This window comes from Paenilisteria rustica (assembly GCF_013820765.1).
GTDB classification, from domain to species: Bacteria; Bacillota; Bacilli; order Lactobacillales; family Listeriaceae; genus Listeria_A; species Listeria_A rustica.
Genome location: NZ_JABJVM010000018.1, coordinates 1 through 57,295, shown reverse-complemented (window position 1 = coordinate 57,295; position 57,295 = coordinate 1). Strand labels below are relative to the sequence as shown.

58 protein-coding genes, 1 riboswitch and 3 other annotated features (1 of these 62 cut by a window edge) are annotated in these 57,295 nt (G+C 42.8%); of the genes, 50 read left to right on the top strand and 8 right to left on the bottom strand.

The window, feature by feature from the left end:
* The 4 genes in view from menD to HPK16_RS13945 are tightly spaced (at most 16 nt apart) and all read left to right on the top strand, a layout consistent with a single transcriptional unit that may run on beyond the window.
* Positions 1-1,640 carry the 3' portion of a 2-succinyl-5-enolpyruvyl-6-hydroxy-3-cyclohexene-1-carboxylic-acid synthase gene (gene menD / locus HPK16_RS13960; protein ID WP_181677542.1) on the top strand. The gene continues 103 nt to the left of window position 1, outside the view, so only the last 1,640 of its 1,743 coding nucleotides appear in the window; the start codon falls outside the window, past its left edge; the stop codon is at positions 1,638-1,640.
* A 1-nt stretch (position 1,641) separates the two neighbouring features.
* Positions 1,642-2,469 carry a 2-succinyl-6-hydroxy-2,4-cyclohexadiene-1-carboxylate synthase gene (menH, locus tag HPK16_RS13955; RefSeq protein WP_181677541.1) on the top strand — a complete coding sequence of 276 codons (828 nt, stop codon included), beginning with the start codon at positions 1,642-1,644 and terminating at the stop codon, positions 2,467-2,469.
* Complete coding sequence (menB, locus tag HPK16_RS13950; RefSeq protein WP_181677540.1) at positions 2,469-3,287, top strand: 1,4-dihydroxy-2-naphthoyl-CoA synthase; 819 nt, start codon at positions 2,469-2,471, stop codon at positions 3,285-3,287. Before menH ends, menB begins: the two co-directional genes overlap by 1 nt.
* A gap of 16 nt (positions 3,288-3,303) precedes the next feature.
* Positions 3,304-4,713 (top strand): o-succinylbenzoate--CoA ligase, encoded by a 1,410-nt coding sequence (locus HPK16_RS13945; RefSeq protein WP_181677539.1) that lies wholly within the window; start codon positions 3,304-3,306, stop codon positions 4,711-4,713.
* A 46-nt stretch (positions 4,714-4,759) separates the two neighbouring features.
* Here the strand turns inward: HPK16_RS13945 and HPK16_RS13940 are convergent, their stop codons facing one another.
* Both HPK16_RS13940 and yidD read right to left on the bottom strand, forming a co-directional pair.
* Entirely contained in the window at positions 4,760-5,704 is a 945-nt protein-coding gene (locus HPK16_RS13940; RefSeq protein ID WP_181677538.1) for a metal ABC transporter solute-binding protein, Zn/Mn family, read from the bottom strand.
* A 186-nt stretch (positions 5,705-5,890) separates the two neighbouring features.
* Complete coding sequence (gene yidD, locus HPK16_RS13935) at positions 5,891-6,148, bottom strand: membrane protein insertion efficiency factor YidD (protein ID WP_220132350.1); 258 nt, start codon at positions 6,146-6,148, stop codon at positions 5,891-5,893.
* A gap of 78 nt (positions 6,149-6,226) precedes the next feature.
* Here yidD and ytkD point away from each other — a divergent pair, with 78 nt between their 5' ends.
* Both ytkD and HPK16_RS13925 read left to right on the top strand, forming a co-directional pair.
* On the top strand, positions 6,227-6,703 hold the full coding sequence (ytkD, locus tag HPK16_RS13930; RefSeq protein WP_181677536.1) for an RNA deprotection pyrophosphohydrolase: 477 nt from the start codon (positions 6,227-6,229) through the stop codon (positions 6,701-6,703).
* A 5-nt stretch (positions 6,704-6,708) separates the two neighbouring features.
* Positions 6,709-6,951: a DUF2584 domain-containing protein gene (locus tag HPK16_RS13925; RefSeq protein WP_181677535.1), complete on the top strand. Its 243-nt coding sequence runs from the start codon at positions 6,709-6,711 to the stop codon at positions 6,949-6,951.
* A gap of 56 nt (positions 6,952-7,007) precedes the next feature.
* Here the strand turns inward: HPK16_RS13925 and HPK16_RS13920 are convergent, their stop codons facing one another.
* Positions 7,008-7,289, bottom strand: a complete 282-nt coding sequence (locus HPK16_RS13920; RefSeq protein WP_181677534.1) for a hypothetical protein — start codon at positions 7,287-7,289, stop codon at positions 7,008-7,010.
* A gap of 125 nt (positions 7,290-7,414) precedes the next feature.
* Here HPK16_RS13920 and HPK16_RS13915 point away from each other — a divergent pair, with 125 nt between their 5' ends.
* From HPK16_RS13915 to HPK16_RS13890, 6 genes are all read left to right on the top strand, one after another.
* The gene (locus HPK16_RS13915; RefSeq protein WP_181677533.1) at positions 7,415-7,771 is read left to right on the top strand and encodes a thiol-disulfide oxidoreductase DCC family protein; all 357 of its coding nucleotides are present in this window, start codon (positions 7,415-7,417) and stop codon (positions 7,769-7,771) included.
* 58 nt (positions 7,772-7,829) lie between these two features.
* Positions 7,830-7,934: riboswitch (SAM riboswitch) on the top strand.
* Positions 7,935-8,125: 191 nt separating this feature from the next.
* Positions 8,126-9,340 carry a methionine adenosyltransferase gene (metK, locus tag HPK16_RS13910; protein WP_181677532.1) on the top strand — a complete coding sequence of 405 codons (1,215 nt, stop codon included), beginning with the start codon at positions 8,126-8,128 and terminating at the stop codon, positions 9,338-9,340.
* A gap of 158 nt (positions 9,341-9,498) precedes the next feature.
* On the top strand, positions 9,499-10,275 hold the full coding sequence (locus HPK16_RS13905; RefSeq protein WP_181677531.1) for a carbonic anhydrase: 777 nt from the start codon (positions 9,499-9,501) through the stop codon (positions 10,273-10,275).
* 448 nt (positions 10,276-10,723) lie between these two features.
* Positions 10,724-12,589: an asparagine synthase (glutamine-hydrolyzing) gene (gene asnB / locus HPK16_RS13900; RefSeq protein ID WP_181677530.1), complete on the top strand. Its 1,866-nt coding sequence runs from the start codon at positions 10,724-10,726 to the stop codon at positions 12,587-12,589.
* Positions 12,590-13,261: 672 nt separating this feature from the next.
* On the top strand, positions 13,262-14,524 hold the full coding sequence (locus tag HPK16_RS13895; RefSeq protein ID WP_181677529.1) for a glycosyltransferase family 2 protein: 1,263 nt from the start codon (positions 13,262-13,264) through the stop codon (positions 14,522-14,524).
* Positions 14,525-14,547: 23 nt separating this feature from the next.
* Entirely contained in the window at positions 14,548-15,903 is a 1,356-nt protein-coding gene (locus HPK16_RS13890) for a nucleotide sugar dehydrogenase (RefSeq protein WP_181677528.1), read from the top strand.
* Positions 15,904-15,961: 58 nt separating this feature from the next.
* Here HPK16_RS13890 and HPK16_RS13885 read toward each other — a convergent pair whose 3' ends face one another.
* The 3 genes from HPK16_RS13885 to mnmL all read right to left on the bottom strand — a co-directional run bounded on the left by HPK16_RS13885 (position 15,962) and on the right by mnmL (position 18,927).
* Positions 15,962-17,080 (bottom strand): MupG family TIM beta-alpha barrel fold protein, encoded by a 1,119-nt coding sequence (locus tag HPK16_RS13885; RefSeq protein ID WP_181677527.1) that lies wholly within the window; start codon positions 17,078-17,080, stop codon positions 15,962-15,964.
* A 285-nt stretch (positions 17,081-17,365) separates the two neighbouring features.
* Positions 17,366-17,962: a tRNA 5-(aminomethyl)-2-thiouridylate-methyltransferase MnmM gene (mnmM, locus tag HPK16_RS13880; protein ID WP_181677526.1), complete on the bottom strand. Its 597-nt coding sequence runs from the start codon at positions 17,960-17,962 to the stop codon at positions 17,366-17,368.
* Positions 17,959-18,927, bottom strand: coding sequence for a tRNA modification radical SAM protein MnmL/YtqA (mnmL, locus tag HPK16_RS13875; protein ID WP_181677525.1), 969 nt, complete (start codon positions 18,925-18,927; stop codon positions 17,959-17,961). The genes mnmM and mnmL overlap by 4 nt, the downstream gene beginning before the upstream one ends.
* A gap of 134 nt (positions 18,928-19,061) precedes the next feature.
* On the opposite strand from mnmL, the gene HPK16_RS13870 reads away from it, so the two are divergent.
* The 27 genes from HPK16_RS13870 to HPK16_RS13740 all read left to right on the top strand — a co-directional run bounded on the left by HPK16_RS13870 (position 19,062) and on the right by HPK16_RS13740 (position 46,416).
* Positions 19,062-20,468 (top strand): amino acid permease, encoded by a 1,407-nt coding sequence (locus HPK16_RS13870; protein ID WP_181677524.1) that lies wholly within the window; start codon positions 19,062-19,064, stop codon positions 20,466-20,468.
* Between the two features lie 80 nt (positions 20,469-20,548).
* Entirely contained in the window at positions 20,549-21,181 is a 633-nt protein-coding gene (locus tag HPK16_RS13865; RefSeq protein WP_181677523.1) for a hypothetical protein, read from the top strand.
* Between the two features lie 43 nt (positions 21,182-21,224).
* Positions 21,225-21,434, top strand: a binding site (T-box leader).
* A 59-nt stretch (positions 21,435-21,493) separates the two neighbouring features.
* Complete coding sequence (leuS, locus tag HPK16_RS13860) at positions 21,494-23,908, top strand: leucine--tRNA ligase (RefSeq protein ID WP_181677522.1); 2,415 nt, start codon at positions 21,494-21,496, stop codon at positions 23,906-23,908.
* Between the two features lie 144 nt (positions 23,909-24,052).
* Positions 24,053-24,700 (top strand): response regulator transcription factor, encoded by a 648-nt coding sequence (locus tag HPK16_RS13855; protein WP_181677521.1) that lies wholly within the window; start codon positions 24,053-24,055, stop codon positions 24,698-24,700.
* Entirely contained in the window at positions 24,693-26,066 is a 1,374-nt protein-coding gene (locus tag HPK16_RS13850; RefSeq protein ID WP_181677520.1) for a sensor histidine kinase, read from the top strand. Before HPK16_RS13855 ends, HPK16_RS13850 begins: the two co-directional genes overlap by 8 nt.
* A 17-nt stretch (positions 26,067-26,083) precedes the next feature.
* Positions 26,084-26,227: a hypothetical protein gene (locus HPK16_RS13845; protein WP_181677519.1), complete on the top strand. Its 144-nt coding sequence runs from the start codon at positions 26,084-26,086 to the stop codon at positions 26,225-26,227.
* Positions 26,224-26,733 (top strand): transglycosylase SLT domain-containing protein, encoded by a 510-nt coding sequence (locus tag HPK16_RS13840; RefSeq protein WP_181677518.1) that lies wholly within the window; start codon positions 26,224-26,226, stop codon positions 26,731-26,733. Before HPK16_RS13845 ends, HPK16_RS13840 begins: the two co-directional genes overlap by 4 nt.
* Before the next feature lie 138 nt (positions 26,734-26,871).
* Positions 26,872-27,759, top strand: a complete 888-nt coding sequence (gene murQ / locus HPK16_RS13835; RefSeq protein ID WP_181677517.1) for an N-acetylmuramic acid 6-phosphate etherase — start codon at positions 26,872-26,874, stop codon at positions 27,757-27,759.
* A 15-nt stretch (positions 27,760-27,774) separates the two neighbouring features.
* Positions 27,775-29,241, top strand: a complete 1,467-nt coding sequence (locus tag HPK16_RS13830) for a PTS transporter subunit EIIC (RefSeq protein WP_181677516.1) — start codon at positions 27,775-27,777, stop codon at positions 29,239-29,241.
* A 105-nt stretch (positions 29,242-29,346) separates the two neighbouring features.
* On the top strand, positions 29,347-30,195 hold the full coding sequence (locus tag HPK16_RS13825) for a MurR/RpiR family transcriptional regulator (RefSeq protein ID WP_181677515.1): 849 nt from the start codon (positions 29,347-29,349) through the stop codon (positions 30,193-30,195).
* Positions 30,196-30,297: 102 nt separating this feature from the next.
* The gene (locus tag HPK16_RS13820; RefSeq protein ID WP_181677514.1) at positions 30,298-31,017 is read left to right on the top strand and encodes a hypothetical protein; all 720 of its coding nucleotides are present in this window, start codon (positions 30,298-30,300) and stop codon (positions 31,015-31,017) included.
* Between the two features lie 74 nt (positions 31,018-31,091).
* Positions 31,092-32,003 (top strand): nucleotidyl transferase AbiEii/AbiGii toxin family protein, encoded by a 912-nt coding sequence (locus HPK16_RS13815; RefSeq protein WP_181677513.1) that lies wholly within the window; start codon positions 31,092-31,094, stop codon positions 32,001-32,003.
* A 50-nt stretch (positions 32,004-32,053) separates the two neighbouring features.
* Positions 32,054-32,295 (top strand) — a binding site (T-box leader).
* Between the two features lie 227 nt (positions 32,296-32,522).
* Positions 32,523-32,765 (top strand) — a binding site (T-box leader).
* 67 nt (positions 32,766-32,832) lie between these two features.
* Entirely contained in the window at positions 32,833-34,200 is a 1,368-nt protein-coding gene (gene trpE, locus HPK16_RS13810; protein ID WP_181677512.1) for an anthranilate synthase component I, read from the top strand.
* Complete coding sequence (locus HPK16_RS13805) at positions 34,197-34,811, top strand: anthranilate synthase component II (RefSeq protein ID WP_181677511.1); 615 nt, start codon at positions 34,197-34,199, stop codon at positions 34,809-34,811. The genes trpE and HPK16_RS13805 overlap by 4 nt, the downstream gene beginning before the upstream one ends.
* Positions 34,783-35,802 carry an anthranilate phosphoribosyltransferase gene (trpD, locus tag HPK16_RS13800; RefSeq protein ID WP_181677510.1) on the top strand — a complete coding sequence of 340 codons (1,020 nt, stop codon included), beginning with the start codon at positions 34,783-34,785 and terminating at the stop codon, positions 35,800-35,802. The genes HPK16_RS13805 and trpD overlap by 29 nt, the downstream gene beginning before the upstream one ends.
* The gene (gene trpC / locus HPK16_RS13795) at positions 35,799-36,563 is read left to right on the top strand and encodes an indole-3-glycerol phosphate synthase TrpC (protein ID WP_181677509.1); all 765 of its coding nucleotides are present in this window, start codon (positions 35,799-35,801) and stop codon (positions 36,561-36,563) included. The genes trpD and trpC overlap by 4 nt, the downstream gene beginning before the upstream one ends.
* Positions 36,560-37,156, top strand: coding sequence for a phosphoribosylanthranilate isomerase (locus tag HPK16_RS13790; protein WP_181677508.1), 597 nt, complete (start codon positions 36,560-36,562; stop codon positions 37,154-37,156). Before trpC ends, HPK16_RS13790 begins: the two co-directional genes overlap by 4 nt.
* Before the next feature lie 2 nt (positions 37,157-37,158).
* The gene (gene trpB, locus HPK16_RS13785; RefSeq protein WP_181677507.1) at positions 37,159-38,361 is read left to right on the top strand and encodes a tryptophan synthase subunit beta; all 1,203 of its coding nucleotides are present in this window, start codon (positions 37,159-37,161) and stop codon (positions 38,359-38,361) included.
* On the top strand, positions 38,358-39,113 hold the full coding sequence (gene trpA / locus HPK16_RS13780) for a tryptophan synthase subunit alpha (protein ID WP_181677506.1): 756 nt from the start codon (positions 38,358-38,360) through the stop codon (positions 39,111-39,113). Before trpB ends, trpA begins: the two co-directional genes overlap by 4 nt.
* A 180-nt stretch (positions 39,114-39,293) precedes the next feature.
* Positions 39,294-39,590: a DUF3130 family protein gene (locus tag HPK16_RS13775; protein WP_181677505.1), complete on the top strand. Its 297-nt coding sequence runs from the start codon at positions 39,294-39,296 to the stop codon at positions 39,588-39,590.
* 19 nt (positions 39,591-39,609) lie between these two features.
* Positions 39,610-39,921, top strand: coding sequence for a hypothetical protein (locus tag HPK16_RS13770; RefSeq protein ID WP_181677504.1), 312 nt, complete (start codon positions 39,610-39,612; stop codon positions 39,919-39,921).
* Positions 39,908-41,383 (top strand): T7SS effector LXG polymorphic toxin, encoded by a 1,476-nt coding sequence (locus HPK16_RS13765; protein WP_181677503.1) that lies wholly within the window; start codon positions 39,908-39,910, stop codon positions 41,381-41,383. The genes HPK16_RS13770 and HPK16_RS13765 overlap by 14 nt, the downstream gene beginning before the upstream one ends.
* Positions 41,384-41,398: 15 nt before the next feature.
* Complete coding sequence (locus tag HPK16_RS13760) at positions 41,399-41,845, top strand: SMI1/KNR4 family protein (protein ID WP_181677502.1); 447 nt, start codon at positions 41,399-41,401, stop codon at positions 41,843-41,845.
* Positions 41,846-41,953: 108 nt separating this feature from the next.
* Complete coding sequence (locus HPK16_RS13755; RefSeq protein WP_181677501.1) at positions 41,954-43,213, top strand: hypothetical protein; 1,260 nt, start codon at positions 41,954-41,956, stop codon at positions 43,211-43,213.
* Positions 43,214-43,538: 325 nt separating this feature from the next.
* Entirely contained in the window at positions 43,539-45,161 is a 1,623-nt protein-coding gene (locus HPK16_RS13750; protein ID WP_181677500.1) for a putative polysaccharide biosynthesis protein, read from the top strand.
* 18 nt (positions 45,162-45,179) lie between these two features.
* Positions 45,180-45,377, top strand: a complete 198-nt coding sequence (locus tag HPK16_RS13745; RefSeq protein ID WP_181677499.1) for a hypothetical protein — start codon at positions 45,180-45,182, stop codon at positions 45,375-45,377.
* A 112-nt stretch (positions 45,378-45,489) separates the two neighbouring features.
* The gene (locus HPK16_RS13740) at positions 45,490-46,416 is read left to right on the top strand and encodes a hypothetical protein (RefSeq protein ID WP_181677498.1); all 927 of its coding nucleotides are present in this window, start codon (positions 45,490-45,492) and stop codon (positions 46,414-46,416) included.
* Here HPK16_RS13740 and HPK16_RS13735 read toward each other — a convergent pair.
* Positions 46,403-46,828 (bottom strand): Lrp/AsnC family transcriptional regulator, encoded by a 426-nt coding sequence (locus HPK16_RS13735; protein WP_181677497.1) that lies wholly within the window; start codon positions 46,826-46,828, stop codon positions 46,403-46,405. The two genes, HPK16_RS13740 and HPK16_RS13735, sit on opposite strands and share 14 nt — an antisense overlap.
* 143 nt (positions 46,829-46,971) lie before the next feature.
* Here HPK16_RS13735 and HPK16_RS13730 point away from each other — a divergent pair, with 143 nt between their 5' ends.
* Complete coding sequence (locus HPK16_RS13730) at positions 46,972-47,562, top strand: DJ-1/PfpI family protein (RefSeq protein WP_181677496.1); 591 nt, start codon at positions 46,972-46,974, stop codon at positions 47,560-47,562.
* A 45-nt stretch (positions 47,563-47,607) separates the two neighbouring features.
* On the opposite strand, the gene HPK16_RS13725 is transcribed toward HPK16_RS13730, so the two are convergent.
* Positions 47,608-48,450: an NAD(P)H-hydrate dehydratase gene (locus HPK16_RS13725; RefSeq protein ID WP_181677495.1), complete on the bottom strand. Its 843-nt coding sequence runs from the start codon at positions 48,448-48,450 to the stop codon at positions 47,608-47,610.
* 109 nt (positions 48,451-48,559) lie between these two features.
* On the opposite strand from HPK16_RS13725, the gene HPK16_RS13720 reads away from it, so the two are divergent.
* From HPK16_RS13720 to HPK16_RS13675, 10 genes are all read left to right on the top strand, one after another.
* Positions 48,560-48,967, top strand: coding sequence for an NUDIX hydrolase (locus tag HPK16_RS13720; RefSeq protein ID WP_181677494.1), 408 nt, complete (start codon positions 48,560-48,562; stop codon positions 48,965-48,967).
* 125 nt (positions 48,968-49,092) lie between these two features.
* Positions 49,093-50,505, top strand: a complete 1,413-nt coding sequence (pepV, locus tag HPK16_RS13715) for a dipeptidase PepV (protein WP_181677493.1) — start codon at positions 49,093-49,095, stop codon at positions 50,503-50,505.
* 134 nt (positions 50,506-50,639) lie between these two features.
* Positions 50,640-51,503, top strand: a complete 864-nt coding sequence (gene dat / locus HPK16_RS13710) for a D-amino-acid transaminase (protein WP_181677492.1) — start codon at positions 50,640-50,642, stop codon at positions 51,501-51,503.
* Positions 51,504-51,572: 69 nt separating this feature from the next.
* On the top strand, positions 51,573-51,923 hold the full coding sequence (locus HPK16_RS13705; RefSeq protein ID WP_425487940.1) for a nuclear transport factor 2 family protein: 351 nt from the start codon (positions 51,573-51,575) through the stop codon (positions 51,921-51,923).
* Positions 51,924-52,082: 159 nt separating this feature from the next.
* A complete protein-coding gene (locus tag HPK16_RS13700; RefSeq protein WP_181677490.1) occupies positions 52,083-52,523 on the top strand; it encodes a MarR family winged helix-turn-helix transcriptional regulator in 441 nt (146 codons plus the stop codon).
* Positions 52,523-53,998 carry a multidrug efflux MFS transporter MdrM gene (mdrM, locus tag HPK16_RS13695; RefSeq protein ID WP_181677489.1) on the top strand — a complete coding sequence of 492 codons (1,476 nt, stop codon included), beginning with the start codon at positions 52,523-52,525 and terminating at the stop codon, positions 53,996-53,998. Before HPK16_RS13700 ends, mdrM begins: the two co-directional genes overlap by 1 nt.
* Before the next feature lie 457 nt (positions 53,999-54,455).
* Positions 54,456-55,268: a phosphotransferase family protein gene (locus HPK16_RS13690; protein WP_181677488.1), complete on the top strand. Its 813-nt coding sequence runs from the start codon at positions 54,456-54,458 to the stop codon at positions 55,266-55,268.
* The gene (trmB, locus tag HPK16_RS13685) at positions 55,259-55,900 is read left to right on the top strand and encodes a tRNA (guanosine(46)-N7)-methyltransferase TrmB (protein ID WP_181677487.1); all 642 of its coding nucleotides are present in this window, start codon (positions 55,259-55,261) and stop codon (positions 55,898-55,900) included. Before HPK16_RS13690 ends, trmB begins: the two co-directional genes overlap by 10 nt.
* 67 nt (positions 55,901-55,967) lie before the next feature.
* Positions 55,968-56,807, top strand: a complete 840-nt coding sequence (locus HPK16_RS13680; RefSeq protein WP_181677486.1) for an MBL fold metallo-hydrolase — start codon at positions 55,968-55,970, stop codon at positions 56,805-56,807.
* A 120-nt stretch (positions 56,808-56,927) separates the two neighbouring features.
* Positions 56,928-57,161, top strand: a complete 234-nt coding sequence (locus tag HPK16_RS13675) for a metal-sensing transcriptional repressor (protein WP_181677485.1) — start codon at positions 56,928-56,930, stop codon at positions 57,159-57,161.
* The last annotated feature ends 134 nt before the right edge of the window (positions 57,162-57,295 follow it).

The following is a 57,295-nucleotide window of genomic DNA, read 5'->3' as shown; positions in this document are numbered from 1 at the left end:
CGACGCCGATTGCTTTATTGATGGCTGAACATCCGACGCTAAAAATTTATGTGGATGTGGATGAACGCTCGGCGGGATTTTTTGCGTTGGGGATTGCGAAGGCTTCGAAAAGACCGGTTGTGCTTTTATGTACGTCGGGAACAGCGGCTGCGAATTACTTTCCAGCGGTGGCTGAGGCGAATTTATCGCAGGTTCCGTTGCTTGTTTTGACGGCGGATCGGCCACATGAGTTGCGAAATGTCGGGGCGCCGCAAGCGATGGATCAGGTTCGCCTGTTTGGATCGCACGTGAAGGAATTTACGGATATGGCGATTCCTGAGAATTCGACGGAGATGTTGCGTTTTGCGAAATGGCATGGTTCAAAGGCTGTGGATATCGCGATGACAGCGCCGCGTGGTCCTGTTCATTTGAATTTTCCATTGCGGGAACCATTGATGCCAATTTTAGAGCCGTCACCGTTTGCGGTAACGGAGAAGAAGCGCCGCCATGTGCATATTTATTATACGCATGAGGTATTGGAGGATGCAGTGATTGCGCAGATTACCCAAGCTTGTGCTGGGAAACGTGGCGTTTTTGTGGCTGGTCCTTTGGATAAAAAGGCTTTTTCACCGAAATTGGTGGCGCTGGCGGAACAGATTGGTTGGCCGATTTTGGCGGATCCGTTGTCGCAGCTGCGGAGTTATGGTGCGTTGAGCGATGTGGTGATTGACCAGTATGATGCGATTTTGCAGGAGGAAGTGGCACGCGCGGCTTTGCGGCCGGAAGTTGTGATTCGCTTTGGGGCGATGCCAGTTTCGAAGCCGCTGATGAAGTGGTTGGAGGCTTTGGAGGACGTGATGTTCTACGTGGTTGACCCTGGCGCGGCTTGGAAAGACCCGATTAAAGCGGTGACGAACATGATTCACTGCGACGAGCATTTCTTGGTTGGCGCGCTTACCGACGGCTGGCAGGAGAAGACCGAGCTTGACTGGATGGTTACGTGGCAACAGTTGAATGCAAAAGTAAAAACGGTTATCGAGGCGCATATGGCAACGCTTGACGTGCTAGATGAGGGGAAACTCGTGTACGATCTTCGTGCGTGGATTCCTGAAAAGGCCGGTTTGTTTATTGGAAACAGTATGCCGATTCGTGATATTGATACGTATTTTGCGCAGGTGGATAAACAGATTCGGATGCTTGCTAATCGCGGCGCAAACGGGATTGATGGTGTTGTTTCTTCGGCGCTTGGTGCGAGTTTGACGGAGCAACCGATGTATTTGTTGATTGGGGATTTGTCGTTTTATCATGATATGAACGGACTTTTGATGGCGAAAAAATATGGGCTAAATTTGACGATTATTGTGGTGAATAATAATGGTGGCGGGATCTTCTCGTTCTTACCGCAGGCGTCGGATCCGAAGTATTTTGAGTCGTTGTTTGGGACGGGGACGGATCTTGATTTCCGCTATACGGCGGCGCTTTATGGGGGTGATTTTCATGAGGTGGCGGATTGGGATGAGTTCCATGATGCGCTTGATCGGGCTCATTTCCACAAGGGGCTGGATATTATTGAAGTGAAGACGAATCGGTATGAAAATGTGGATGCTCACCGGACGTTGTGGGAAACGATCAAGACGGCGATTCGGTTGGAGTTGAAGTAAGATGCGGATTCGGGACGTGGATTACCATGTTGTGGAGACGAATGCTGGCGGGGCTTCGCGGGGAACGTTGTTGTTGCTCCATGGCTTTACGGGATCGCATGCGACATATGATGCGATTTTGCCGATTTTGTCTGCGGATTGGCATTGTGTGACGGTGGATTTGTTGGGGCATGGTGAGACGGATGCGCCGTTTGATGCTTCGCGCTATGAAATGGAGGAGCAGGCGGCGGATTTGATAGCGATTTTAGATCAGTTGGCTGTGCATCGGGCTTCGGTGCTGGGCTACTCGATGGGGGGCAGGCTTGCTCTAGGCCTTGCAACGCTGTATCCGGATCGGATTCAGACGCTAGTTTTGCAGAGTGCTTCCCCGGGTCTCATGTCGGAGCAAGAACGCACGGCACGAATTTTGAAAGATACGGCGCTTGCTGATAAAATTAGAACGCAAGGTGTGACGGATTTTGTTGCAGATTGGGAGAATTTGCCGCTTTTTGCGACGCAGCGTTATCTCTCGGAAAATGCGCGGGATAAGGTACGCGCGGAACGTTTGAATCAGCGGGCGCAAGGCCTAGCTGGGAGTCTTGGCGGAATGGGGACGGGTGCGCAGCCTTCTTTTTGGGAGGAGTTGCCGGCGCTTCAGATGCCGACATTACTTTTGACAGGGCAAGAGGATCAGAAATTTTGCGGGATTGCGTTGGAAATGAAAACGGCGCTTCCTGATGCAAAATATATTACTTTTTCAAATGCGGGACATACGATACATATCGAGCAACCGGAGGCTTTTGGTTACGCGGTCCGCAATTGGTTACGAATTAGAGGAGGAACGAAATAATGGGTTTTGAATGGAAAAAAGAGAAGGATTATACGGAAATTAAGTACGAAACATACGAAGGTATCGCGAAAATTACGATCGATCGTCCGCAAGTGCATAATGCGTTTACGCCAAAAACAGTGATGGAAATGATTGATGCGTTTACGATTGCGCGTGAGGATTCGAAGGTTGGCGTGATTATTTTAACAGGAGAAGGCGACAAGGCGTTTTGTTCTGGTGGAGATCAGAAAGTTCGTGGAAACGGTGGTTACGTTGGTGAGGACAATATTCCGCGCTTGAACGTGCTTGATTTGCAGCGTTTGATTCGTGTGATTCCGAAGCCGGTTATCGCGATGGTTGCTGGTTGGTCGATTGGTGGCGGAAACGTATTGCAACTCGTGTGTGACTTGACGATTGCGGCGGATAATGCGAAATTTGGTCAAACTGGGCCGAATGTTGGTAGTTTTGATGCGGGTTATGGATCGGGCTACTTGGCGCGCGTGATTGGTCATAAGAAAGCGAAGGAAGTTTGGTTCATGTGTCGTCAGTATACGGCTGATGAGGCGCTTGAAATGGGCTGGATTAACACGGTTGTGCCTCTTGCTGAGCTTGAGAATGAAACGGTTGCTTGGGCGAAGGAAATGTTGAAGAAGAGTCCGACAGCGCTTCGATTTATTAAGGCGGCATTCAACGCGGACACAGACGGTTTGGCTGGTATTCAGCAGCTGGCTGGTGATGCGACGCTTCTTTATTACACAACGGATGAGGCGAAAGAAGGACGTGACGCGTTCAAAGAAAAACGTGACCCAGACTTCGATCAATTCCCGAAATTCCCTTGATTGTTGGTGAAAAATGATGGAACTAACCAATTGGTTGGAAAAACGAGTGCGGCTTTCTCCCAGGAAGACCGCGCTTGTTTTTGATGATAAGCAGGAGACTTTTTTAGAGATTTATGCAGCGGTGCAAGAAGTGGCTGGAAAATTGGCGTCGTTTGGTGTTCGGGATGGGATGTATGTTGCGCTACTCGGTAAGAATGATCGGGAGACGTTTCTGATGATTCATGCGTTGCAGCAGCTGGGTGCGCGGACGGTTTTTCTGAATAATCGGTTGACAGCGACGGAGATTTTGTTTCAAACGCAAGATGCGCAGGTAGAGCGGTGTTTTTATACAGATGTGTTTGTGGGAAAAGTGGACGGAATCCGAGCGACTTCCTTTACGGCTGTGATGGGCGCACCGATTTTGGAACCTCCACTCGTTTCTCATTTTGCGATGGAGGATGTGGCTTCGGTCATGTATACATCGGGCACGACTGGGCAGCCTAAAGGTGTGATGCAGACTTACGGGAATCATTGGTGGAGCGCCACTGGCTCGATGCTGAACCTTGGTTTGCAGGCAGGAGATAGTTGGCTTTGTGCGGTGCCAATTTTCCACATTAGTGGTCTGTCGATTTTGATGCGCTCAGTGATTTATGGGATTCCAGTTTATTTGGAGGAACGTTTCGATCCAGAACGTGTGGATAAATTTTTGCAAAGCGGTGAAGTGACCTTGATTTCGGTGGTAACAACGATGGCGCAGCGTTTGCTGGACGTTTTTACGACGCCTTATCATCCGAATTTTCGTTGTATGCTGCTTGGTGGAGGTCCGGCTAACCAATCGATGCTTGAGGCATGCTTTGAAAAAGGAATCCCGCTGGTGCAATCGTTTGGCATGACAGAAACCGCTTCGCAAATCGTGACGCTACCACCGGAAGATGCCCTTTTAAAAATTGGATCGGCAGGCAAGCCCTTGTTTCCGGCAGAAATCAAGATAAGTGAACATGGTGAAATTTTGCTAAAAGGGCCTTCAATCATGGCTGGATATTTGCATAATGATTTGGCGACAAAGGCAGCATTTGACAAGGATGGCTGGTTTCAGACTGGTGATGTCGGCTATTTAGATGACGACGGTTTCTTATTCGTGCTGGACAGGCGCTCCGATTTGATTATATCAGGTGGCGAAAATATCTATCCAACCGAAATCGAGCATGTTTTGATGGCACACCCGAATGTTTTAGAGGCGGCTGTGGTCGCTCTATCGGACGAAAAATGGGGAGAGGTACCTGTGGCTTTTATCGTCGCAAAAGAGGATATGGACACAGAGCAACTTTACGAATTTTGTCAGCAAAAGTTGGCTAGGTTTAAAATACCGCGTCAAATTCATTTCTTAGATGAGCTTCCGAAAACCGCATCACAAAAAATTCAACGGCATCGTTTGAGGGGAAAGTAATATAGGAAAAGGCCGAGCGTGTGAAGCGCTCGGCCTTTTCTCTACATTAATAATTCAACGCCTTGTCTAATGCTGCTAAATTATCCTTCATGATGGACATATAATCGCGTTTTGCATCAATATCTTTTTGCGTCAATGTCTCTAAATTATGCAGTTTCATTGTCTTCGTATCCGTTTCTTTCTGGATAACGTCAGCAATTTTGGAATTCGTATTTTGCTCTAACAAAATGTATGGAATCTTATCTTTTTTAATCGTGCTTACAATCGATGTTAACTTCTTCTGGGATGGCTCGTCACTTGTTGAAATACCAGCAATCGGAATTTGTTTCAAGCCGTATTCTTGCTCCCAGTAACCATATGCCGCATGTGCCGTCACAAAATCCTTATGTTTCGCGCTCGTAGCCATCGTTTTGTAATCGCTATTCAGCGTTTTTAATTGCGATACAACATCCTCATAATTTTTTTCAAATGTAGCTTTTTGTGCAGGAAGTTCCTTGCTTAAATTATCCCGTACAACGCCTGCCATCGTCACCATGTAATTCGGATCCAGCCAAACGTGCGGATTTACATCGCCATGATCATGGTCATCCTCGTCGTCCGCATGATCTTCCTCTTCATGGGCAACAGTTGGCAGCTTCAAATCATCCGTCGTCACGACAAACTTCACGTTCTCATTTTTAAGCGATTGTTTCGCTTTATCAACAAAACCTTCCATACCAAGCCCAATATAGAAAAACAGGTTGCTATCTGCAATATTCATCATGTCTTTTTGTGAGGGGTCAAAGCTGTGGGCATCCGAACCAGCAGGATACACCGAATGTGCATCGACATATTTGCCACCAATTTGGGCCGCTAAGTATTGTAATGGATAAACCGTCGTGTAAACGGTCAACTTATCCGCATCTTTCGTCTTCGCGTCGCTATTACCACAACCGACCATGAAAACAGAAACAAGAAGAATCGTACTAAGTAAAATTGCTATTTTCTTCATGAGAAAAGGAACCCCCTAAATCGAAATGATTCTTATTTGATGCCGAAAAATAATAAATCGTAGCGATTACGATTTAACATCAGAAATTCATAATACCGTATATATCACAAAAAGGCAAGCAGTTTATTGAAATTTTTAATCTAAGGAATAGGAGTGGTTACTAGCACGTGTTTCTTGCAAGCACTCCTATTTTTCACTATAATGATGATGACGGTGGTCTTTATGGTCGCACTTAATAGGCACTAAATCCACACCACCTTTATGGAAAGGATGGCATTTAGAAATTCGCTTGATTGTCAGCCAGCCACCTTTTAGAGCACCGTGTTCCGTAATTGCTTCCATACCATATTGTGAGCAAGTAGGGTAAAAGCGGCAAGTTCCGGGTTTTAGCGGTGAAATATATTTGCGATAAAGACGAATACCGCCCAACATGATTTTCTTCATTTTGCGACTCACCTTCATTTTTAAGAGATTTAACCTCTTTATCGTACCACAAATTCGAAAAAAAGAAAGGGAATAAGCATGTATACGTATCGGGATTCGCTTGGGAATATGGTATCGATTTATTTTGATATCCAACAAGAAGCAGACGATGTGCTCGTCATCGCACAATTTCATGACGCTTGGTTGTTTACAACGCATAAAACCCGTGGCATCGAGTTTCCTGGTGGGAAGGGTGAACCTGGGGAGACGAATGCGGAAACGGCAATCCGTGAAACAATGGAAGAAACCGGCGCAAAATTAGACAAATTACATATAATAGCGCAATATGAAGTAAAGACAGTAGAAAGAACGTTTAGCAAACGCGTTTATTTGGCGAATGTCGTAGGTTTTGTGAATCAGTTGGATTATATGGAAACACTGGGGCCAAAGCTGATTGCAGGAGATTTAGCGAGCCTTGTCCAGCAGAATCAGTTCAGTTTTTTTATGCGAGATGAAGGAATGCAGGTCGTGATTCAAGAAGCACTGCGACAACTAAAATCAAATAATTGGAGGTAATACGCATGGGAATGCCATTAGAAGTTAATACAATGATCGTAACAAAGGGAAAAGAGAAGCGGATTTCAGATAATTTTTTTGAGTTGGAGAAAGCAGGATATCGTATTTATCCAATCGATGTGCCGGTAGAAGTCCGGACGACAAAAGAAAGCGAGACAAACGGGATTGCAGTGCCACGTAAGCTCATCTGGGAAAACGATACAACGATAATTACATATGAACTAGTGTCGCTTAATTCGAGTAACTAGGCAACAAAAAAAGTTGAGCCGGTAATACGAGGGCTCAACTTTTTCTAACTGATTATTTACGCTGTTTTCTTATCTGACATGCGACGAATCCAAGCAATGAGGCTAATAATTAGGGAGAAAATATATTCTCCAAGTGTGGCAATGAAAATGGAAATCGCGATCTCAGCTTGTGAAACCCCGCCGCCGTAAAAGCTAATAAAGAAAATAACTGCACTCGTAATCAAGCCCATTGTCGCTAAAAAGTACTTGAACCAGCGCCATTTCAAAACAAATTCAAAAATGCACACAGCGATAATAAAAATCGCAAAAATAATCAAAGTTAATGCTGAAAATATCATAGTTTCTTCTCCTTTGGTGAACCAAGCATTCATACAATCTAGGAAATCCCGATGTATAAAATTCATTTTAACATAGTTTGGCGAGAATGGTAAGCAAGAAACGTAATTTAAGGAGATGAATGAGGATGAAAGATATCGTTCTATATGATCAAAACTGTCGATTTTGCAAAGCTACGAAGCGCTTATTTGAAAGGCTGGACTGGATGCATGTCATAGATTGGAGACCGCTTCAAGGTGCCAGGGATATCGGGTTTTCACAAGAAGAACTAATGCGCGAAATTCATCTTATCGCACCGGATGGGAGTGTCAAGAAGGGATTTTTCGCGATTCGCCGGATGTTGTTGCGTTTTCCACTGACAGGGTTGATTGGCCTGATTATGTACTTGCCATTTTTAAAACCAGTGGGACGATTTGGATACAGTGCGGTGGCAGATAATCGGACGTGCGATATCCGAAAAAGAAGTAGGAATAAGCATGAATAATTTTTGTGCGTGACAATAATAATGAAACATGTTACAATAACGTGAAAACTAAATTAAACTCTTATCCAGAGCGGTAGAGGGACTGGCCCTTTGAAACCCGGCAACCTACATGTATTGTAAGGTGCTAACCTGTGGCAGGAAGTGATTTCCTGATCGATGAGAGCGAAGGTATTGTAAATAATAGCCTTCTCTCTATTCCGCGTGCAATTGGCAAATAGGGAGAAGGCTTTTTTGTTGGCATGAGGATAAAACATGTCGCATGAAAGCGTGAACGAAAACTACAAGGAAACAGACGATAAGTTCGCATTTTTGCAAACCACTTCGCGATGGAGAAGAAAAAGGAGGAAACAAAGAATGGCAAGAAACCGTCATTTATTTACGTCAGAATCTGTTTCTGATGGACATCCAGACAAGATTGCAGATCAGATTTCAGATGCAATCCTGGACGCAATTTTAACGAAAGATCCTGATGCTCGCGTAGCTTGTGAAACGACAGTAACAACAGGATTGGTACTCGTAGCGGGGGAAATAACAACCTCTACTTATGTGGATATTCCGAAAATCGTGCGTGATACGATTAAAGAAATTGGTTACACCCGTGCAAAATATGGTTTTGATGCGGAAACATGCGCTGTTTTAACGGCAATAGACGAGCAGTCACCAGATATTGCGCAAGGTGTGGATGTCGCTTTAGAATCCCGCGATGGTTCAGCCGAAGATGCCGCAATCGATGCTATTGGGGCAGGAGATCAGGGCTTGATGTTCGGTTTTGCAACAGATGAAACCGAGGAATTGATGCCACTTCCCATTTCATTAGCACACGCATTATCCCGTAAAATCGCAGAACTACGCAAAAATAACGTATTAACTTACCTACGCCCAGATGCGAAAACACAAGTAACAGTAGAGTATGATGATAATAATCAACCAATTCGTGTCGATACGATTGTTATTTCCACACAACATCATCCAGATATTTCACAAGAACAGATCGCAACTGATTTGCATAAACTAGTCATAGAAGAAGTGATTGACGCGAACCTTCTTGACGCGGAAACGAAATACTTCATCAATCCAACTGGTCGCTTCGTTATTGGTGGGCCTCAAGGAGATGCTGGCTTAACTGGTCGCAAAATTATCGTCGACACATACGGCGGCTATGCACGTCATGGCGGTGGAGCTTTTTCCGGTAAAGATCCGACAAAAGTGGACCGTTCAGGCGCCTATGCTGCACGTTACGTAGCAAAAAACATTGTCGCAGCTGGACTTGCTAAAAAAGTAGAAGTACAGCTAGCCTATGCTATTGGGGTCGCTCATCCGGTATCAATCTCTATTGACACATATGGAACAAGTAGTTACAGTGAGCAAGACTTAATCAATGCGGTAAACAAATTTTTCGATCTACGTCCAGCAGGAATTATCAAAATGCTTGACCTGCGTCGCCCGATTTATCGTCAAACCGCGGCATTTGGACATTTCGGAAGGTTGGATTTAGATTTACCTTGGGAAAAAATAGATAAAGCGCAACAAATGAAAGAATTTTTATTAGAAACTGCAACTGTAAATTAATATTTTAAAACCTAGCTTTGGAGCCAATCCAGCTAGGTTTTTTACATTTTGAGTAGTTTTTTCGCAAAAATACCATGATTTCGTCACAAAAAGTACACACACAGATGAATCGTTATGTAATATAATAATTAAGTTACTTAACGAAAGGGGTTTTCAACATGAAAACAAAATTATTAGCAGCTTCAGCAATCGCAGCATCACTCATCCTCGTAGCAGGTTGTGGCAATAGCGATGCAAGCGACACGAAAAAAGAAGAAAAAACAGAAAAGACCGAAACAACAGCAAAACATGAGGATCACTTAGACTACCATGATCAAAAATCGTGGCAATTTGAAGCAGGCGACACACAGTCCCCAATCAACATTGAAACAGCCAAAACAGAACCAATGAAAGACACAGGAACTATTGAATTAAACTACAATCAAAAAGTGACCGATGAAGTAGACAACGGACACAGTATCCAAGTAGATGACGGTGGACAAGCCACTATCAACGGACGCAAATTTGAATTAAATCAATTCCATTTTCACGCAGAAAGTGAGCATACAGTGGATGGCAAACATTATCCAATCGAAGCCCACTTTGTAAATGAAAATCAAGATAGTCGTCTAGCAGTTATCGGCGTTTTCTTCAAAGAAGGTAAAGCAAATCCAGCTTTCCAAAGCATTTTAAACAACGTTAAAAAAGGCGAGAAAACAGCAGTTAGCGAGCCAATCGACGTAGCAGCTCTACTTCCAACAAACAAATCATACTACCACTACCTAGGCTCTCTAACAACACCACCACTATCTGAAAACGTAGAATGGTATGTTATGTCGACACCAGTAGAAGTTTCAAAAGAACAAATTGCAGAATTCAACAAATACTACGATGGCAACAACCGTAAAATTCAACCACTACATGACCGTCCAGTATTAAAACACACCGAAAACTAAAAATCGCCCAGCAGCGGGCCGCCAAAGGCTCATTTTCGTCGTTAAAAGCTGTGTTCCGATGCTCATGTACTTTAGTACATTCCACGTCGGTACTCGCTTTTGCTTAGAAACTAAACCTTTGGCGGCCCGCTGCTGTTTTGTGGTGGATTTTTAGATATACATAAAAATACGATTTTTTGTAAGATACTTAGAGATAGGCTGAAAGGAACTCAAATCATAATAAAATTGCAATATCATTCATTATTTTTGAGATAGGACGAATCCTATTTTTTGGGGTAAGACGTAAATTTTGCTTCAAACAAACGCTTGCCGCCGATTTATCTGGTTTATGAACAATTCTAACCGTCTTTTTTTGCGGGATACTGTTCAAACAAAGCCTATTTATGATATGATAGACGTTGTTGAAAAGAGAACATAAATAGTTTAAAAATAGAGGAGAAATGTGACGATGTGTGGATTTATTGGATGCGTACATGACCGCATTGCTGAAATTACTGGCGAAGAGAAGGAAACATTTAAGCAAATGAATGACATGATTACTCACCGTGGACCTGATGATGAGGGTTATTTTACGGATGAACATGTTCAGTTTGGTTTCCGCCGACTCAGTATTATTGATGTGGAGAACGGTCATCAGCCGCTGACGTACGAGAATGAGCGTTATTGGATAATTTTCAATGGTGAAATTTATAATTATGTGGAGCTGCGCGAGAACTTAGTGAATGAGGGCATGACTTTTGAGACGAGCAGTGATACAGAGGTTATTATTGCTACATATGCCAAGTATAAGGAAAAAACGGCGGAACAATTGCGCGGTATGTTTGGCTTTGTTATTTGGGATAAAGTAGAGGAAAAAATTTACGGTGCCCGCGATCCATTTGGTATCAAGCCGTTTTTCTATGCAGAAGAAGATGGAAAACTTTATATGGGCTCTGAAAAGAAATCAATCTTACATGCGCTGAAATCGACAAAATTGGATGAAGTGTCATTACAAAATTATATGACGTTCCAGTTTGTTCCAGAGCCGGATTCTTTGACGCAAGGTATTAAACGCTTAGAACCTGGCCATTATTTCACGAAAAAAATCGGCGAATCAATGCAGATTAGTCAATATTGGAAGGCGAAGTTCCAACCAGTTGCGAAGTCAGAAGATACGTTTATTAAAGAAATTCGTGATGTAATGTACGATTCTGTGAAAATGCATATGCGCAGTGACGTTCCAGTTGGCTCGTTCTTATCTGGTGGGATTGATTCCTCGATTATTGCGGCCATTGCCAAAGAATACCACCCTGCGATTAAAACGTTCTCTGTCGGTTTTGAGCGCGATGGCTTCAGTGAGGTCGACGTAGCGAAAGAAACGGCTGAGAAGCTAGGTGTGGAGAACATAAGTTACATTATTACGCCACAAGAATACATGGATGAATTGCCGAAAATTGTTTGGCATATGGATGATCCGTTGGCAGATCCAGCTGCGATTCCGCTTTATTTCCTATCTCGTGAAGCGCGTAAACACGTGACAGTTGCTTTATCAGGAGAGGGCGCTGATGAACTTTTCGGTGGGTATAATATTTATAACGAGCCGAACTCATTGTCCATGTTTAATAAAATGCCAGGTGTTTTGAAATCCATGTTACGCGGTGTCGCCAATGTCATGCCTGAGGGAATGCGTGGTAAGAGCTTCCTAGAACGCGGAACGACGCCGATGGAAGAACGTTATATTGGTAACGCCAAGATGTTTACGGAAGCCGAGAAAAAAATCTTGTTACCGAAATATCAAGCTGGCCATGACTATACTAAAATTACCGATCCATTGTACGCGGAAACAGTTGGTTACAATCCAGTTGAGCGGATGCAATACATCGATATCCATACGTGGATGCGTGGTGACATCTTGTTGAAGGCAGATCGAATGACGATGGCGAACTCGCTAGAAGTCCGCGTGCCGTTCTTAGATAAAGAAGTATTCCGTGTCGCAAAAGATATCCCAGCGTCGCTTAAAACAACGAATGGTACAACGAAATACATGTTGCGCAAAGCTGCTGAAGCATTTGTACCAGATCATGTTTTGAATCGTCGTAAACTTGGATTCCCAGTACCGATTCGTCATTGGTTGAAAGACGAGATGAATCAATGGGTTAAAGATATTATTCGCGATTCACCAACAGATCATTTAATCAACAAAAAATATGTTTTGCAATTGCTAGACGATCATTGTGCTGGAAAACAAGATTATAGCCGCAAAATTTGGACGGTTGTTATTTTCATGATTTGGTATGATGTGTATGTAGAGAATAAGTATGATTTTGGAAAATAACCGAATAAATGCGGAATCACCGGGCTGTTTTGAGCTCGGTGATTTTGCATTTATGATGCAGAATATGATGAAATCCAAAAATATCCATAGTATGTAAGGGCTAACATACAACATTTAATCTATCTTTGTGAACATATGGTGAATCTTTTTATGAAAGCTTGAATTCGCAGTATCTTGGCTGTATACTGGGTTAAGAAAGTGACTAGTTGCTACATTGACGAAAAGGCTTGTAGTAATGAGTTAAGTTACTCTTCATGCAGATTACAAATAATATTATAATTGTGCTATGATGCTAAATATTTCTTTTGGCTTGGCAAAGTACATACAATTAGGTTGGGAGTATTGCGAATTATCTAAGTTGAATGAATAAAATGACATATGATGAAGTAATAGACTATAAACTTTATGAATGAAGGATTATTGCATACAAAAAAGCCGGGAATATGTATAAAGTGTGAAACATTTCTAAGTCTATTGAATCTACCGCGATTAGTATGTATAATATAGTACAAGGAGACAGTATACTGGTCTAGGGGATATAATTTAATATTTGAGTAATAAATTTGGACTATTAAATATCGTTAAATATTTTCTGAATAATCGGTCTAAATTATTTATTTGTTTAAAAAAGAGTATTGCGATTTTTCGCAACTAACTGAGGGAGTTGGCATAATGTTTGAAGAGGGAAGGAAGAAATCATCTTTTATTATCTCGCTATTTGGTTTTGTGCTTTGTGTAGCGATGCTAGAGATGATTGGTTTTTGGAGGACGGGGAATATTTCGACATCGTTTAGTATTTATGGATGGGGGATGGTCATTTATCTTATTATTAAAATGACTCTATCTATGTTCTACAAGCCGAAGAAAAATGAGCCACCAAATTTGAAAGTAACGGTTGTTATTCCAGCTTATAATGAGTCGAGTGACGCAATTCTACGTTTGATGGAGACGATTCAGAAGCAAACCTATCCAATACATGAAATCTTTTTCGTGGATGATGGTAGTAAGTCAAAAGAGGCGGTTATTGCTTTGCGAAAATACGTAGCTGAAGCAGACTTGCCAAATACGAAAAATATTATTATTCATGAGATGGAGAAGAACCAAGGCAAGCGCCATGCACAAGCCTATGCTTTTGAGCACTCTACGGGGGACATATTTTTTACCATGGATTCTGACGGAGAGATTTTTCCAGATACGCTTTATGAATTAATGCGACCATTTGCTGATGAAAAAGTGATGGCAGCGACAGGGCATATTAATGCTCGTAATCGTGATACAAACTTATTAACGCGCCTTCTGGATATGCGTTATGACAATGCTTTTCGTGTGGAACGTGCCTCGCAGTCAGTAACTGGACACATTCTTGTTTGCTCAGGGCCAATTAGTTGCTATCGACGCGAAGTTGTTATGGATAATCTACAGCGATATTTGAATCAAACTGTTCTTGGCGTTCCAGCTTCTGTTGGGGATGATCGTTGTCTAACAAACTATGCGATTGAGAAAGGAACTACGATTTATCAATCAACGGCCGAATGTATTACGGATGTTCCAGATACAATGCGTGTCTTTTTAAAACAACAAACACGATGGAGTAAATCGTTTTTTAGAGAGACTTTTATATCGATGCGCATGATTTTCACGCACCCTATTGTATTTTTATGGTCTTTCGTTGAGATAGTGCTATGGATTATTTTCTTAGCAGCTGTTGGGTATAATATCATTTGGCATTTCTGGGATTTGACATGGGTCGATTGGGTATTTTATTTAATTTTGGCTTGTCTATCTGCTTATGCGAGGAATGTACATTACATGTTTAAGTATCCACTTTGTTATTTAATGGCACCAATTTATGGTCTTATACATTTTTTTACTATTCATATTGTTCGTTTAACTGCGTTGGCAACATTACGTGTAGATAAATGGGGAACACGTTAAGGCATACAAAAAGGAGTAATGGGATGAATAATTTCGAGAAAATAAAGAATAATTTGAATAAAAAAGAAGCGGTTATCGCCGTTATGGGACTTGGTTATGTTGGCTTACCACTAGCAATTTCCTTTGCTGAAGCTGGTTTTCAAGTCATTGGCTTTGATCCAAGTGAGCCGAAAGTGACACTTGTTAATCAAGGTAAATCTGATATTATGGATATCACATCGGAACGCTTATCGAAATTGATTGGAAAGGAAAGGTTTGTTGCGACGACTGATCCTGAAAGCTTAGCAAAAGCAGATGCTATCATTATTTGTGTGCCGACACCGCTCACTAAATCATATGAACCAGATATTTCATATATTGTGAGCGCGGTGGACATGATTCGCGCGAACATGACAGTTAATACGGTTGTGGTATTGGAGAGCACGACATATCCAGGTACTTCTAAGGAATTGCTTCATGCACCAATCGCGAAAGATGGTTGGAAGTTAGACGAAGATTTCTATGTGTGTTATTCACCCGAGCGAGTTGATCCTGGGAATAAAACGTATCAAACAGAAAACACACCGAAAGTATTAGGCGGTATGACACCGATTTCGATGCAAGTAGGAACAGCTTTATACGAACAGGTTATTGACCATGTGGTACCTGTAGCGTCGACGGAAGTTGCTGAGATGAGTAAACTACTTGAAAACACATTCCGCAGTATCAATATAGCATTTATCAATGAAATGTCGTTATTATGCGAAAAGCTAGATATTGATGTTTGGGAAACAATCGAAGCATCCAGTACAAAACCATTTGGATTTATGCGATTTAACCCGGGCCCAGGAATTGGTGGGCACTGTATTCCGCTAGATCCGATTTACTTGTCTTGGAAAGCGAAAGAAGTTAATTTTTTCAGTCGCTTTATCGAGTTAGCGCAGGAAACAAATCATCAAATGCCGGAGCATGTTGTTCACAAGGCGATGAAGACTTTGAACAGTAAACAAAAAGCATTGAGTGGATCGCGTGTTTTATTATTAGGTATGGCGTATAAGGAGAATATTGATGATCTTCGTGAATCACCGAGTATTTCGGTTTATGAAAATCTTGTAAAAGCAGGAGCTAGCGTGGATTTCTGTGATCCATTGGCAACGAAGTATAGGGATGACGATGGTGTCATTCAAGAAACGATTCCGCTCGATTACAATTATTTTGCCTCTTATGACCTGGTTATCATGCTGACATGTCACGATCTTTTTGATAAGGAGCAGATACTCGCTAACAGTGATTTAATTTTAGATACGAAAAATGTGATGTCTTCATTCGGTTCGAGTAAAGTCGCGCGTTTCGGTGGTGGACCTTCTGTAGCTGTTGAAAAATTTTTAACGGCACAGTAAAGGGTTAGGGAACTAAAGAAGATTCTGCTCTTGTAAAAATGAGCGGAATCTTCTTTGTTTATTTTGATTCATTATTTGGTCTTAATTGAAACGTCTGACCAGGTTTTATGAAGGGAAGTATAGCGATGGAGTCTGGAGTGATGCGCCCGATATTATTTATTTTTGATTCGATTGGCAAATCGCAGAGGGCTATCGTGATTTCGCCTTGATAACGTCCGAATAAGTTGTTATCAATGAGGATGCTACCGATGGGACGTGTGTTTGATAGGGTAGGAGAAATGTCGATTTTTGCTAAAGCTGGTCGAGATTTTTCTAGGCGAATGAGGTCACGTGCTGGGTCCATTCGGTTATTATCTGGCTTCAACAGATGTTTTTGGATGCGCGGATCTAGGTTTGGAGCTAATTGGCAGTCGAGTAATAGTGTGTTATCTTTAGCGAAAGCTGCGAATTGCTCGGTTGTTTGTGATTGGAGTGCTGGGTCGCCGATATAAATGTTGTCAACGCCGAGTGTTTCTAGTTCAAGTGCTGCCGAGAACGGATGGCTGTAGCGGTGCTTTTCAAGTGTTGGCAAGCCTTCGAATAAAGGTTGGCGTTTTTCGCCGTCGCCGGGCACGAAAGCTGCAATTTTTAAGCCGTGTTGATGTAGAAATGCATTCGTTTGCTTGAAAAAAGGAATATCGAGGCCAGTGTGTGGTTTTGGATAGTAGTTATGGAAGGCTTCAACTTGTGAGATATCGACGCCGGCTTGAATAAGTGTTTCTAAAAATGCGCTGTCAATGGTGCTGGCATTGAGGTAGACTTTGATTTTCTTGGCGAGTTTTGCGATTTCAACTGTCGTGAGTCCATAATCGACGCGTAGACCGGTGACGCCAAGTGCAGTCAACTGGTCAGCTGTGTCGATGGTGAGTCCAATGTGCGCCAGTGATTTAGCAGAAATATCGAGGATTAACTGCATGTTGTGTGTGTTTGCTGCAGCGCCAAGTCTTGTAAGCAAGTGGCGATAGTTTGCAGGGTTTTCTTCTGGAATATGTAAAGAGCTGAAAATGAGCGAAAAGCCTTTGTCGGACGCTTGTTGGATGGTTTTTTCAAAGTCATTGTCACTAGATAAATAAATCGAGATACCGAACATGTGAATCACCGTACTTTCGTGGTATTTTAAGTTAAGTATACAGGTCATGAAATTTTATTTCAAACAAAAGAAGATGGGACATAACCCCGATAAATCGGCGACAAGCGTTCGCATTCAGGGGATTAGGCGGACTTCCGGTTCTTCTACACTGCGTTTCGCATAACTTCTCACATGGTCGGGGAAACTACTCCCTCCCTGTTTTCAGTCATCACATACACCAGTATGCGCAGCTCTCCGGCTTCCACCCAATCCCCTGAATACAAACGCTTTCGCTCGATTTGTTTAAAGCAGAATTTTTCGTCCTACCCGAAGAAATGGGAGAGCGCTTTTGCCTTATCTTGAGTTTTGTCTCAACCTCTTTATTTTTCGTTTTTCAATGGCAATCACAAAAGGCGGGTTATTGCGTTGATTGATGAAGCGGTATTCTAAGACGTGAAACTGCTCTTGGGGGAGCGCTTCGGTATAGCGTAACACGGCTGATTTCTCGGTTTGACCCTCGGGATGACCGTGATAAATAACTAGAATCACAATGCCGCCGATGGTAAGTAGAGATAGGGCGGCTTCAATGGCTTTTATCGTAGAGTCAGCGAGTGTTGTGATTGTTTTGTCGCCGCCCGGAAGGTAGCCCAGATTGAAGATAGCTGCCTTGATTTCGGTTTGTTGTGGCAGGAGCTCGATCATGTTTGCGTGGCTCTCGCGTAAAAGTGTGGCTTGATCGGCAACATGTTTCTCAGTGAGCAATTGCGTTGTTGCTTCGATGGCTTCTTGCTGGATATCGAAACCAAATACGTGGCCATTCACACCAACCAGATTGGCTAAAAATGCTGTATCGTGGCCATTTCCAATCGTGGCATCAACAACAGTATCGCCAGGCAAAATAAGACGAGTCAGCAGGTCGTGACTGAATGGTAAAATGCTTTTTAAGTTCATGCTTCGTTCCCAACCTTCGCTGTGTTGTAAAATTTTCCTTGCCAACTATCACGTCTAACGAGTTCCGCATCAATCGAATTCAAAACTTCCCACTTATTCAAGCTCCAAATCGGGCCAATCAAGTCTTCGATCGCGCCGTCTCCCGTAATGCGATGAATGACCATCTCGGGAGGTAATATTTCGAGCTGATCGCAAACCAGGCTGACATAATCGTCCTTCGTTAAAAATTTTAGTTCGCCATTTTTGTACTGTTGAACCATTGGTGTGCCTTTTAGCAGATGTAATAAGTGGATCTTGATGCCCGCGACGCCGCTTTCGACGACTTTTTGTACGGTTTGCATCATCATTTCTGGTGTTTCGCGAGGTAGGCCATTGATAATATGCGTACAGACACGAATACCGCGAGCGTGTAATTTTTCGACACCTTCGACGTAACAATCGTAGTCATGTGCCCGATTGATAAGCACGCCAGTCTCGTTGTGCGCGCTTTGGAGACCGAGTTCCACCCAGAGGTAGATTCGCTCGTTTAACTCGGCTAAATAGTCCACAACGTCATCAGGAAGGCAGTCAGGGCGTGTTGCAATTGACAAACCAACGACGCCAGGCTCATTCAGCACGGATTCGTATTTTTCGCGGAGTTCGGCAACAGGGGCGTGCGTGTTCGTGAACGCTTGGAAATAAGCCATATATTTGCCGTCCTTCCATTTCGTATGCATCCGGTCCTTGATCGCGTGAAACTGGGTTTGCAAATCGTCCACCCGATCGCCTGCGAAATCACCAGACCCCGCCACACTGCAAAAAGTACAACCACCATGCGCGACCGTACCATCACGATTTGGACAGTCAAAACCACCATCGAGCGCCACTTTAAAAACTTTGTAGCCAAAATGGTCACGCAAGCAGTAATTCCATGTGTGGTATCGTTTATTATCGTTCGTATATGGAAATGGGTTCATCTTCGTCAAACTCCTTCAAACTTGAAATAATCATCCTTGTTATTTTATCATATTTTTCAGGGTTGCGGAGGAGTTATCATTGTGCTATGATATAAAAATACTTTAACTTGGTAATGTGTTAAATTGACTTGGGGGCAGAGAATATGAACAAAACAAACAAAAAAATGGGTTATCTCGTATTGACATCTTTAGTAGTAGGAAACATGATTGGTTCAGGAATCTTCATGTTACCACGGCAAATGGCGGCCGTAGCAAGCCCGCTCGGCATTATGCTGGCATGGATCTTAACAGGAACCGGTGTGTTAATGATCGCGCTCGTATTCGGAAATTTGGCTGTGCGACGACCAGACTTAACAAGTGGTGCGCAAAGCCATGCATTCGAATTGTTCCGCAATCCAAAACTAAAACGGCTGGCAGGATTTATCGCCGTCTGGAGTTACTGGGTCGCTAACTGGGCAGGAAACGTGTCCATTATCACCTCTTTTGCAGGTTACTTATCCGTCTTTTTCCCAGTACTTAATAGTAAAAAAATCGTGTTTACCATGGGATCCTATCAGTTAGGGCTCGGCCAATTGTTGACGTTTCTCATTTGTTCACTACTTTTATGGGGCGTTTGCCTGATCATCATTCAAGGCGTAAGTGGGGCTGGACGGATTAATTTTATCGCGACAGCAGCAAAAATCGTCGGCTTTTTCCTCTTCATCGTCGTTGGTTTATTCGCTTTCCAATCCTCTGTAATGGGCGAGTGGTATCATCCGGTTGTCGACACGAGTGGGCTAGAAAACGGCTTGTTATCTCAAGTGAACAGCGCAGCAATCGTTACCTTATGGGCGTTCATCGGAATTGAATCGGCAATGATGTTTGCAGGACGCGCGAAATCGGGTAAAACGGTTCGTGCTGCAACGATTTCTGGGCTTGTCATCTCGGTTTGTCTCTACACGACAATCACGATTCTGGCACTCGGACTTATCCCTAAATCCAAACTATTACATTCCGCAAGTCCGTTAGCCGATGCACTAAATGTTGTCACTGGTAGCGGTGGATCAGCAGTTATGGCGTTGCTCGCGCTTGTCTGTTTATTTGGCTCAGCGATTGGTTGGATTATGATGAGTTCCGAAGCGCCGTACCAAGCCGCGAAAAATGGACTTTTCCTCCCATTCCTAGCAAAAACGAATAAAAATGGTACGCCAGTTCTTGTTCTCATTTTGACATGTTGTGCGTCCCAATTATTCATCCTATCAACGCTTTCTGGCAATATCGCAACAGCCTACGATTTCGTGGTCAAAGTCTCGACGCTGGCGTTTCTCGTCCAATATTTCATCTCACCGCTATTCCAATTAAAATTGACGCTAACCGGTGCGACATACGAGACGAATTCACTAGGAAAACGTTGGTTCGATGGCTTTATCGCAGCACTTGCACTAACGTACGCTAGTTGGATTATCAAAAGTGGAACAGAGGACTGGCGCGTGTTCGCTCTTAGTCTAGGTCTATTCTTCCTAGGATTCCTATTATATCCACTGATGAAATACAAGCCGTTAGCGAAATGACAATCGTTGCTTTATCCGCGTATTTATGCTATTTTTAAGACATCTTTAGGTTACTTTGGGAATGCGAAAGAAGTGGGGAAATGATAATTGTATACCTTGTGCTGGCGATTATTTGTTTGATGGTCATCACAGCTTTTTATGGGAAAATAAATATTCGAAAGCATTGGATTGGTTTCGCAGCACTTGTTTTACTAGTTGCGATGATGGCGATTTTTTTCAGGCAAACGTTTTTCGTGACGGGCAGTCCGTATCACGAAATTCATAAGCAGGTTGCTTCGACAGATCTTTCTTCGGAGTCGGTGAATGGGGTTAAAATCGACCAAGTGCTGTCAACCGCGGCGCAGAAAAAAGATTTTAAATCGAAGGAAGTCACGGATAAAAGTCTCCAAAAAGAGATTAAAGTACTCGTTCCAAAGAAAAAAGAAAAGGCCACATACTGGGTATCTATCGAGGACGCTGACAAAAATCGTGTGATACATATCGAATATGGTAGCGATAAATTAACAACGAGCCGTGGCATCAAGTTCGGCGATTCTGTTGATAAAGTGACTAGTACGTATGGTTCGGCGTATCGCAATTTAACGAAGTCTGATCGCTATGAGCAGGAGCTTGTGTATGAAGATAAGGATAATAATATCGAATTACGCTTTGGTTTTTGGGATAACAAAGTTGAGATGATTTGGTTGACGGCACTTGATAAAGCTCCGATTTAGAGGGTTGTCAAAGTGCGGCTTATAGGCTACAATAGAGCTATTGATGAAGCAAAAGAAGAGGAGTAGTAGTACAGGTTCTTGGCGTTTAGAGAGGTGACGGTTGGTGTGAGTCACACGCGAAGATGTACGAACTTGCCTCGGCACGCATAGATGTGGTGAAAACCGCCGTCCTTTTCCGCGTTAAGGAATTCTTGAGTTGAGTGGAGACACTAATTTGGGTGGTACCGCGGGGGTTTTTACTCTCGTCCCATGGCATTTTTTTGCTGTGGGATTTTTTGTTATGCAGCAAGTATAGAAAGGGAGTTTTGGATTATGACATTTAATCACAAAGAGATGGAGCCGAAATGGCAGAAGAAATGGGAAGACGAGAAGATTTTCAAAACGACGGAGGACGCGGATAAGTCGAATTTTTATGCACTCGATATGTTTCCTTATCCATCAGGCTCAGGACTCCACGTTGGACATCCAGAAGGCTACACGGCGACGGATATTATTTCACGAATGAAGCGGATGCAAGGGTTTAACGTGCTTCATCCGATTGGGTGGGATGCGTTTGGACTTCCTGCTGAGCAGTACGCGATTGATACAGGGAATGATCCTGCTGAATTTACAGCGCATAATATCGAGAATTTCACGCGCCAAATCAAGTCGCTAGGTTTCTCTTACGACTGGGATCGCGAAATTAACACGACCGACCCGAGTTATTACAAATGGACGCAATGGATTTTCACGAAACTATACGAAAAAGGACTCGCATATGAGGCTGAGGTTGCGGTGAACTGGTGCCCAGCGCTTGGTACGGTGCTTGCGAACGAAGAAGTTATCGATGGCAAAAGCGAACGCGGTGGACATCCTGTTTTCCGTAAGCCGATGCGTCAATGGATGCTAAAAATTACGGCGTACGCGGACCGTTTGCTAGATGATTTGGATTTGGTAGACTGGCCAGAAAATATTAAAGATATGCAGCGCAACTGGATTGGGCGTTCAGAAGGTGCGGAAGTCGCGTTTCAAGTAAAAGACAACGACGCGAATTTCACCGTATTTACGACGCGTCCAGATACACTTTTTGGGGCAACGTATGCAGTTCTAGCGCCAGAGCATGATTTGGTGGATAAAATTGTAACGGCGGATCAAAAAGAAGCGGTGACGGCGTATCAGAAACAAGTGGAGCTTAAAAGCGAGTTGGAGCGTACCGATCTTGCGAAAGATAAGACTGGCGTTTTCACGGGAGCTTACGCGATTAATCCAGTGAACGGTGAAGAGATGCCGATTTGGATTGCCGATTATGTCCTAATTCAGTACGGAACTGGTGCGATTATGGCGGTTCCAGCACATGATGAGCGTGATTATGCGTTTGCGAAACAATTCCATTTGGCCATTAAAGCAGTTCTGGCTGGCGGGAATGTCGAAGAAGAAGCCTATACTGGCGATGGCGACCACATTAATTCAGAATTTCTCAACGGTCTGAATAAAGACGATGCGATTGCGAAAATCATTGATTGGCTAGAAGAAAATAAAGCTGGAACGCGTAAAATTAGTTTCCGTTTGCGCGATTGGTTGTTCAGCCGTCAGCGTTATTGGGGCGAACCAATCCCTGTGATTCATTGGGAAGATGGCGAAACAACAACGATTCCAGAACAAGAATTGCCACTACTCCTTCCAAAAGCAACCGAAATCAAACCATCTGGAACAGGCGAATCACCACTTGCAAACCTGACTGACTGGGTAAACGTTGTCGATGCAGATGGTCGTAAAGGGGTTCGCGAAACGAATACAATGCCGCAGTGGGCTGGATCTAGCTGGTACTTCCTGCGCTATATCGATCCAGAAAACAAGGACGTTTTGGCGGATAAAGAAAAGCTTGAAAAATGGCTTCCAGTTGACGTATATATCGGTGGCGCTGAGCATGCGGTATTGCACTTGCTATACGCGCGATTCTGGCACAAATTCCTGTACGATATTGGTGTTGTACCAACGAAAGAACCGTTCCAAAAACTGTTTAACCAAGGCATGATTTTGGGCGATAATAACGAAAAAATGAGTAAATCTCGCGGCAATGTTGTTAATCCGGATGACGTGGTTGAACAATACGGTGCGGACACGCTACGCCTTTACGAAATGTTCATGGGTCCACTTGAAGCATCGATTCCATGGAACGCAAATGGCCTAGAAGGAGCGCGCAAATTCCTAGACCGCGTTTGGCGCTTGTTTATCGAGGAAGAAACAGGCGAAATCAACGCTAAGATCACGACAGAAGCCAATGTTGACCTTGAGAAATCCTACCACCAAATGGTGAAAATGGTATCCGAGCACTATGAAAACCTACGTTTCAATACAGGTATTTCGCAGTTGATGATTTTCATAAATGATGCGTATAAAGCAACGACCGTTCCGAAAAATAATGCAGAAGGTTTCGTTCAACTCCTTTCGCCAATCGCGCCACATTTGGCAGAAGAGCTATGGAGTCGTCTTGGTCATACCGAAACGATTACGTATGAGTCATGGCCAACATTTGATGCTTCCAAATTGGTGGAGGATGAAGTCGAAATCGTGCTACAGGTGAACGGTAAAGTGAGAGCTAAAGTCACAGTAGCGAAAGATTTGGGCCGAGATGAGCTAGAACAAATCGCTCGAAGCAATGATAAAATCACCGAAGAAATAGCGGGCAAAACAGTCCGTAAAGTCATCGCTGTCCCTGGTAAATTGGTAAACATTGTAGCTAATTAAACTTAATAACCAGTCCATCTAACTCCATTCATGGTTAGGTGGACTATTTTGTTTCTAAAGAATTTCTAAAGGTTTGCTTTTTGTCAAATTCACGTCATAAATCTATGGTATGATGGAAAAAATGAACCACTAGGATGATGAATAATGAATGTATTAATTGCAGATGATCAAAAAGATATGTTGAAAATTTTATGTGCTTATTTTGAAAAAGAGGGCTTTACTGTTTTTCAAGCGGAAAATGGAGAAGAGGCTTTAGAAATATATTATCGTGAAAAATTGGATTTAGCGGTGTTGGATTGGATGATGCCGGGCGTAAATGGTATGGAAGTTTGCAAAGAAATGAAGGCGTCGAGCTCTGTGAAGGTGATGATGTTGACGGCGAAAAGTGAGGGCGAGGATGAATGTTATGCGCTAGAAGCTGGAGCGGATGACTACGTCAAGAAGCCATTTTTCCCGAAAGCGTTGTTGGTTCGCGCGAAGAATTTGACGGGTTTTCAGAACTGTTTCGAAGTGGCGGATATTACGATTGATACATATGCCAAGAAATTATTTAAACAAGGTATGGATATTAATGCCACAAAAACGGAGTATGAATTAATGCGTGTGTTATATCAAAATAAAGGTGCGATTCTGAATCGAAATCAGCTGCTGGATATTGTTTGGGGGATTGATTATGAAGGCGAAGAGCGCACAGTAGACACGCATATTAGGCGGCTTCGCGAAAAAGTTGGTGACGGGCTGATTAAGACGCACCGCGGGATGGGCTATAGTATCGAGGTCGGTAATGAGTAAACTCGGTCGTAAGCTGACGTGGCGCATTTCGGCAGTGGTTATCGGTGTTTTTGCGCTATCGATGCTCGTGAATCAGTTTTTCTTACCTAAATACTATCATTTTGAGATGAATCAAAAAGTGACGCAGGCGATGAAAGAGGTCGACAAGTGGGATAAGAAGCGGATTGAGAATGACCTTGGCATACTGGAAGCGAAATATGATGTGACGATTGTAGCTGAGAAAATGAGTAACAATGTGGACGATCTCAATGAAATGTTGCGGCTCGACTTGGCACAGAAACGCATTGCGCTGAACCGCTTTTGGGTGACTGGTGAGACGCTAGAGGATTTAAAAAAAGGCTCGATTATTACGAAGTTATACGACCAAGGCAAGCAAAAATCGAGTTTTTTAGTGAGTTTAAATGAGAAGGACGGACTGCTTATCGTGGCGGGAATTTCGATTGCCAATTACGATGAAACCGCAAAAATCATCAATGAATTTAATTTGATGTTGATGCTGTTCGGTTCTATCTTAGTCGTTGCGCTCACTGGCTTTTTATCTCGAAAAATCACGAAACCGCTGGAAGAATTAAAAATTGTTGCTGACCAGATTTCGAAATTGGAATTTGAGAAGGTGAGCATTGAAACGCGCGATGAATTGGAAGATTTGGCGACGAGTATTAATGTGATGAGTGATGATTTGAAGAAGGCGCATCATGCCCTGCTTCGGCGAAATAAAGAGTTGAAGCATTTTATGGCGGATTTAACGCATGAATTGAAAACACCGCTCGCATTGATTAAAGCCTATAGCATGGGGATTCAGGATGGCTTGGACGACGGGACTTACATGGCGACAATCGTGAAACAGACCAATCAAATCTCGGTGATTATTGAAGAATTATTGCGTTTTTCCAAAATGGAAGTAGATCCACTGCACCTAGAAAAAATCGAAGTTCGGATGCTTTTTGAGGAAATCCTTGCAAATTATCAAGAAACGACAGATCTAGATATTCGGACAAAATCGGAAATCAGTCCAGAAATCGTTATTTTGGCGGATAAGGCAAAACTAGAGATGGTGTTTAATAATGTCATCACAAACGCGGTGAAATACGCAACAACGAATCAAATTAAAATCGAGTGGACCGAGCAGAATAATAAAGTTTACTTCGCCATTAAAAATGAAACAACGATTCGCGATTCGCAAACATTAGAGCATATTTGGATGCCGTTTTATGTGAGAGAAGCTTCGCGAAATAAGAACTTTTCGGGAACTGGGCTTGGGCTCGCCATTGTGCAAACGGTCATGGAACAACATGAATTTGAGTACGGCGCGAAACTGGAAGATGGCTGGATTACGTTTTATCTGATTTTTGATAAGGTCGAGTAAGGGAGGGGAAAGCAAGTATGAAAATAAAAAATATCGTCGTGAGTGTTGTACTTGTCTTTCTCATCGCGATCTTACTGATTTTGCAAATCTGGCAACCGCATGAGGCGATGCCAGCGCAAGGGTCTACAAAAATACAAACAATTGAGAGGTTAAGGCTATGAAAAGAGAAACATTTATTTTTATATTAGGCGTACTAGCGGCAGGCGCACTCGTGTTTCACTTCTATGATCAGTACCAGCAACGCGCGGCAATGAAGGACATGATTACAGAAACGGCGAAAAAACACGATATACCAGCTTGGATACCACTCTCGATTGCCGAAACAGAAAGCGGATTTGACCCAGAAACGATTGGCGATTCGGGAACTTCCTATGGCTTATTTCAGTTGCATCGCGGTGGTTTAGCGCCAGAAGAAATGACCGAGGAGGAACTATTGAAACCCGAAGAAAATATTGAAATCGCAATTACGAACATGACGCGCGCTTACGACCGTGCGCAGGTGAAAGGTTTGGAAGGTATTGCGATGCTTACTTATATTGCCAATACATCCGGCTGGCCGACCCAACGCGGAACCGATTGGACGGATCAAAATACGAATTATAATAAAAAATTAGCGAAAAATTTCAAGAAACATATTAAAGTAAAAGAATTAGCAACAGCAGAATAAAGTTGGAAAGTGGCTTAGCGCAAAGGTTAAGCTGCTTTTTATTTTTTATGAACTTGAAACTTTATTTCATTATTTTAAAATAGTTATTGAAATATAATTCCGAATGAGTTACAATAAACGTATGAAAGAGGTGTTTTTATGTTAGAGAATTTATCCACGGAAAAACGAAATGAAAAGACAACATCTTTAGATACCCTAACTGTAAAAGAAGCATTACAGATTATGAATGAAGAAGATGCGAAAGTACCGGTTGCTATTGCGGCGAATCTCGCTTCAATTGAAACCGTTATCACTGGTGTAATAGAGAGTTTTAAAAAAGGTGGACGCTTGATTTATCTTGGTGCAGGAACGAGTGGACGTCTTGGTGTTTTAGACGCTGCGGAATGTGTGCCAACGTTTGGAGTTCCCGCTACAATGGTCGTTGGTTTAATTGCCGGTGGCGAGAAAGCGTTTTTACAAGCGGTAGAAGGTGCCGAGGATTCGGTCGCTTTTGGTAAAGAAGATTTAGAAAGTATTGCATTGACAGCGAATGATTATGTGTTAGGAATCGCGGCGAGTGGCCGTACACCTTACGTGATTGGTGCGCTTGATTATGCAAAAGAAGTTGGTGCGAAGACAGGAGCTTTGTCTTGTAACACGAACGCAGCGATTTCAAAACATGCGGATACAGCGATCGAAGTAGATTGCGGACCTGAAATTTTGACAGGATCGACGCGTTTGAAAGCCGGCACAGCGCAAAAACTAGTTTTAAATATGATTTCGACGATTTCGATGATTGGAATAGGGAAAGTATATAAGAACTTGATGGTCGACGTGATGCCAACGAATGAAAAATTGGTAGAACGTTCGAAACGTATCATCATGGAAGCGACAGAATGTGATTACGCGACAGCAGAAAAGCATTTTGAATTAGCAGGACAGCATGTGAAACCAGCAATTGTCATGATTTTAACGAACACAGACCTTGCGACAGCCACGGAAAAATTAGCATCAGCGGATGGTTTTATCAGACGCACTTTAGACTAAGAGGAGGTACGAAACATGAGTAAAGAGCAAGATTTAGGCCAAAAGATTTTTGAAGAAGTTGGCGGCATGGGAAACGTTTCTAAAATCGCGCATTGTATGACACGTGTACGATTAGGAATTAAAGATACAGATAAGGTCGACGTGGAAGGCTTGAAAAAAGCACCAGGCGTACTTGGAGTTGTAGAAGATGATACGCTCCAAATCATTGTTGGACCAGGATTTGTAAACAAAGTAGCAGGCGCGATGTGTGATATGGCAGGCGTGAAATTAGGTGAAACATTACCAGATAACTTAGATGAGAATTTGACACAAAGTTCGACTGCGAAAACCGGTAAAGAATTGGTGGAAGAAAGAGCAGCGGCGACGAAAGCAGACATGAAAAAGAAACAAAATAATTCATCTGGATTTAAGCGTTTATTGAAATCCGTTGCAAACATTTTTGTTCCTCTAATTCCAGGTTTTGTGGGTGCCGGTTTAATTGCTGGTATCGCGGCGATTCTATTCAATAATATTCAAGCTGGGAATCTAGATGCTGCAACATGGTCGCAATATGTTACTGTTTTAAATGTTATTAAAAATGGTATTTTCTCATTCCTTGTTATTTATGTAGGGATTAATACAGCGCAAGAATTCGGTGGGACGCCAGTACTTGGTGGAGCCATCGGTGGTGTGACATTGCTTATGGGCGTGACGCCAGAATTCCCAATCAAGAATATTTTCAACGGTAGTGACATGGTCGCAGGACAAGGTGGTATTATCGGTGTACTTCTAGCTGTATACTTACTTTGTGTTCTTGAGAAATTTTTACGTAAATGGATTCCGAATTCGCTGGACATCATTTTAACACCGATGTTAGCGTTACTCATCATTGGTTTGTTCACGATTTTCATCATTATGCCATTTGCAGGCGTTATTTCAACAAGCCTAGTAGGAAGTATCAACTGGATTATTGCAAAAGGTGGACTGTTCGCCGGATTCGTTCTAGGGACGCTATTCCTGCCAATGGTTATGCTTGGACTTCATCAAGTGTTAACGCCAATCCATGTTGAAATGATAGCGCAACAAGGGTACACGATTTTGTTACCAATGCTTGCAATGGCAGGTGCTGGACAAGTTGGTGCGTCAATCGCAATTTGGATGCGTTGTCGCAAAAATAAACCTTTAGTCACTATGATTAAGGGTGGGTTGCCAGTAGGTATTCTTGGTATTGGTGAACCATTAATCTACGGTGTTACTATTCCGCTTGGTCGTCCGTTTATCACGGCATGTCTCGGCGGAGGTATCGGTGGAGCTATTATCGGTTTCTTCGGTAATGTTGGTGCCATTGCAATTGGCCCATCAGGCGTAGCGCTTATCCCGCTTATCGCTAATAATTCATGGTTAGAATACGTTATCGGCTTACTAGCAGCATATCTTGGCGGTTTCATCCTCACTTATCTGTGGGGCGTGCCAAAAGATGCGATGGAAGCTGTAGAAGAGTAAAGTGAAGAAAGTGGGACGAATGTGTCTCACTTTTTTTGTTGTATGGTCATCCGACATGTTATAATTAAGCATGGAATTTATTCAAAGGAGGTGGCAACCAATATAATGGGAAGTGTGATTAATCGAATTCAAGGTATTGTAGATGAATTGCCGAAATCAGAGGCAAAAGTAGGTCGCGCGATATTAGCAGATCCAAGTAAAATCGTAAAAATGTCGATTCATGAACTGGCTGAAAGTTCTGGCGCGAGTGGCGCTGCGGTGATTCGTTTTTGCCACTCAATGGGGTTAGAGGGTTTTCCAGAGCTAAAGATGAAGCTATCGGTTGAGCTAGCTCGGCCTGAAAAGATAGGTTACTATGATATTGAGCCAAATGAGGAGTTTGAAGAGATCACGAGAAAGCTTGTTTCTAACACCGTGCAAACATTGAATGACACAGTTGGGCAGTTAGAGAAAGAAAAAATTATGGATGCGTGCGAGATTCTCTACAAGGCGGATACGATCTACGCATATGGTGTTGGCGCTTCATGGTTAATTGCCGAGGATATTGCACAAAAATGGATGCGTGCTGGCAAACATGCGATTGCGATTGCAGATCCACATATTTTAGCCATGGCTTTTGCGGCGGGTTCTAAAAATGCGGTTTTCTTTGCGATTTCGAATAGTGGGGAAACGAGCGAAGTGTTGCAGTTGGCCGATGAGGCGCTGAACAATGGTCTAGAATTACTTAGTTTAACCCGTTTTGGACAGAATAAATTGAAACAACGAGCGTCAGTTGCATTGGAAACGTCACGTGCGCCGGAAACCGAGCTAAGGAGTGCGGCAACAAGTTCGAGGCAAGCGCAGTTTTTAGTGATTGATATCTTGTTCTACTTCTACGCTTCGCATCATTATGAGGAAATGATTGAGCAGATAAGGACATCACGGGAAGCGACGAATCGTTTTAGAGAATCTTGATTTGTTTGCTACATAATTTGAAAAGGTAGGTCAAAACGGCTTATCTTTTTTGTTGCCTTTTTCGCTAAAATGGGAAGATTGTGATATAATAAGGGAAACTCGATGGAGAAGGTGATAGTAATGGGGGACGACTTGGGTGAGAAGAAAGTATTAATTGAAGAAATTGAAGGATTAGCCTTGGGATATCAGGTTGGGGAGCCGATTTTCACGAAGGAGATTAAGCAGCAAGTAAATGAACATTTTGAAGTAGCAAGTAATGATAGTTTTACGAGGACAGTGAATGAATATTTGCGTAGATTGGAAAAAAGAGGCGTTATTTCTAAATATGATGATGGTATTTATTTTCGTAGCAAAGAGACTAAGTTTGGACGAAGCGCTATCGACAAAGAAAAGCTTGTTAAGAAGGCATATATCGTCGATGAACAAGAGGATGAAGTGATTGGATACATTGCGGGGGCTGCTTTTCTTAACGCCAATGGTTTTTCTAATAATATGACGAATCGGCAGGAAATCGTGACAAACAATTATAACGTGAAGAAACCAATCCATAAATTTAGTAACCCACCAATCATTAAAAAGCCTAAAGTGCCAATTTCTAAGTACAATTACCGTTATTTCCAGTTGTTGGATACGTTAAGAGATATTGAGCAGTATCATGTATTGGATGCCTCTTTTTACGTATCGCTCTACGATTATATGGAACGAGAGCGGATCGATGGGTTCAAACTACTTGGCTATGCAAAAAAATACTATAATCAAAAAGTAATGCACATACTGGATGAACTAGCGGAGGCTGTTCTAGACAGGGAGCTGATTGGTTAATGTACTGTACTCTGCATCATGATCGACATGTATTTAGGGATTTACTAGAATCTATTTTTAATGAGCATGATATATTGCCAGAGATTTTAGAGAAAGATTATTATGTATGTTTAATGTTGCAGGAAATAGCTGTTGTACAACGAGAGTATGACGTATATTTTAAAGGTGGGACGGCATTATATAAATGTTTAAAGAGGATTAATCGTTTTTCAGAGGACATCGATTTAACATTTAATAATGAAAAATTTATTTCTAAAACGAGTAAAGGTAATGCGTTGAAAAAGGTGACTTCGTGTTATGCACAATTGAGTATAAACACGGCACATCCGCAAAGTGTCTCTGGAAGTGGTTCGAGGACATCGGTTTATGAGTACGATACTTTGTTTGAGACGGGCTTTTCGAAGAGAGATTCGTTGGGAAGAGTTGGGACAGTTAAGGTTGAGACGACAGCTTTTACGACATTTGAGCCCTATTCTGCGTATTTGATGGAACCGATTATACTAACATTAGCGTCAGATTCGATTAAGCAAATTTTGAATGTGGAATATAATATGAAGCCATTTCAAATGAATGTGATGAAAGTGGAACGGATATTTGTTGATAAACTATTCGCTGTAGAGGATTATTATTTAGGGTCTACTGGAGCAGGAAGATTTATTGAAATGGGGAAGCATTTATATGATTTAATTATATTATTTGAGTTGCCTTCCATTCAAAAATTACTATTGGAATCAGGGGCTGAATTACGTTTTATCGTGGAGCAAAAGAGGATAGAGCAGGACTTGAGGCACGAGGCTAAGACTTTGGGTAAGTCCATTTGTGCATTCGGTTATTGGAATTGTTTGGGAAGCGACAAAGAGATTGAAAAGGGATATAATAGAATGCAGAATGTGTATATTTTCTTGGATGATGACAGGAGGACATTCGAATATATTCTTGAAAAATGTGGTTATATTCACAAGCGGTTCATGGAGAATTCATTGTAAAAAATACTTGACTTTAGCAAGAATATCGGCTAATATGAGTGTTATATTAAATGAATGCGTGGATGAAGAGTAAGTAACATGATGGATGTTTCAAGAGAGCTGATGGTTGGTGTGAATCAGTAGCAGAGATGATGTGAATGGACTTCGGAGCAACTAAGCTGAACGGGATTTTTCCTCAGTAGGAGTTAGCGATTAGGCCTTATCGTTACACAAGGCACCCCATATCATTGTGGGATTGAGTGAATCGTTTTTCGATTAATTAAGGTGGTACCACGGGTCTCCCGTCCTTATCTAATGTTTATTAGATAAGGAGGGAGGCCCTATTTTGTTTGACAGAGTTTAGGCGAGGTAAATCGGCGGCAAGCGTCCGCATTCCACAAGTTTGGCGGACTTCCGGTTCTCACATACACCAGTATGCTCCGCTTCCGGATTCCACCAAACTTGTGGAATACAAACGCTTTCGCTCGATTTGTGTAAAGCGATAAAGTATTCTTATACGAAGAGAATAAAAAATAATAAACGAAAACATAAAGCAAGAAGAGTAAGCAAACATAATTTTTCCAGAGAGTCAGTGGTTGGTGTGAACTGATAAAGTTAGTTTGCTGAAGTGGTCCTTGCGTGTGCGGCTTTGAACTAAAAAGTAGGAGCTGCCGGGTTCTCCCGTTATTGAGATAGAGTATGTGATTCGTACTCGAATGAGATGGAATTTTTTATGATTCCAATATGAGGTGGTACCGCGGTATTTGATTATTCGCCCTCTAAAGAAAACAGTGATTTGGCTGGGTTCTTTAGGGGGCTTTTTTGTATTTTAGAATTGGAGGAATGAGCGATGAAATTAACTAGGAAAATAAATGCGGATACGATTACGGCGATTTTGGCTTATGAGCGTTTGGATGGGGAAAATAAGGCGTTACTTGAGGGCGCGGCGCGAGATGCGGATGCGGGCCGGTATTCGATCATTGCGATGGATCCGGTGCATGAGATAAAGGTTTATGGACAGCGATTCGTGTTGGATGGAGTGGAGAGAACGGTGGTCGATCCGTTGGCGGAGCTTGATAAGGTGATTCGGACGGCGCCAAAACATGCGGATTCGCTTCCTTTTGAGGCTGGTGCGATTGGTTATGTTGGCTATGATACGATTGCACTCTATGAGGATTTGGGCGAGATGCCACGGGAAACGCGCGCGGGATTAGCGGATATTCATTTTATGGTATATGAGTCGTTTTTGATTATGGATCATCAGGCGGAGGAAATGACGCTTGTGCAGGATAATTGCTACTCGGGTCGGACGGCGAGTGAGATGCGGGAGGCGCTTGATCGGATGCAGGGGCAGTTGGTGACGCCGGGGGAACGTGAGATGCGGGATGTTGCGGTGACGCCGATGGAATATACGAGTAATGTGACAAAAGCGGAGTATATGACGCAGGTCGAGCGGGCGAAGGCGCATATTAGGAACGGTGACTTTTTCCAAATTGTGTTGTCGCAGCGTTTGGAGGCGCCATTTACGGGTGATGCGTTTGATTATTACCGAAAATTGCGATTGTTGAATCCTTCGCCGTACTTGTTTTTCGTTGATTTTGATGAGACGACGTTGATTGGGTCTTCTCCGGAGAGTTTGGTGAGTGTGACGGGTGATGTGGTTGTGACGAATCCGATTGCTGGGACGCGAAAACGTGGGGCGACGAAGCAGGAGGATGAGCGTTTAGCGGAGGAACTTTTGCATGATGAAAAGGAGCTCGCGGAACATCGGATGTTGGTGGATTTGGGGCGTAATGATATTGGAAAAGTTGCGGTGACGGGAAGCGTAAATGTTCCGGTTTACTTGACGATTGAGCGATATCGCTTTTTGATGCATCTGGTGTCGGTTGTGGATGGTGTGCTGAAACCGGGGTTGACGGCGATGGATGCGCTGAAATCGGTGCTACCGGCTGGGACGGTGAGTGGTGCGCCTAAGATTCGAGCGATGGAACGGATTTATGAATGGGAAAATGTGAAGCGTGGTCCTTATGCGGGTGCGGTTGGATATTTGACGCATCAAGGGGATTGTGATTTCGCGCTGGCGATTCGAACGATGGTGTTGCATCAGGGAACGGCGTATGTGCAGGCTGGTGCTGGGATTGTCTATGATTCGGATCCGGAGAGTGAATATTTAGAAACGCTGCAAAAAGCGAAAGCGTTACTGGAGGTTGGAAAATGATTTTATTAGTCGATAATTATGATTCGTTTACGTATAATTTGGAGCAGTATTTGGCGGAATTTGCGGATGAGGTTGTGGTTTGCCGGAATGATGCGGCGGATTTGATGGAGCTAGCGGCCAGTGCGACGGGAATTGTGTTGTCACCTGGGCCTGGGAAGCCGAGTGAGGCAGGACTTCTAGAAGAGGTTGTGCGGCAGTTCGCGGATAAGAAGCCAATGCTTGGGATTTGTTTAGGACATCAGGCGATTGGTGAGGTGTTTGGCGGGACGGTGAGTCGGGCTGGCGCGATTAGGCACGGTAAGGTTTCGATGATGCGACAAACGGCTGGTAGCGCGATTTTTGCGGGGTTAGATGAGGAACTGGAAATTATGCGGTATCATTCGCTGATTGTGGAGAAGGAGGCGTTTCCGGAGGCTTTGGAGGTTTTGGCGCGGTCGCTGGATGATGATGAGATTATGGCGATGCAGTTGCGCGGATTTCCGGTTTATGGGTTGCAGTTTCATCCAGAATCGATTGGGACGCTGGATGGCAAACGGATGATGGCGAATTTTGTAGCGATTGTGGAAAAGGAGGGTGAGCGAGATGGAAGCGTATTTGCAAAAAGTGTATGATCAGCAGAATTTGACGCGATTCGAGATGCAGGAGGTTGCTTCGGCGATTTTTGCAGGAGAATTAAGTCAGGCGCAAATCGCGGCTTTCTTGATGGCTCTGAAAATTAAAGGAGAAACGATTGAGGAGATGCAGGCGATTGCTGAAACGATGCAGGGTGTGGCGTTACAGTTACCGATGGCATCTGAAAATACGATGGATAATTGCGGAACTGGCGGGGATAAATCGCTTAGCTTTAATGTGAGTACGACCTCGGCTTTTGTGTTGGCGGCTGCTGGGATTAAGGTGGCGAAACATGGGAATCGCAGTATTTCAAGTAAGTCGGGAAGCGCGGATGTTTGTCAGGAGTTGGGCATTGATATTTCGCTTGGCACGGAGGATATGGTATATTTACTGGAGAATGCTGGTATTGCTTTCTTATTCGCGCCGCACGTGCATCCAAATATGAAATATGTGATGGAAGTGAGACGGGAGCTTAATACACCGACGATTTTCAACTTGATTGGACCGCTGACAAATCCGGTGAAGCTGGAGACGCAATTGATGGGAATTTATCGTCGTGATTTGCTGGAACAAACAGCGCAAGTGCTTGGAAAATTAGGTAGGAAACGCGCGATTGTAGTAAACGGCGGTGGTTTCATGGATGAGGCGTCGCTTGCGGGAGAGAATCATTACGCGCTCCTTGAGAATGGCGAGGTGACAATGCATCGCTTTTTGCCGGAGGACGTTGGCTTAGAAAGTCGTGATTTGGAGGCGATTCAAGGTGGCGATGCGAAACGGAATGCGGACATTTTGCTATCGGTTTTAAAAGCGGAGCCGAGTGCGTATTACGATACAGTAATTTTGAACGCTGGCCTCGGGTTGCTGGCTCATGGAAAAGTAACAACGCTTGTTTCGGGTATCGAAATGGCGCGTGATTTGATTGATAGTGGTGAGGCTTATGCAAAATTAACACAATTATTAGCTTGTCAAAAGGAGAGATTAGTAGGATGACATTTTTAGAAGAGATCTTAGCAAAAAAAGCGCAAGAAGTGGCGGAAATGCCGGTTGAAAAAGCGAAATTAGACAGACAAAAACCGTATTTTCATGATTTTTTAAAGGCGAATAAAGAGGCGGTACAGCTGATTGCGGAAGTAAAACGAGCTTCTCCGTCGAAAGGCGCGATTAATCTTGATGTGGACCCGGTTGCCCAGGCGAAAAGTTACGAAGCGGCGGGCGCGGGCGCGATTTCAGTCCTGACAGATCAGCAATTTTTCAAAGGGGATATAGAGGATTTGCGGGCAGTGGCAGAGTCGGTGAGCATTCCGGTTTTGTGTAAGGACTTTATTATTAGTGAAAAACAGTTGATTCGCGCCAAAAATGCGGGGGCTTCGATTGTGTTGTTGATTGTGGCAGCCTTGTCGGAGGGAGATTTGGCGTCACTTTACAAACAGGCTACAGCGCTTGATTTAGAGGTGCTTGTGGAAGTGCATAATGAAGCGGAATTGGAGATTGCCGAACGACTAGGCGCAAAATTGATTGGCGTGAATAACCGCGACTTACATAGTTTTGTGGTGGATATTGCGGTGAGTGAACGCGTGGCAGGAGAATTTTCACTCGCGGATACGTTTTATATCAGTGAAAGTGGCTTCCGTGAACCGGTAGATGTGGCACGCGTGGCGAAGGCATTTAGTGTGGTGCTTGTTGGTGAGGCGTTGATGCGGGCAGGAAATGTCGAGCAAGCCGCGAGTGCATTGAAGGTGAGTCGGATATGACACAAATCAAAATTTGCGGACTGAAATACCGTCCTGATATCGATGTTGCGGTCGCGAATGGGGCGGATATGATTGGTTTCGTGTTTGCGCCGAGTAAGCGCCAAGTGACGCCGGATCAAGCTCGAATTTTAGCGCAGCATATGCCAGATTCGGTTAAAAAAGTAGGCGTTTTTGTGAATGAAAGTCCTGCGGAAATCAACAGAATCGCGGCGATGGTACCGCTTGATATTGTGCAATGCCATGGACAGGAGACGGCGGCGGATTTAGCGGAAATAAACCATCCAACAATCAAGGCTTTCCAAGTCAAGGATGGTCAGATAAATGGTGATGTAACAGCATTTCCAGATAGCTTGATTTTACTCGACGCCCCAATTGCAGGGCTTGGTGAAACGTTTGATTGGCAGGCGATTGTGAAAAAAGAATTGCCAAAGGAACGGCTGATTATTGCGGGAGGTTTGAACATAGATAATGTCACCGCAGCAATCGAGCAGTTCCAACCACTTGCCGTCGATGTATCCTCGGGTGTTGAGACGAACGGAACGAAAGACCCTGAAAAAATAATAAAATTCATTCAAAAAGCGAAGGAGTCCTGAAAATGAGTTATGATGCACCGAATAAAGCAGGTTTTTATGGGAATTATGGCGGGAAATTTGTCCCGGAAACATTGATGAAAGCTGTCACAGAACTAGAGGCGGCGTACGAAATATCGAAAACGGATGAGGCGTTTCAGCAAGAATTGAGCTATTATTTACACGACTATGTTGGGCGCGAGTCCCCGCTTTATTTTGCGGAACAGTTGACGGCACATGCGGGCGGCGCCAAGATTTATTTGAAACGGGAAGATTTGAACCATACCGGCGCGCACAAAATCAATAATTGCATCGGGCAAGCCTTATTAACGCGCCAAATGGGGAAAAAGAAAGTCGTGGCAGAAACGGGCGCTGGGCAACATGGTGTAGCGACGGCAACCGTAGCGGCCTTATTTAACTTAGAATGCACAATTTTTATGGGAGAAGAGGACATTAGACGGCAGCAGTTGAACGTTTTCCGAATGGAGTTGCTCGGCGCGAAAGTGGTCAGCGTTTCAGGTGGGAATGGCACGCTAAAAGACGCTGTCAATGAGGCGCTGCGCTATTGGGTGGCGAATGTGGAAGATACGCATTACATCATGGGTTCCGTTTTAGGACCGCATCCATTTCCGCAAATTGTTCGTGATTTCCAAAGCGTGATTGGAGCAGAGGCTCGCGCGCAACATTTGGAGAAAGAGAACCGTTTGCCAGACGCGTTAGTAGCTTGTATTGGCGGTGGCAGTAATTCGATGGGACTTTTTTATCCATTTGTGAACGATACGACGGTCAAAATGTACGGTGTCGAAGCGGCTGGTTCTGGTCTGGATACCGCTTTTCACGCAGCATCGCTATCCAAAGGTGAAATTGGTGTCCTGCATGGCGCAATGATGCATATTTTGCAAGACGATGCCGGTCAAATTCAGGAAGCTTATTCTATTTCGGCAGGCTTGGATTATCCGGGAATCGGTCCCGAACATAGTTTTTTAAGAGACGAAGGACGCGCCAAGTATGCCTCTGTGACCGATGACGAGGCCGTAGAAGCGTTCCAATTGCTTTGCCGTACAGAAGGCATCATTCCGGCGTTAGAAAGCTCACACGCAATCTCCTTCGCCGTAGAACTCGCCAGCAAAATGAACCCAGAAGAAAGCATCGTCGTTTGCCTATCTGGCCGTGGCGATAAAGACGTGGACCAAATCCGCGCACGTTTGAAAGGAGCAGATGACAAATGATGTTACAAAACGCAATCGAAAAAGCTAATTTAGCCGTAGTTCCCTACATTATGGCGGGGGACGGCGGCCTCGACCAGCTAGAAAATCAGATGCAGCTACTGAGTGATGCAGGTGCGACGGCGATTGAACTCGGCATACCTTTCTCAGATCCAGTAGCCGACGGGCCGGTGATTCAAGAAGCAGGTGCGCGTGCTTTGGTGGCGAAAATTAGCCTCGAGCAGATTTTAGAAACACTGACAACGAGCAAAATCGAGATTCCGCTAGTTGTGATGAGTTATTTCAATCCGATTTATCACCTTGGCGTTGAAAAATTCATCGAACTTGCTAAAAAAACACCGATTAAAGGACTCATTATTCCTGATTTACCGTATGAACATCGCGATTTAATTTTGCCGTATTTAGAAAATACCGATATTGCCCTAATTCCGTTGATCTCGCTGACGAGTCCAAAAGAGCGAATGGAATTGATTGCGAAACAAGCGCACGGGTTCATTTACGCGGTGACAGTGAACGGGACAACAGGCGAGCGCGCAGTATTCGGCGATAAGATTGACGAAAATTTGACGTACTTAAAAACGATTAGCCCTGTACCGGTTTTGGCAGGTTTCGGCATTTCTAATCTGGATCACGTGGCGAGATTTGCCGCCGTGTGTGACGGTGTGATTGTGGGAAGTAAGGTCGTGCAGCTGTTGCATGATGGGAAGTATGAAGAGTTGAGTGAATTTATTAGTGGTGCGAGTCAAATTAAATAATTTTCTTAACATGGTGGCATTTTCGAGAGATAATCTCTGTTTTTTATGAGAAATTAATCAAAATTGTAAAGTCTATATCTGAAAAATAATTTAGTGTTATTTATTCACAGATATGGGCTTTTTTTTGTATGAAATATGGTATGATTAAGAAGAAAATAACAATGGGAAGGGATGGATAAAATGGCGAAAAAAATACAAATACCAAGCGGTCGATTAGCCGAACATGCGAGTGCGATCCAAGCGACAACAAGCACGTTGAAGTTACAGCCTAAGCCAAGCGTTTCGTATTCTACAGGTAGCGCGCGGCAACTGGTAGAAGGCGTGATGGAGTTTGCGCAAATGACAGCATCCGCTCCCGCTGCGTTTCAAAAAGATACAGCGAATTTGAAAAATGTGGAGAAGGCATTTGTTGCCTCGGAAAAAGCGCTGGGCGATATGCTACACAAAGGAATTGAATGGGTGAGCAGTAAAAAATAGGTCAGGGGGATACATAGCAATGCAACCAAGACAACGGGAAGAAGATGCTTGGAAAAAACAAATCAAGAAAGAGCGGCAGTTTGAAGAGTTGGAGCAACTATTTTCAAAAGCGAAACGGGCACAGGAAAATGTTTTGCATACTTTTCAGGATGCGTGGCAGGGAAACCGGTCACGGCAGCGATTAGGACTCGTCGAAGAAACGATGACGGAAGAATGGCAGAAACGGAAAAAACAGATGTACGCCGTGGATGATGTGAAACAGGAATCGCGTCGCGCCCACCAGCGAGCTAAATTTGCATCGAAGGAGGCTGATGCGCATGCCACGGATTGAGATTGGGGAAGTACGTTATTTTGTGGAACAGTTTTTAAGAGAAAGTAAACGATTACGGGATGCATTGCGGGATTATCGAAAAGCCGTTGCGAAATTAGTGGCAGATGGTGAGATCCAAGGTGAATTTGTCGATAGTGCGAAAATCTATTATGAAACGGTGCACTATCCCATCGTAGACACGACCATCGAGTGTTTGAGTGAAGCGGATAGGATTTTGAAGAAGTATGTGCAGGACTTTGAAATGCAGGTGGATGATGCGTTTGACTCCCGATTGGATTCGGATAAATTGGATGCGTTGTACGCCGAAATCAGGCGATCAGAGAATTTGTTGGATGACTTCACACATGCGATGGATTCGATGACGGGGAACTTGAACATCGGACAACAGATAGGCATGAAGCTGGGACTGGAAACGTCAATGATTCAAATTAAAGAAGAAATCAAGATTTTAGAACGCTATCTGGATTTTGAACATAGCCATACGAACGTGATGCACGATGTTTTATCGCGGATGTATCAAGTCAAGACCGGTGTGAATGAAATCCTAGCTGGAAAAGCGTTCAATGGCACGACACACACCTACGATTCCAGCAAAATGCAATTAGGTTGGCTGAATCATCTAGTACCAGAGAAGAAGCCGAAGAAAACGTATAATTTCGATGACTACACGAAGACGCTGGAAGGTAGTTATTGGATATTAAGTAAAAATGGCATCACGAATCGCGAAACCGCAGAAGCGAGTATTGCCTACAATGACGGCTTAAAAGATGGTACAATAAAGAGTGAAGCTGGAGATGAGGACTTAGACTTTGATACGGCAAATATGCTTGCGGCAATGGAAGGTTATAATTATTTAACAGGGGAAGAGATTACGAAGGCACAAAGTTTCTCCATCATATCTGCTGTATTACTTGGCGGTATTGCAATGAAGGGGAGAGGCGTAAAAATCCCAAAAAGTAGTTTGAATAAAATAGAAAGTAATTTGGTGTTAAAAGGAAAGAATTACAAAGGTGAAACAAGTAGGGTAGTTCTTAAAGATACACCGGATGTTAAGCAGAAAACAAGCGCTTCCTATAAAAGTGGAGATAAGTTTCCAAAAGAACTACTTAAAAATAAACCAAGTAATTCACCGGTACCAGATAAGTGGCTGAATAAAGGCGGAAAACTTGATATAGATGGCGACACGTGGAAGTACACAGATTGGGAAGGGAACACAATTAGCTATAGAAATGGTTTCCCAGATTTTAAAGAGAACGGTTTTGTGAAACAAGAAGTTCAATTAAAAGAGTTTATAACCAGACCAAAAGATTTCAGAGAGGCAGATAAAATTGCGCCAAATGGAGCCAAAAGTCCAGACAGTACATGGCATCATAAAGAAGATGGCACAACATTACAAGAAGTTGAGACGAGGATACATTCGAGATTCACTCATAAAGGTGGCTTCTCATTAAAAAACAAATAAAGGAGAACGTATATAATGAATAGAATTAAAGGCTTTGGCTCACTTTCAATACAAGAAATTGAAGCATTAGAACAAAAGGTTAATGCTAATTTTCCAGAAGACTATAAACAATTTTTGATGAATAAAAATGGTGGGGTGCCAGAAGAAAATTATTTGTCCATGATAATTCCATCTAATGGTGAAGAGATTGTTTTAGGGGCATTATTGGGAATTAACGAAAATGATAATTTTGATTTAGAAAGCTGGCATAAAGAGTATGGCGATGAATTGATGGAATCGTCGTTAATTATAGGAACAGAGTATGGCTCTGGATTATTTGTTTTGATATGTGAGGGAGATCAAGAGGGAGTATATTTTTGGGATAATGGGCAAGAAATAGAGGGATCAAGTGATGAAGAGAATGTATATAAGTTGACAACTTCGTTTGCTACATTTATTTCTGAATTGAAATTAGAAAAATAGTATATCATTTGTGAGGAGTGGGGAAATAATTCCTATGATTCAAGAGGTACGGAATGGATTAAAGTAATATTAACAAGAATAATATAGAGTTTGTGAAAGGTGATATATATGAGTAAACGTATGCTTAATGACGTATTTGGAGTTGCTGATAAAGTGCTCGAATCGTATGTTGACAGAGATAATTTAGATGATAGATTTGAATACCTTTTAACAGAACGTAGCCACATATGTATTCATGGTTCTTCAAAATCCGGTAAGAGTTGGCTCAGAAGAAGAGTAATTAAAGAATCACTTATTGTACAATGCAGGCGAGGATGGGATTATCAAGATATATACACAGCGATATTGTCAGAGTTAGATATTGAATTAATAATAAAGCGCACAAAAACAGCTCAATTTAGTGGGACCATAAAGGCTAACGGGTCGGCTGGGGTGAAACTTATAGCTAAAGTAGAAGGGGGAGTTGAAGCAGGTTATACTAACACAGAAAATGTTGAAAACAAAATTATTGGAAAAGATTTCACAGATATAAAATACATTGCAGAATTAATAATTGCTTCAGATAGAAGGGTAGTCTTAGAGGATTTCCATTACTTAGCTCCATCTGAAAGAAAAAATTTTGCTTTTGATTTAAAAAGTTTTTGGGATTATGGATGTTTTTTTGTAGTCATAGGAGTATGGTCGCAAAGAGATTTACTGGTGAGTTTAAATCATGATTTGTTACACAGGGTTAATAGTTTATCGATAAACTGGAGTGAAGAAGATTTATGCAAGGTTATCCAAAAAGGAGAACAATTACTAAATGTTGAAGTGGGGGATGAGCTAAAAAAAATAATTGTCAAAGATAGTTTCGGCAATGTTGCCCTGTTACAGACTTTAATTAAAAATATTTTACTTGAATATGAAATCTATGGAAAACAAAAAAGTAAAGTAGTTATAGATGATTTTGGTGTTTATCTTCGTATAGCTCAAAGGCAGGCTGAGGATTTAGAAATTGTATATCAAAATTTCGCCAAAAATGTATCAGAAGGTATTCGGAAAAGGAAAAATTCGACTGATTCGTATAAATTAGCAATAGAAAATATTTTATCAATGGGGGATCAAATTTTAATTGAAGGCTATCCGAAGGATGATCTATTCAAAATTTTAAATGAAAAAAATCCAAAAATAATTCGACCTAATTTTGATAGCATGCTAAACAAGCTTGAGGAAATACAAGCTGACGATGATGGGCGTAATATTATCCTCAGCTATGATGAATCGCGTAAGCTAATAATATTGAATGATAAGCAATTATTATTTTATCGGAAACATAAAACAAAAAATTGGCCATGGGAAGATTTAGATAAATATGATGAAGATATTTGATGGCTTGCCTATCAGTGAAGAATGTTTTCTTTCATTACTTTTTGTGAGAGTACTATAAGATTGGAAAATTTAGTTGAATAATGTTGTAATCTAAAAGATTTCCTATAAAATAGATGCTTCAAAACGAGGTATCTATTTTATAGGTGCTTTTGAAATTTATCATTAAGTAGCTTTTTTTCTATTTATTTTCAACTAATCATTGCAAGCTTGTGCAAGAAGGAGTAAACTAAAATTTAGTTGAGTTTTAAACAAATCATTATTTCATGAAAAAGCGAGTGTCATTAATCGGCTCAAAAAGAGCACTTCACAATAAAGGACGAGGTCTATGTCTTCATCAAAACTACTTCGAGGAACTTTCATTTTAACGTTGGGAACTTTTATTTCTAAATTTTTAGGTCTGTTTTACGTCATTCCGTTTTATTGGATTATGGGTGGCGCCGGACCGATGACATTGTATAATTTCGGGTATGTCCCGTATCAAATTTTTCTAGGAATCGCAACGGCTGGTGTTCCATTGGCGGTGGCGAAATATGTCGCGAAATATAACGCGATTGGCGAGTATGAAATCGGGCGTCGATTATTCCGAACAGGCGTGTATCTAATGCTTGCAACGGGTGTTGTCAGTTTTATCGCGATGTATGCGTTAGCGCCTGTACTCGCTGGGCTGCAATCGATTGAGGGAAGCGGTTATACGGTGGAGGACGTGACTGGGGTTATCCGAGCGGTCAGCTTTGCGCTTATCGTTATCCCGGTTATGAGTCTGATTCGCGGTTTCTTCCAAGGGTACCAATCGATGGGGCCTTCTGCGGTTTCACAAGTTATCGAGCAAATTGTCCGTATTGCGTTCCTACTTGTCGGCTCGGCAACGGTTCTTTACATTTTACACGGCACAATCGTTAGCGCCATTAGTATCGCCACGTTCGCAGCTTTCATCGGCGCATTGGCGAGTCTAGCATGCCTACTTTGGTACTTCTTCAAACGCAAAAAAGGCCTCGATGCCCTGTTACGAACCAGTAAAGGCGAAGTTACGGTCTCATTACCGTCGATGTATAAAGATATTTTCATTACCGCGGTGCCATTCGTTGTTGTCGGCATTGCCAGCTCACTTTACCAACAAATCGACCAGTTCACGTTTGGCCGAATTTTGACATGGATTGGCTACAGTGGCCATGAAGCGGAGAATTTACTCGGTATCGTTAACTTTAGTGCGCAAAAATTAGTCATCATTCCAGTTAGTTTAGCGACTGCGTTTTCGATGACCATCGTGCCTCTCGTGACGGCGGCGTATGCACGTGGCGAACAGGAAAATGTGAAAAAACAGTTAAACGATGTTTTCCAAGTACTACTTTTCATCACGTTACCAGCTTGTATCGGGATGTCCTTGCTTGCAGAACCGCTTTATACCGTGTTTTATGAGCATGATCCTGCAGGCATTCAAATCTTGGCGTTCTATGCGCCAGTCGCGATTTTACTATCCTTATTCAGCGTAACAGCGGCGATTTTGCAAGGAATTGATGAACAGCGATTCACGATTTTGAGCCTACTGATCGGTTTATTGACGAAATCCGTTTTCCAAATGCCACTGATGATGTGGATGGGAGCGCGCGGTTCCGTTGCAGCAACAGGACTTGGCTATACCGTATCCGTTATTTTTGCGATGATTATCATTCGGAAATATGCGAACTACAATTTCAGCGTTATTTTGAGAAGAACCGTCTTGATGTTACTCCTTAATTTAGCGATGGCGGTCTCCGTATTGCTGGTATATCAAGGTTTAACAATGTTTATTAACCCAGAAACGAAATTAAATTCGATGATTCTACTCATCATTTGCGGTGGGGTTGGCGCGCTCGTGTACGGCTATTTGAGCTTGCGACTACGCCTTTTCGACAAAGTATTTGGCCCAAGAGCCGCAACAATTCGCCGGAAACTACGCATGAAAGCATAAAAGGGAGGCAAACACATCATGGAAAAACGAACAAGAAAGCGGTCAAAAGAAGCACGGCGGGCCCGCGTATTTTTGACGCTTGGTATTATCTGCGTCTTAGCAGGACTGGGTGCACTATACCTAAACTACACGTTGGTTGCAATGCCATTCGCCATTCTAGGTTCCTTATTATTTGGCATGACGATTGGATTAAAACTTCCAAGAACGAAAGAATAACAAAGAAAGCTTGCAGGTCGAATCTAGACTTTGCAAGCTTTTTCTGTGCTATTAAAAACGATTCGGAGATGCTATACTTAGAATATGGAAAATTTTAAAAAGGAGCATACATATGAAAAATTTAGGTCATGTAATCACAGAACAGTTCAGCTATCAACGGAAATCAAGACGGCTTCTTTGGCTGCTCCTTGGTATTTTAGTGACGTGTTGCCTGTCCAGCCTTAATCAATATGAGGCTTGGAAGGCACCGAATGAGGACTTGAAGGAAATGCTAGAAGCGAATAAAAGCATCGGTTATACACTAGAGCAAGCACTCGCGACGGATCAAGTGATTACGAAAGAGGATGGCGTTGAAACTAGCAATAATCCGATTAAATATGCTTATTACGAGGCTAAGACGCAAAAAGCAGCTTTAAATCCTTGGAATGCGCCAAACCAGTTTTTCACCTCTCTGGCTGTGGTTGTCTTGCCGGTTATCTGGGGGCTTTACTGTATTCTAACAACATTAGGCGCGAATAAAGCGGCGCGCGCCGATCGGAGTTATGGCAGTTCTTTTCTGGGGAAACTAATCGCGCTTTGCATCACTGGAATCGGAGTTGTCATTTTCACCACAATTCTATCAATTCTTGTTCAGTTCGCAGCCAACGCGATGCTTGGTATCCACGTAAATACGCCAGCGCCAGACCTCGCCAAACTGCCGATTCAAACTGCCTATCAATGCCTTGTCTTCACGCTATTCGCAAGTTTCTTTTTCTTCTTGGCAACATGGACGAAATCGCAAAAAATCAGCATCCTTGTTTTAGTAATCTACATGCTCCTCATTCCGAACTTAGGTGGTTTTGATCTTAAAAATCTACTTTTGCTGACAATTGGCGATATTTACAATACGTCCGCGTCCACAATGGATATTATGAAAGGCCAGCCAACCGATATGTGGCTCGGGTACACGATTATCGTCTGCCTTTGGATCGGATTGGGCTTTTTTACATATCAATATACAAAATTAAAACGAGATCCAAAAGCAACTATTCCGCGCTGAAAATCGGTTTTTCTGTGGAAGAAAAAATGAGATGTGTCGATGATTTTCCGTATTTGATCGCCTCATCAATGAATAATTCGAGTGCCTCCATACTAAGCGAACTGATTTTGACGAGGTAGCTATATTGGCCGGCTAATCTGTGGCATTCCAATACGTCAGGTTGTTGCACGCAAAACTCGTAAAAAGCTTTACAATTGTGCGTTTCAAACAAAATAAAAGCCGTCATTCTTCGTCCTAATGCATCTAAAGAAATCGTAGCCGTATAGCCGGTAATAACGCCCTTTTCCTCTAGTTTTAAAACGCGTTCTTTCGTCGCGGGAGGTGTCAACATAACTAATTCCGCCAATTCTTTCATTGATATCCGCGCATTCTTTTCCAAAATCGCTAAAATTTTCATATCTGTTTGATCCATTTTCATACCTCGTTTCATTTAAATAAATACTTAAGCAGAATAATCCTTATTTTCAATAGTATAGCATAGAAAACAACTTATATAATACCTGTGAATCGCTTCGTTTATTCGCTAAAATAAAAGTAGAAAAAGGAGGCGCGGAAATGGCTAAAAAAATTATGATGTTATTGGCAGATGGTTTTGAGGCAGTAGAAGCAAGCGTTTTTACCGATGTACTTGGATGGAATCAGATGGAAGGAGCAGGTGGCACGGAGCTCGTGACAGTCGGGTTGCGCGAAAAACTGCGCTGTACGTGGAACTTCACGGTGTTGCCAGAATATACATTGGATCAGGTGACATTGTCGGAATTTGACGTACTTGTCATTCCCGGCGGTTTTTACGAAGCGGGGTTTTACGAAGATGCTTATAGCGTGGCATTTTTAGATGTGATTCGTTATTTTTATGCGCAGGACAAACTTATCGCGACGATTTGTGTGGCAGCATTGGCGCTCGGTAAAAGTGGGATTTTACAAGGGAAGCAGGCGACGACATACAATGGGGAAGGGAGCGTCAGACAAGCGCAGTTACAGGCATTTGGGGCCGAAGTTCTGCCAGACCCAATCATTCGAGACGGGAATATCATCACATCGCACAATCCATCTACAGGTTTCGACGTCGCTTTTCTCGTGTTAGAAGAGCTGACAGGGCGCGCGAATACGAATCATGTCAAAACGCTTATGGGATTTAAAAAATAGCAAAAAAGCCTACACGCGCAACAAAAAACGTGTAGGCTTTACAATTTAATAAGGATTATCATCTGTTTCACTGAATTTCTTCAAGTAATAAGGAATTTGCTCGGCGACTTCCGTGGGCAAAACAACATATTTCTTTTTCGCCAACGTCTCACCGATATAACTATGCAAAAATACAGCGGTGAGGACGGCATGTTTCGGTTTCTCTAATTGTCCAAGCAACCCAGCAATCATCCCAGCAAGTGTATCGCCCATGCCGCCAGTCGCCATCGCTGGTGTGCCATAAATGTTTTGCCAAATATCTTCACCGACATAAACGCGCGTACGATGATCTTTCAAAACGACAATGGCATCCAAATCCGTAGCAAAATCCTGATTCTTCATATCGTCCAAATCCTCGGTCTCCATATGCGTCAACCGTTCCCATTCCTTACGATGAGGCGTGAAAATGAGCGTGGCATCCGGTTTTTTGAAATTTTGCGATGCGTATAACGTGATCCCGTCGCCATCAATAACAACCCGCTGCTCGGCATGCGCATATTCGCAAACCATCTCTAAAAGCTGTTGCGCTGTCTCGTGTACACCGAGTCCAGGACCAATCAAAATCGTATCAAATTGTGGCAAAACCTCTATCAAGTAATCCATATCATTGAAATCAAGGCACATCGCTTCGGGCAGTCTTGCGTGGAGCGCGGAACGATTCACCGGATGCGTCGCGACAGTTACAAGCCCGGCGCCACTGTAAATCGCGCCTTGTGCAGCCATAATAATCGCACCACCAAGCCGTTCATTACCACCGATTAGTAAAACACGACCATAATCCCCTTTATTCGACTCATCTTCGCGTTGCTTAATCCAAGCGCAGATCACTTTCGGCGTGATTTTTTTCATTATGCAACACCCTTTCTCGATTTTTTGCATTATGTATAGTATTCATTATAAACCTACTTGCCAAAATGTCCAATTTAGTATAATCTATGCTACAAAAGGAGTGAAAGTAATGAAACCAATTTTTCCAGCAGTAAAAGCAGTCATTATACATAACGGCCAATTTTTAGTTTTGAAGAAAGCGGGTGTAGAGGGGGACGTCTGGGAGCTTCCTGGTGGTCGGATGAACTTCGGTGAAACGAAAGGTGAGACATTATTCCGTGAGGTCCAAGAAGAAACGGGGCTTCAAGTGCAACCATTTATCCTCTACGATACGTGGGAATTTTTCCAACCAGAATATCAAATTACAGGCGTGATTTACTTGTGTGAAAAACCAGATGGCGATGTCAGGCTTTCGAGTGAACACCAAGCGTACGAGTGGTTTCCGCTTGATGCGAGCAGTTTGGAACGCATGGATGTTGTGTTTGCATCACGGATGGTACGATGGGATTTTGAAGCGATTAAAGGATTTATGTCGTAATTCGCCTCAAATTGCTTTCATACAGGCGCGAAAGAGTATACAATGGAATAGATAAATCAGTGTGTTGCATGATAAGTAGTTGACGGCACATTGGAGAAATTAACTGTTGAAGGGATTGTTATAATATGAGTACGATCAATTGGCAAGAGGAAGTAGAGAAACGCCGCGAGGATTTCAAACGTGATTTGTTTGCGATTTTGAGCATTCCAAGTGTGCGCGATGATTCCAAAGCAACGGAGGACGCACCGTTTGGCCCAGATGTGAAAAAAGCATTGGATTTTGCTTTAGAACTAGCGGCAAAAGACGGTTTTACAACGAAAGAAGTTGGCAATGTTGCAGGTCATGCTGAATTTGGTCAAGGCGAAGAGCTAGTCGCAGCGCTTGGTCACGTCGATGTAGTACCAGTTGGCGACGATTGGTCACATGATCCGTTCGATCCAATTTTGAAAGACGGTAAGGTATTCGCGCGTGGCTCAGCGGATGACAAAGGCCCGGCGATGGCTGCTTACTATGCAATGAAAATTATTAAAGAACTAGATTTACCGCTATCTCGCCGTGTTCGGATGATTTACGGTTCAGATGAAGAAAGTGGTATGTCATGCGTCGAGCGTTATTTCGAAACGGAAGAACAGCCAACAATGGGCTTTGTTCCAGATGCCGAATTCCCGATTATCCACGCTGAAAAAGGTATTTCTGAACTAGATATTTCTTTCAAAGATGGTGAAAAAGAAGGGAACGCTGATTTCCGTCTAATCAGTTTTGAATCTGGCGCGCGTTATAACATGGTTCCGGATCACGCGAAAGCTGTTTTGGAAAACGTGAAGGATTTTGATATTTTCTCTAAAAAATTCGCAGCGTATCAAAAAGAAACAAAATTAGCTGGTGAATTGGTGGAATCAGGTAATACAGTGACGATTTCTATGGTTGGTAAAGCTGCACATGCGATGGAGCCAAACAATGGTATTAATGCAGGACTTCATTTAGTAGCATTCCTTGGCAAATTCACGCAAACTGGTGCTGCAAGTGATTTTATAACATTTGGTAAAGATTACTTGTATGGCGATTCACGTGCGATGAAACTTGGCATTCGCTATGAAGATGATGAGAGCGGCGAGTTGACAATGAACGTTGGTGTGATTCGTTATAGCGTGGATGCAGGCGGTCGTTTTGGCTTGAATTTCCGTTATCCGGTGACTGCAAACATGGATCAGCTGAAGCTTAAAATGGAGACTGTTGTGAACGAATATAATGGCCAATACACGCATTACGACGATTCTAAACCATTATTCGTACCAAAAGACCATCCACTAATCCAAACGCTGCAAGAAGTTTACACGAACCAAACGGGTGAAGAAGCAACATTGCTCGCTATTGGTGGAGGAACTTATGCGCGTCACATGGAGACTGGTGTCGCTTTTGGAGCGCTATTCCCAGGTCGCGAAGACACGATGCATCAAAAAGACGAGTTCGCGTATTTCGATGATTTAATTAAAACAATCGCAATTTATGCCGAAGCGCTTTACAAATTAGCGAAGTAAAGTATATAATTGAAAAAAATTAAGATTCGGACTGAAGGTAGCAGAGGAACGAAACGTCGGTTTTGGCCTCTGCCCTGGTCTTGATTGGAATTTTTAGATAGTTGCAAAAACATTCGCGAAGGAGTGCTGAAAAGATGAAAGTATTAGTGAAGAACCAATTAATAGAACGTGATGAAGCAAAGGTTGATGTTGAAGATAGAGGTTACCAGTTCGGAGACGGAGTTTACGAGGTTATTCGTATGTACAACGGCCAATTTTTTACATATGACGAGCATATCGAGCGTTTGTATGCCAGCGCGGCCAAAATTGATCTTGAGATTCCTTATAGCAAGCCGGAATTGCGCGCGCTTGTGGATAGCTTGATGAAAGCGAACAATATTGGGACTGGTAATGTGTATCTTCAAATCACGCGTGGGGAGCAGTCGCCGCGTAATCATGTTATTCCGAGCACACCGCCCGAAGCTGTGCTCACGGCCTCCGCTAGTGAAGTTCCGCGTGATACGACGCTGTTTGAGAATGGTCGTAAAGCGATTCTGGAAGAGGATGTTCGCTGGTTACGCTGCGATATTAAGAGCCTTAACTTGCTAGGGAATTCCATTGCAAAAAATAAAGCGCACCAAGCAGGAGCGTTTGAAGCAATCTTGCACCGCGGGGAGAACGTGACGGAAGGCTCTGCGGCAAATGCTTACATGATTAAAGATGGCAAGCTGATAACGCATGCTTCTAATAATCTGATTTTAGAGGGGATTACACGCCAAGTTATTTTGCGAGTGGCGGATGAGAACGATATCCCCGTTGTTGAATCAGGCTTTACGCTAACTGATTTGGCAGGCGCGGACGAAGTATTTATTTCCAGTACAACGATTGAAGTGACGCCGATTATCGAAATTGACGGCAAGCTAGTCGGTGATGGCAAACGTGGACCGATAACGAAAAAACTCCATGATGCCTTTACAAAAGAAATTATGAAACAATGTGGAGAATTAGCAGTAAACTAAAAATGATGAAATCGGCTGAGTTCATGAGTAATGGAACTCGGTCGTTTTTTTGATTGGGAGGTTTTGAAAATGGACCGTTCACTAAAAGCGCATTTGCAACATTTGGAGGAGCAGTTATTAAAACCGGAAATTCGATCATCTCGAGAAGCCTTGCAACGAATTTTAGCGGAGGATTTTTTCGAATTTGGGAGTTCTGGACGCGTGCTTTATAAAAATGAACCGATTGGCGAGGAAGGAATCGGCGAAGTACAGATGCAATTGCGCGATTTTGAAATTCAGGAATTAGCAGACGACGTTGTTTTAGCGACGTATCGAATTTTTAACGTCACGCAACAGCAACAAACCTTGCGAAGTTCCATCTGGAAATTCAAGGATGCTAGATGGCAACTTGTTTTTCATCAGGGAACGAAATGTATATAAATAATTACATATAAAAAAATAAATGTTGATACACGGTTATTGTTTTCGCTTTCATGAAAAATGACGCTTGACAACTTTTTGATTAGGCGTATAATAAGCCTTGTTAATAGTTCGTGTGCGAATCTTTCGCTCCTGAACATTAAAGGGGGCGAATAGAATTTGGATGAGAAATTAATACGCGAGGTCGTGCTTTCGTTTCGAACGATGCAGCGTAAAATACACCATTATTTACAAGAAGAGGCGACGAAGCGTGACATTACGACGGTACAATTATTTTCGCTAGGCACATTGAAGAGGGAGCCACATTTAACGCTTGGCGAACTGGCAGAACGTGTACGCGTGAATAAAAGTACCATGAGCGGGATTGTTGATCGGCTAGTGAAGGCGAATTACTTAACGCGGGGACGTGATGAAGGTAATCGGCGAGCGCTCAATTTACAGCTAACGCCAGAAGGTCTCGCAAAAGTGGACGAAACGTACGATGTTTTTTTTGACCGTTTAGAGGCGGTTTTAGAAATAGACTCAGAAGAATTTAGGGCAATGCTCGCAACACATGACAAAATGATTGCGTTATTAGAACGAAAAGGAGAAGCAGAATAATGAACATGAAAGCAGCAAGTGATGGAATTAAAACAAACGGTATCTTAATCGTGATGCTGATGGGGGCATTTGTCACAATCTTGAATCAAACGTTGATGAATGTGGCGCTTCCAAGTATTATGACAGATTTTAATATTACGGCAAGTCAGGGGCAATGGCTGACAACTGGATTTATGCTCGTCAACGGGGTCATGATTCCAATGACGGCGTTTTTGATTGAGCGATTTACGACGAGACAACTATACTTATTCGCGATGATTACCTTTGCGATTGGGACAACAATTTCCGGTTTTGCGGGGGATTACACAGTACTTATTATTGGACGGATGGTACAAGCGATCGGCGCGGGTATTGTGATGCCACTATTAACTGTTGTTGTGTTGAATCTTTTTCCAATGGAACGACGCGGCAGAGCGATGGGGCTAATTGGCCTTGCGATGAACTTTGCACCAGCAATTGGACCGACTTTATCTGGTTGGATTGTGCAAGAATATGATTGGCGCAACCTTTTCTACATCATCATTCCATTTGCGATTCTTGATGTTGTTGTAGCTTTTTTTCTACTAAAAAATGTCGGGAAACGTACTTTTCCAAAATTGGATTTTCTCGGTGTTATTTTATCGACCATCGGATTTGGTAGTTTATTACTCGGATTCAGTAATGCGGGGGATCACGATTTCTTATCCGCAAAAGTGTTAGGATTCGTATTATTAGGATTTATCGTATTAGCTGTATTTATCTGGTATCAAGGTCGCGCGAAAGCACCTTTACTCAATTTCAACGTATTCAAACACAGAACCTTTACGTTGACAACAACAATCAGCTTTTTTGTAATGATGGGATTGTATGGCGGCATGCTTTTATTCCCGATTTTCTTGCAAAGTGTTCGACATTTTACACCGCTGGAATCGGGGCTTGTGCTCTTGCCAGGGGCTGTGATGACCGCAGCGCTTTCGCCGATAACAGGGATTATGTTTGACCGATTTGGTGCGAAATATTTATCTTTAATCGGCCTTATTATCATGGCTGTGACGACGTTTATGTTTACAAACCTTGATGAAAGCACGACTTTAACGTATATCGTTGTGGTGCAAACGGTCCGGGCAAGTGGGATGGCAATGGTAATGATGCCACTGCAAACGGCGGCGCTCAACTCGTTACCACTTTCCATGGCAGCGCACGGCTCGGCGATGTTTAACACTGTCCGGCAAATTGCGGGGTCGCTTGGAACGGCGCTACTTATCACCACGATGTCTAAAAGTGCGAAAAGCTTTGGTGAGAATTTGACCGCGGCAGATGTGGCGGGTAAAACAAAAGAACAGATTGCGAATCATGTGTTGATTCATGGTATTGAGACTGCATTCTTAGTATCGTCTATTCTTTCGGTGATTGCGGTTATTTTGGCCATCTTTATTAAGAAGAAAAAGCAATCATTGGCTCCAATTGTGAATAAAACAGAAGTTATGGAACATTGATACGGACCTCTGGATTTGGCTTTTGGCTGGGTTTGGAGGTTTTTTTTGTGTGGGGAAATGGTAGTGAGGGGGAGTTGGTTGGGTGTGTCGGGGTTTTGGCTTATGTCTGTTCGAACAGCAACTGGTGGATTACATGTTCGCTTTGCTCACATGCATATTGGAAGTGTAACTCATCTTCATTCGAACGCTTCCAACAAATACGAACATACGTTGACTTGACGGGAGGCGCGAAGAGAAGTAAAATTTAAAAGGTAGCTATTTAATTGTGATGGCTCTTTTTTTTATCCATCTTTCTAAAATACATAATTTTTTTGCGCTGAAATTTTATTATATCTCGAAAATTTGGCGTGCCAACGGGTGTTGTGTGATAGCTAGAATCGTCGTTAATAGTAATGAAATATAATCGTGATGGAACAGGTTTGGAAAAAGACAACGACGTAAGTGAAGGTGAATGTAAATGGAAGATAATTTGTTTGGGCAAGATTGGGAAATAGAGCCAGCGGGCGGTGAAACGGGAAAAGCTTTCGTTGCAATCCATGAAGACGAAAAATTCTTTTTGAAAAAGAATTCCTCGCCTTTTTTAGCTACGCTTTCTGTTGAAAATATTGTGCCTAAATTAATTTGGACGCGGCGAGTGGAGAATGGGGATGTTATCACAGCTCAAAAATGGATTAATAATGGTCAGACATTGACGCCCAAAGAGATGCGGGAAACGCGTGTGGCCAAGCTGCTCGGCAAGATTCATCAATCGGAGGCATTGCGGGATATGTTACAAAAAATTGAGAAAAAGGATTATTCTAGTTCTCATTTATTGGAAACGGTGACGGAGAGTATCGACAATTTAAATCAAGTCGATACGAAGGTTGCCCAGGCGTATCGTTACTTAATAGAAAATGTGGATAGCTTGGAGGAAGGGCGCCACGTCGTTTGTCACGGAGATGTCAATCATAATAATTGGCTGCTTTCAGAAGGTGAGGAGCTTTATTTGGTCGATTGGGACGGAGCGATGCTTGCTGATCCGGCGAATGATCTTGGCGTGCTGTTGTATCAATATATTCCGTATTCGGAGTGGAGTGATTGGCTTGCTGAATATGGTCAGACGTTAACACAAGCTTTTTATACGCGTATTAAATGGTTTTCCATTTGCCAGGTTTTAATGGCGATGAATTGGCAGTTTGAGCATGATCGGAAGCCTGAACTTGCCCGTTTGGAGCTACTTTTGAACAAAATAATTGAGGATAATGAGGTGTACGCAACGTTATGCGAGTAAAACATAAACCGTGGGCGCGGGACAAAATTCTGGCTCACCCAGAAGTGTGTGTGGCAAATCCTGAGGAATTAAATGGGAAGTGGCATCAACTATTTGGAAATGAAAACCCGATTCATATTGAAATCGGAACGGGAAAAGGGCAGTTTGTGACAGGTATGGCACAGGCGAATCCTGACATTAATTATATTGGAATTGAAGTTGTGGAAAGTGTTCTTATCACGGCGCTTGATAAGGCTCTTGCGGCGGGAATTCCGAATTTACGCTTGCTGTCTGTGGATGGGGCGGATTTACTAGAGTATTTTGAAATGGCGGAGGTTGCGCGGGTCTATTTGAATTTTTCTGATCCATGGCCGAAAAAAAGACACGCGAAACGTCGCTTGACACATCCTAACTTTTTGGATATTTATAAAGCTTTGTTGCCGGCGGATGGCGAGATTCATTTTAAAACGGATAATCGTAGTTTGTTTGAGTACTCGCTTGTGGCATTCTCGGAGTATGGTGTTCTGCTGACTTATTTATCGCTTGATCTCCATAACAGCGAGTTCGAGGGGAATATTATGACAGAGTACGAAGAGAAGTTTTCAGCACAAGGTTTTCCGATTTATCGTTTAGAGGCTAGATTTAAAGCGTAACTGAAAGGCTAGAGTTCCCAGAAATCGTGGTTACTCTGGCTTTTTTAGTATGAAGGAGGATAAAAAGATGGATACTTTGCGAGTAGGGGAGATAACGATTCATTGGTTGCGCGGTGGTGTGACTCATTTTGATGGTGGTGCGATGTTTGGTGTAGTTCCTAAAGCGTTGTGGAGCAAGAAATATGAGCCTAATGAAAAAAATCAGATTCAGTGTGTGACGGATCCTATGTATTTTATGTATCAAGGAAAACATTATCTTATTGATGCAGGTATCGGCGTTGACCGGCTGACGGAGAAGCAAAAACGTAATTTCGGTGTTGTGGAAGAATCGTTTATTTTAGAAGACTTGGCGACGCTGGGTGTGCAACCGGAAGACATTGATTATATTTTGATGACGCATCTGCATTTTGACCATATTGTCGGTTTGACGGATACGAGTGGAAAAAGTATTTTCAGGAATGCGACGATTTATACAACGGAAACGGAATGGCAAGAAATCCGCGAGCCGAATATTCGTTCCAAAGCGACATATTGGCCTGAAAATTGGCAGGGGATTGCGAGCCAAATTCAGACGTATTCGGAGTGTTTGGAATTAAATGACGCGATTCGTTTGGAGAAAACGGGCGGGCATAGTAATGGGCACTCGGTGATTCGGATAGATAGTCAAGGTCAATCGGCTATCCATATGGCGGATATTTTTCCGACGCACGCGCATCAAAATGTTCTGTGGGTGACGGCGTATGATGATTATCCGATGGACTCTATTTTCGCGAAAGAACGGATTCGAAATGAGTTGGATGGAACGGGGAAATGGTTGCTATTTTATCATGATTATTTCTATCGTGCTTTGCAGTTTGATGTGGATGGAAATGTAGCGGATGAAAAGATAGCAAGAAGAGATATTTAGTATACCCCTATATGGTATGCTCAATTGTATCCCTGGTAGGGGGTTATCGCGAAGGCTTTTATATAAGTCGTTATGATTGATTGAGAAAATAGCGCAAAATTATTATTAGGGGGTATATCTATGTCTGAGGTTAGAAAGTCTATTTCCAATCGTTTTGCGAAAATCGAAGGACATGTTAAATCCATCAAGAAAATGACGGATGAAGAACGTTCTTATGAAGATATCATGTTACAAGTTGCTGCGGTGAAAAAAGCCTTGCAAAGTGCTGAGAAAGTTATTTTCAGCGAGCAGATGAAAGAGATGGTCGAAAGTGGTGTATATGACCAAAAGCGTGTGGATAGTTTTATTAAATAAAAAAACTGGTTCTATAATAAATGTTGGGGTAGAAATTAATCTGCCTCAACATTTTTTTGTTCTTATTTCAAGACAAAAAAATACACAGTAATATCAAAATCCTTTAAGATAAAAGTGACCAAACCCAATCCAAA

Excerpts from the sequence above, each read along its gene's own strand:
- HPK16_RS13760 (WP_181677502.1), top strand. The coding sequence starts at position 41,399 with ATGAATAGAATTAAAGGCTTTGGCTCACTTTCAATACAAGAAATTGAA.
- HPK16_RS13690 (WP_181677488.1), top strand. The coding sequence starts at position 54,456 with ATGGAAGATAATTTGTTTGGGCAAGATTGGGAAATAGAGCCAGCGGGC.
- HPK16_RS13765 (WP_181677503.1), top strand. The coding sequence starts at position 39,908 with ATGCCACGGATTGAGATTGGGGAAGTACGTTATTTTGTGGAACAGTTT.
- HPK16_RS13945 (WP_181677539.1), top strand. The coding sequence starts at position 3,304 with ATGGAACTAACCAATTGGTTGGAAAAACGAGTGCGGCTTTCTCCCAGG.
- metK (WP_181677532.1), top strand. The coding sequence starts at position 8,126 with ATGGCAAGAAACCGTCATTTATTTACGTCAGAATCTGTTTCTGATGGA.
- HPK16_RS13895 (WP_181677529.1), top strand. The coding sequence starts at position 13,262 with ATGTTTGAAGAGGGAAGGAAGAAATCATCTTTTATTATCTCGCTATTT.
- HPK16_RS13745 (WP_181677499.1), top strand. The coding sequence starts at position 45,180 with ATGGAAAAACGAACAAGAAAGCGGTCAAAAGAAGCACGGCGGGCCCGC.
- HPK16_RS13820 (WP_181677514.1), top strand. The coding sequence starts at position 30,298 with ATGGAGAAGGTGATAGTAATGGGGGACGACTTGGGTGAGAAGAAAGTA.
- menB (WP_181677540.1), top strand. The coding sequence starts at position 2,469 with ATGGGTTTTGAATGGAAAAAAGAGAAGGATTATACGGAAATTAAGTAC.
- HPK16_RS13730 (WP_181677496.1), top strand. The coding sequence starts at position 46,972 with ATGGCTAAAAAAATTATGATGTTATTGGCAGATGGTTTTGAGGCAGTA.
- trpD (WP_181677510.1), top strand. The coding sequence starts at position 34,783 with ATGGAAGCGTATTTGCAAAAAGTGTATGATCAGCAGAATTTGACGCGA.
- HPK16_RS13775 (WP_181677505.1), top strand. The coding sequence starts at position 39,294 with ATGGCGAAAAAAATACAAATACCAAGCGGTCGATTAGCCGAACATGCG.
- HPK16_RS13845 (WP_181677519.1), top strand. The coding sequence starts at position 26,084 with ATGAAAATAAAAAATATCGTCGTGAGTGTTGTACTTGTCTTTCTCATC.
- trpA (WP_181677506.1), top strand. The coding sequence starts at position 38,358 with ATGATGTTACAAAACGCAATCGAAAAAGCTAATTTAGCCGTAGTTCCC.
- HPK16_RS13805 (WP_181677511.1), top strand. The coding sequence starts at position 34,197 with ATGATTTTATTAGTCGATAATTATGATTCGTTTACGTATAATTTGGAG.
- HPK16_RS13870 (WP_181677524.1), top strand. The coding sequence starts at position 19,062 with ATGAACAAAACAAACAAAAAAATGGGTTATCTCGTATTGACATCTTTA.
- trpC (WP_181677509.1), top strand. The coding sequence starts at position 35,799 with ATGACATTTTTAGAAGAGATCTTAGCAAAAAAAGCGCAAGAAGTGGCG.
- ytkD (WP_181677536.1), top strand. The coding sequence starts at position 6,227 with ATGTATACGTATCGGGATTCGCTTGGGAATATGGTATCGATTTATTTT.
- leuS (WP_181677522.1), top strand. The coding sequence starts at position 21,494 with ATGACATTTAATCACAAAGAGATGGAGCCGAAATGGCAGAAGAAATGG.
- HPK16_RS13905 (WP_181677531.1), top strand. The coding sequence starts at position 9,499 with ATGAAAACAAAATTATTAGCAGCTTCAGCAATCGCAGCATCACTCATC.
- HPK16_RS13840 (WP_181677518.1), top strand. The coding sequence starts at position 26,224 with ATGAAAAGAGAAACATTTATTTTTATATTAGGCGTACTAGCGGCAGGC.
- mdrM (WP_181677489.1), top strand. The coding sequence starts at position 52,523 with ATGAACATGAAAGCAGCAAGTGATGGAATTAAAACAAACGGTATCTTA.
- HPK16_RS13940 (WP_181677538.1), bottom strand. The coding sequence starts at position 5,704 with ATGAAGAAAATAGCAATTTTACTTAGTACGATTCTTCTTGTTTCTGTT.
- HPK16_RS13750 (WP_181677500.1), top strand. The coding sequence starts at position 43,539 with ATGTCTTCATCAAAACTACTTCGAGGAACTTTCATTTTAACGTTGGGA.
- HPK16_RS13885 (WP_181677527.1), bottom strand. The coding sequence starts at position 17,080 with ATGACCTGTATACTTAACTTAAAATACCACGAAAGTACGGTGATTCAC.
- HPK16_RS13915 (WP_181677533.1), top strand. The coding sequence starts at position 7,415 with ATGAAAGATATCGTTCTATATGATCAAAACTGTCGATTTTGCAAAGCT.
- trpB (WP_181677507.1), top strand. The coding sequence starts at position 37,159 with ATGAGTTATGATGCACCGAATAAAGCAGGTTTTTATGGGAATTATGGC.
- HPK16_RS13920 (WP_181677534.1), bottom strand. The coding sequence starts at position 7,289 with ATGATATTTTCAGCATTAACTTTGATTATTTTTGCGATTTTTATTATC.
- HPK16_RS13855 (WP_181677521.1), top strand. The coding sequence starts at position 24,053 with ATGAATGTATTAATTGCAGATGATCAAAAAGATATGTTGAAAATTTTA.
- yidD (WP_220132350.1), bottom strand. The coding sequence starts at position 6,148 with ATGAAGAAAATCATGTTGGGCGGTATTCGTCTTTATCGCAAATATATT.
- HPK16_RS13850 (WP_181677520.1), top strand. The coding sequence starts at position 24,693 with ATGAGTAAACTCGGTCGTAAGCTGACGTGGCGCATTTCGGCAGTGGTT.
- HPK16_RS13735 (WP_181677497.1), bottom strand. The coding sequence starts at position 46,828 with ATGGATCAAACAGATATGAAAATTTTAGCGATTTTGGAAAAGAATGCG.
- HPK16_RS13755 (WP_181677501.1), top strand. The coding sequence starts at position 41,954 with ATGAGTAAACGTATGCTTAATGACGTATTTGGAGTTGCTGATAAAGTG.
- HPK16_RS13740 (WP_181677498.1), top strand. The coding sequence starts at position 45,490 with ATGAAAAATTTAGGTCATGTAATCACAGAACAGTTCAGCTATCAACGG.
- HPK16_RS13890 (WP_181677528.1), top strand. The coding sequence starts at position 14,548 with ATGAATAATTTCGAGAAAATAAAGAATAATTTGAATAAAAAAGAAGCG.
- pepV (WP_181677493.1), top strand. The coding sequence starts at position 49,093 with ATGAGTACGATCAATTGGCAAGAGGAAGTAGAGAAACGCCGCGAGGAT.
- HPK16_RS13725 (WP_181677495.1), bottom strand. The coding sequence starts at position 48,450 with ATGAAAAAAATCACGCCGAAAGTGATCTGCGCTTGGATTAAGCAACGC.
- mnmM (WP_181677526.1), bottom strand. The coding sequence starts at position 17,962 with ATGAACTTAAAAAGCATTTTACCATTCAGTCACGACCTGCTGACTCGT.
- asnB (WP_181677530.1), top strand. The coding sequence starts at position 10,724 with ATGTGTGGATTTATTGGATGCGTACATGACCGCATTGCTGAAATTACT.
- HPK16_RS13830 (WP_181677516.1), top strand. The coding sequence starts at position 27,775 with ATGAGTAAAGAGCAAGATTTAGGCCAAAAGATTTTTGAAGAAGTTGGC.
- HPK16_RS13790 (WP_181677508.1), top strand. The coding sequence starts at position 36,560 with ATGACACAAATCAAAATTTGCGGACTGAAATACCGTCCTGATATCGAT.
- HPK16_RS13770 (WP_181677504.1), top strand. The coding sequence starts at position 39,610 with ATGCAACCAAGACAACGGGAAGAAGATGCTTGGAAAAAACAAATCAAG.
- HPK16_RS13865 (WP_181677523.1), top strand. The coding sequence starts at position 20,549 with ATGATAATTGTATACCTTGTGCTGGCGATTATTTGTTTGATGGTCATC.
- menH (WP_181677541.1), top strand. The coding sequence starts at position 1,642 with ATGCGGATTCGGGACGTGGATTACCATGTTGTGGAGACGAATGCTGGC.
- HPK16_RS13705 (WP_425487940.1), top strand. The coding sequence starts at position 51,573 with ATGGACCGTTCACTAAAAGCGCATTTGCAACATTTGGAGGAGCAGTTA.
- HPK16_RS13825 (WP_181677515.1), top strand. The coding sequence starts at position 29,347 with ATGGGAAGTGTGATTAATCGAATTCAAGGTATTGTAGATGAATTGCCG.
- HPK16_RS13720 (WP_181677494.1), top strand. The coding sequence starts at position 48,560 with ATGAAACCAATTTTTCCAGCAGTAAAAGCAGTCATTATACATAACGGC.
- dat (WP_181677492.1), top strand. The coding sequence starts at position 50,640 with ATGAAAGTATTAGTGAAGAACCAATTAATAGAACGTGATGAAGCAAAG.
- trpE (WP_181677512.1), top strand. The coding sequence starts at position 32,833 with ATGAAATTAACTAGGAAAATAAATGCGGATACGATTACGGCGATTTTG.
- trmB (WP_181677487.1), top strand. The coding sequence starts at position 55,259 with ATGCGAGTAAAACATAAACCGTGGGCGCGGGACAAAATTCTGGCTCAC.
- HPK16_RS13675 (WP_181677485.1), top strand. The coding sequence starts at position 56,928 with ATGTCTGAGGTTAGAAAGTCTATTTCCAATCGTTTTGCGAAAATCGAA.
- HPK16_RS13680 (WP_181677486.1), top strand. The coding sequence starts at position 55,968 with ATGGATACTTTGCGAGTAGGGGAGATAACGATTCATTGGTTGCGCGGT.
- HPK16_RS13925 (WP_181677535.1), top strand. The coding sequence starts at position 6,709 with ATGGGAATGCCATTAGAAGTTAATACAATGATCGTAACAAAGGGAAAA.
- murQ (WP_181677517.1), top strand. The coding sequence starts at position 26,872 with ATGTTAGAGAATTTATCCACGGAAAAACGAAATGAAAAGACAACATCT.